General features: G+C 71.2%; 50 protein-coding genes and 1 pseudogene (2 of these 51 cut by a window edge). 29 read left to right on the forward strand and 22 right to left on the reverse strand.

Going from position 1 to position 57389, the window contains the following annotated elements:
* The 9 genes from murC to FYX01_RS26215 form a co-directional block, all read left to right on the forward strand.
* Positions 1–839 carry the 3' portion of a UDP-N-acetylmuramate--L-alanine ligase gene (murC, locus tag FYX01_RS17005; protein ID WP_150242510.1) on the forward strand. Its footprint begins 631 nt before the window's first position, so only the last 839 of its 1470 coding nucleotides appear in the window; its start codon lies off the left edge, out of view; its stop codon occupies positions 837–839.
* A 93-nt stretch (positions 840–932) separates the two neighbouring features.
* Positions 933–1661 (forward strand): cell division protein FtsQ/DivIB, encoded by a 729-nt coding sequence (locus tag FYX01_RS17010; RefSeq protein WP_150242512.1) that lies wholly within the window; start codon positions 933–935, stop codon positions 1659–1661.
* A 496-nt stretch (positions 1662–2157) separates the two neighbouring features.
* Positions 2158–3732 (forward strand): cell division protein FtsZ, encoded by a 1575-nt coding sequence (gene ftsZ / locus FYX01_RS17015; protein ID WP_150242514.1) that lies wholly within the window; start codon positions 2158–2160, stop codon positions 3730–3732.
* A 355-nt stretch (positions 3733–4087) separates the two neighbouring features.
* A complete protein-coding gene (gene pgeF / locus FYX01_RS17020; protein ID WP_150242516.1) occupies positions 4088–4807 on the forward strand; it encodes a peptidoglycan editing factor PgeF in 720 nt (239 codons plus the stop codon).
* Between the two features lie 216 nt (positions 4808–5023).
* Positions 5024–5752 carry a YggS family pyridoxal phosphate-dependent enzyme gene (locus FYX01_RS17025; protein ID WP_150242518.1) on the forward strand — a complete coding sequence of 243 codons (729 nt, stop codon included), beginning with the start codon at positions 5024–5026 and terminating at the stop codon, positions 5750–5752.
* Between the two features lie 135 nt (positions 5753–5887).
* Positions 5888–6415 carry a cell division protein SepF gene (locus FYX01_RS17030; protein WP_150242520.1) on the forward strand — a complete coding sequence of 176 codons (528 nt, stop codon included), beginning with the start codon at positions 5888–5890 and terminating at the stop codon, positions 6413–6415.
* 39 nt (positions 6416–6454) lie between these two features.
* Positions 6455–6745 (forward strand): YggT family protein, encoded by a 291-nt coding sequence (locus FYX01_RS17035; protein ID WP_150242522.1) that lies wholly within the window; start codon positions 6455–6457, stop codon positions 6743–6745.
* Between the two features lie 132 nt (positions 6746–6877).
* On the forward strand, positions 6878–7747 hold the full coding sequence (locus FYX01_RS17040; RefSeq protein WP_150242523.1) for a DivIVA domain-containing protein: 870 nt from the start codon (positions 6878–6880) through the stop codon (positions 7745–7747).
* A 70-nt stretch (positions 7748–7817) separates the two neighbouring features.
* A complete protein-coding gene (locus FYX01_RS26215) occupies positions 7818–8999 on the forward strand; it encodes a hypothetical protein (RefSeq protein ID WP_190394360.1) in 1182 nt (393 codons plus the stop codon).
* Positions 9000–9065: 66 nt separating this feature from the next.
* Here the strand turns inward: FYX01_RS26215 and ileS are convergent, their stop codons facing one another.
* The gene (gene ileS, locus FYX01_RS17050; RefSeq protein ID WP_150242525.1) at positions 9066–12266 is read right to left on the reverse strand and encodes an isoleucine--tRNA ligase; all 3201 of its coding nucleotides are present in this window, start codon (positions 12264–12266) and stop codon (positions 9066–9068) included.
* Positions 12267–12624: 358 nt separating this feature from the next.
* On the opposite strand from ileS, the gene FYX01_RS17055 reads away from it, so the two are divergent.
* The 4 genes and pseudogenes from FYX01_RS17055 to FYX01_RS17070 all read left to right on the forward strand — a co-directional run bounded on the left by FYX01_RS17055 (position 12625) and on the right by FYX01_RS17070 (position 14838).
* Positions 12625–12885: a TIR domain-containing protein gene (locus FYX01_RS17055; protein WP_150242729.1), complete on the forward strand. Its 261-nt coding sequence runs from the start codon at positions 12625–12627 to the stop codon at positions 12883–12885.
* Between the two features lie 159 nt (positions 12886–13044).
* Positions 13045–13256, forward strand: a pseudogene (locus tag FYX01_RS26725) (TraR/DksA family transcriptional regulator); the annotation flags it as partial.
* Positions 13257–13285: 29 nt separating this feature from the next.
* On the forward strand, positions 13286–13915 hold the full coding sequence (gene lspA, locus FYX01_RS17065) for a signal peptidase II (RefSeq protein ID WP_150242527.1): 630 nt from the start codon (positions 13286–13288) through the stop codon (positions 13913–13915).
* Positions 13912–14838 (forward strand): RluA family pseudouridine synthase, encoded by a 927-nt coding sequence (locus tag FYX01_RS17070; protein WP_150242529.1) that lies wholly within the window; start codon positions 13912–13914, stop codon positions 14836–14838. The genes lspA and FYX01_RS17070 overlap by 4 nt, the downstream gene beginning before the upstream one ends.
* A gap of 133 nt (positions 14839–14971) precedes the next feature.
* On the opposite strand, the gene FYX01_RS17075 is transcribed toward FYX01_RS17070, so the two are convergent.
* Positions 14972–15943, reverse strand: coding sequence for a DMT family transporter (locus tag FYX01_RS17075; RefSeq protein WP_150242532.1), 972 nt, complete (start codon positions 15941–15943; stop codon positions 14972–14974).
* 73 nt (positions 15944–16016) lie between these two features.
* Here FYX01_RS17075 and FYX01_RS17080 point away from each other — a divergent pair, with 73 nt between their 5' ends.
* Positions 16017–16922, forward strand: coding sequence for a LysR family transcriptional regulator (locus tag FYX01_RS17080; protein ID WP_150242534.1), 906 nt, complete (start codon positions 16017–16019; stop codon positions 16920–16922).
* Between the two features lie 105 nt (positions 16923–17027).
* On the opposite strand, the gene FYX01_RS17085 is transcribed toward FYX01_RS17080, so the two are convergent.
* The 4 genes from FYX01_RS17085 to FYX01_RS17100 all read right to left on the reverse strand — a co-directional run bounded on the left by FYX01_RS17085 (position 17028) and on the right by FYX01_RS17100 (position 21037).
* Positions 17028–18707 (reverse strand): thiamine pyrophosphate-dependent enzyme, encoded by a 1680-nt coding sequence (locus tag FYX01_RS17085; protein WP_150242537.1) that lies wholly within the window; start codon positions 18705–18707, stop codon positions 17028–17030.
* 313 nt (positions 18708–19020) lie between these two features.
* Positions 19021–19338, reverse strand: coding sequence for an AzlD domain-containing protein (locus FYX01_RS17090; protein ID WP_150242539.1), 318 nt, complete (start codon positions 19336–19338; stop codon positions 19021–19023).
* The gene (locus FYX01_RS17095) at positions 19335–20060 is read right to left on the reverse strand and encodes an AzlC family ABC transporter permease (protein WP_223830507.1); all 726 of its coding nucleotides are present in this window, start codon (positions 20058–20060) and stop codon (positions 19335–19337) included. The genes FYX01_RS17090 and FYX01_RS17095 overlap by 4 nt, the downstream gene beginning before the upstream one ends.
* A 119-nt stretch (positions 20061–20179) precedes the next feature.
* Complete coding sequence (locus tag FYX01_RS17100) at positions 20180–21037, reverse strand: AraC family transcriptional regulator (protein ID WP_190394361.1); 858 nt, start codon at positions 21035–21037, stop codon at positions 20180–20182.
* Positions 21038–21224: 187 nt separating this feature from the next.
* On the opposite strand from FYX01_RS17100, the gene FYX01_RS17105 reads away from it, so the two are divergent.
* The 3 genes from FYX01_RS17105 (at position 21225) to FYX01_RS17115 (ending at position 23154) form a co-directional block, all read left to right on the forward strand.
* Positions 21225–21662, forward strand: a complete 438-nt coding sequence (locus FYX01_RS17105; RefSeq protein ID WP_150242541.1) for a GNAT family N-acetyltransferase — start codon at positions 21225–21227, stop codon at positions 21660–21662.
* A gap of 146 nt (positions 21663–21808) precedes the next feature.
* The gene (locus FYX01_RS17110) at positions 21809–22480 is read left to right on the forward strand and encodes a PaaI family thioesterase (protein WP_150242543.1); all 672 of its coding nucleotides are present in this window, start codon (positions 21809–21811) and stop codon (positions 22478–22480) included.
* Positions 22481–22824: 344 nt separating this feature from the next.
* Positions 22825–23154 (forward strand): chorismate mutase, encoded by a 330-nt coding sequence (locus tag FYX01_RS17115; RefSeq protein ID WP_150242545.1) that lies wholly within the window; start codon positions 22825–22827, stop codon positions 23152–23154.
* A gap of 4 nt (positions 23155–23158) precedes the next feature.
* Here FYX01_RS17115 and FYX01_RS17120 read toward each other — a convergent pair whose 3' ends face one another.
* From FYX01_RS17120 to FYX01_RS17130, 3 genes are all read right to left on the reverse strand, one after another.
* On the reverse strand, positions 23159–24436 hold the full coding sequence (locus FYX01_RS17120; protein WP_150242547.1) for an endonuclease/exonuclease/phosphatase family protein: 1278 nt from the start codon (positions 24434–24436) through the stop codon (positions 23159–23161).
* Positions 24437–24572: 136 nt separating this feature from the next.
* On the reverse strand, positions 24573–24827 hold the full coding sequence (locus FYX01_RS17125) for a hypothetical protein (protein WP_150242549.1): 255 nt from the start codon (positions 24825–24827) through the stop codon (positions 24573–24575).
* On the reverse strand, positions 24824–25141 hold the full coding sequence (locus tag FYX01_RS17130) for a hypothetical protein (protein ID WP_150242551.1): 318 nt from the start codon (positions 25139–25141) through the stop codon (positions 24824–24826). Before FYX01_RS17130 ends, FYX01_RS17125 begins: the two co-directional genes overlap by 4 nt.
* 108 nt (positions 25142–25249) lie before the next feature.
* On the opposite strand from FYX01_RS17130, the gene FYX01_RS17135 reads away from it, so the two are divergent.
* Together FYX01_RS17135 and FYX01_RS17140 are read left to right on the forward strand one after the other, a co-directional pair.
* Positions 25250–26152 carry a helix-turn-helix domain-containing protein gene (locus tag FYX01_RS17135; RefSeq protein WP_223830508.1) on the forward strand — a complete coding sequence of 301 codons (903 nt, stop codon included), beginning with the start codon at positions 25250–25252 and terminating at the stop codon, positions 26150–26152.
* On the forward strand, positions 26127–26324 hold the full coding sequence (locus FYX01_RS17140; protein ID WP_394350482.1) for a DUF397 domain-containing protein: 198 nt from the start codon (positions 26127–26129) through the stop codon (positions 26322–26324). The genes FYX01_RS17135 and FYX01_RS17140 overlap by 26 nt, the downstream gene beginning before the upstream one ends.
* A 96-nt stretch (positions 26325–26420) precedes the next feature.
* Here FYX01_RS17140 and FYX01_RS17145 read toward each other — a convergent pair whose 3' ends face one another.
* Entirely contained in the window at positions 26421–27782 is a 1362-nt protein-coding gene (locus tag FYX01_RS17145) for a glutamine synthetase family protein (protein ID WP_190394362.1), read from the reverse strand.
* Positions 27783–27874: 92 nt separating this feature from the next.
* Between FYX01_RS17145 and FYX01_RS17150 the strand changes: the two genes are divergently transcribed.
* Both FYX01_RS17150 and FYX01_RS17155 read left to right on the forward strand, forming a co-directional pair.
* Positions 27875–29131 carry an RNA-guided endonuclease InsQ/TnpB family protein gene (locus FYX01_RS17150; protein ID WP_150242555.1) on the forward strand — a complete coding sequence of 419 codons (1257 nt, stop codon included), beginning with the start codon at positions 27875–27877 and terminating at the stop codon, positions 29129–29131.
* 375 nt (positions 29132–29506) lie between these two features.
* Positions 29507–31279 (forward strand): NAD+ synthase, encoded by a 1773-nt coding sequence (locus FYX01_RS17155; RefSeq protein WP_150242557.1) that lies wholly within the window; start codon positions 29507–29509, stop codon positions 31277–31279.
* A gap of 17 nt (positions 31280–31296) precedes the next feature.
* On the opposite strand, the gene FYX01_RS17160 is transcribed toward FYX01_RS17155, so the two are convergent.
* Entirely contained in the window at positions 31297–34296 is a 3000-nt protein-coding gene (locus FYX01_RS17160; protein WP_150242559.1) for an ATP-binding protein, read from the reverse strand.
* Positions 34297–34357: 61 nt separating this feature from the next.
* Positions 34358–34564, reverse strand: a complete 207-nt coding sequence (locus FYX01_RS17165; protein WP_150242561.1) for a hypothetical protein — start codon at positions 34562–34564, stop codon at positions 34358–34360.
* 256 nt (positions 34565–34820) lie between these two features.
* On the opposite strand from FYX01_RS17165, the gene FYX01_RS17170 reads away from it, so the two are divergent.
* The 3 genes from FYX01_RS17170 (at position 34821) to FYX01_RS17180 (ending at position 38175) form a co-directional block, all read left to right on the forward strand.
* Positions 34821–35468, forward strand: coding sequence for a hypothetical protein (locus tag FYX01_RS17170; protein WP_150242563.1), 648 nt, complete (start codon positions 34821–34823; stop codon positions 35466–35468).
* Positions 35469–35589: 121 nt separating this feature from the next.
* Positions 35590–35928 (forward strand): hypothetical protein, encoded by a 339-nt coding sequence (locus FYX01_RS17175; protein ID WP_150242565.1) that lies wholly within the window; start codon positions 35590–35592, stop codon positions 35926–35928.
* A 423-nt stretch (positions 35929–36351) separates the two neighbouring features.
* Complete coding sequence (locus FYX01_RS17180; RefSeq protein ID WP_150242567.1) at positions 36352–38175, forward strand: carbohydrate-binding module family 20 domain-containing protein; 1824 nt, start codon at positions 36352–36354, stop codon at positions 38173–38175.
* Between the two features lie 200 nt (positions 38176–38375).
* Here FYX01_RS17180 and FYX01_RS17185 read toward each other — a convergent pair whose 3' ends face one another.
* Positions 38376–41426: a bifunctional [glutamine synthetase] adenylyltransferase/[glutamine synthetase]-adenylyl-L-tyrosine phosphorylase gene (locus FYX01_RS17185; RefSeq protein WP_150242570.1), complete on the reverse strand. Its 3051-nt coding sequence runs from the start codon at positions 41424–41426 to the stop codon at positions 38376–38378.
* A gap of 194 nt (positions 41427–41620) precedes the next feature.
* On the reverse strand, positions 41621–43045 hold the full coding sequence (gene glnA / locus FYX01_RS17190) for a type I glutamate--ammonia ligase (RefSeq protein ID WP_150242572.1): 1425 nt from the start codon (positions 43043–43045) through the stop codon (positions 41621–41623).
* A 326-nt stretch (positions 43046–43371) separates the two neighbouring features.
* Between glnA and FYX01_RS17195 the strand changes: the two genes are divergently transcribed.
* The 5 genes from FYX01_RS17195 (at position 43372) to FYX01_RS17215 (ending at position 48225) form a co-directional block, all read left to right on the forward strand.
* Positions 43372–43854 (forward strand): RDD family protein, encoded by a 483-nt coding sequence (locus FYX01_RS17195; protein WP_150242574.1) that lies wholly within the window; start codon positions 43372–43374, stop codon positions 43852–43854.
* Between the two features lie 276 nt (positions 43855–44130).
* A complete protein-coding gene (locus FYX01_RS17200) occupies positions 44131–45558 on the forward strand; it encodes an LCP family protein (protein ID WP_150242576.1) in 1428 nt (475 codons plus the stop codon).
* Between the two features lie 185 nt (positions 45559–45743).
* A complete protein-coding gene (locus FYX01_RS17205; protein ID WP_150242739.1) occupies positions 45744–47147 on the forward strand; it encodes an LCP family protein in 1404 nt (467 codons plus the stop codon).
* 176 nt (positions 47148–47323) lie between these two features.
* Complete coding sequence (locus FYX01_RS17210; RefSeq protein ID WP_150242579.1) at positions 47324–47980, forward strand: DUF2975 domain-containing protein; 657 nt, start codon at positions 47324–47326, stop codon at positions 47978–47980.
* Positions 47980–48225, forward strand: a complete 246-nt coding sequence (locus tag FYX01_RS17215) for a helix-turn-helix domain-containing protein (protein ID WP_150242581.1) — start codon at positions 47980–47982, stop codon at positions 48223–48225. Before FYX01_RS17210 ends, FYX01_RS17215 begins: the two co-directional genes overlap by 1 nt.
* Before the next feature lie 87 nt (positions 48226–48312).
* Here the strand turns inward: FYX01_RS17215 and FYX01_RS17220 are convergent, their stop codons facing one another.
* The 8 genes from FYX01_RS17220 to FYX01_RS17255 all read right to left on the reverse strand — a co-directional run.
* Complete coding sequence (locus tag FYX01_RS17220) at positions 48313–49032, reverse strand: DUF4191 domain-containing protein (protein ID WP_150242583.1); 720 nt, start codon at positions 49030–49032, stop codon at positions 48313–48315.
* Positions 49033–49246: 214 nt separating this feature from the next.
* The gene (gene lipA / locus FYX01_RS17225; protein WP_150242584.1) at positions 49247–50200 is read right to left on the reverse strand and encodes a lipoyl synthase; all 954 of its coding nucleotides are present in this window, start codon (positions 50198–50200) and stop codon (positions 49247–49249) included.
* Positions 50201–50296: 96 nt separating this feature from the next.
* The gene (gene lipB, locus FYX01_RS17230) at positions 50297–51001 is read right to left on the reverse strand and encodes a lipoyl(octanoyl) transferase LipB (protein WP_150242586.1); all 705 of its coding nucleotides are present in this window, start codon (positions 50999–51001) and stop codon (positions 50297–50299) included.
* A gap of 9 nt (positions 51002–51010) precedes the next feature.
* The gene (locus tag FYX01_RS17235; protein WP_190394363.1) at positions 51011–51943 is read right to left on the reverse strand and encodes a TIGR01777 family oxidoreductase; all 933 of its coding nucleotides are present in this window, start codon (positions 51941–51943) and stop codon (positions 51011–51013) included.
* A 369-nt stretch (positions 51944–52312) separates the two neighbouring features.
* Entirely contained in the window at positions 52313–52879 is a 567-nt protein-coding gene (locus FYX01_RS17240) for an NADPH-dependent FMN reductase (RefSeq protein ID WP_150242588.1), read from the reverse strand.
* Between the two features lie 295 nt (positions 52880–53174).
* Complete coding sequence (gene sucB, locus FYX01_RS17245; RefSeq protein WP_150242590.1) at positions 53175–55037, reverse strand: 2-oxoglutarate dehydrogenase, E2 component, dihydrolipoamide succinyltransferase; 1863 nt, start codon at positions 55035–55037, stop codon at positions 53175–53177.
* A 104-nt stretch (positions 55038–55141) separates the two neighbouring features.
* Complete coding sequence (lpdA, locus tag FYX01_RS17250; protein ID WP_150242592.1) at positions 55142–56518, reverse strand: dihydrolipoyl dehydrogenase; 1377 nt, start codon at positions 56516–56518, stop codon at positions 55142–55144.
* Between the two features lie 143 nt (positions 56519–56661).
* Positions 56662–57389 carry the end of a leucyl aminopeptidase gene (locus FYX01_RS17255; RefSeq protein WP_150242594.1) on the reverse strand. 772 nt of this gene lie beyond the right edge of the window, so only the last 728 of its 1500 coding nucleotides appear in the window; its start codon lies off the right edge, out of view; its stop codon occupies positions 56662–56664.

The raw sequence follows: 57389 nt of genomic DNA on the forward strand, positions 1-57389 counted from the left end.
CGTTCGTCGACCGCGTCGAGCGCACCCTGGTCGTGGGCGTCGACGACCCCGGGGCCCGGCGGGTGGCCGAGCTGGCCCGCGAGCGCGGGAAGAAGGTGCTCACCTACGGCGAGGCCGAGGACGCCGACTACCGGATCACCCGGGTGCGCGCACGCGGCTTCACCACCGAGTTCACCGTCCGGCCCGCGGACGGCGAGCCCGTGGACGGCCGGCTCGCCGTCCCGGGCCGCCACAACGTGCTCAACGCGGCCGCCGCCGTCGCCGTCGCCGACGAGCTGGGCCACGACCTGGACGTGGCGGTGGAGGGCCTCGCCGGCTTCGCCGGTGCCGCACGCCGTTTCGAGCTCAAGGGCGAGGCCGGGGGCGTGGTCGTCTACGACAGCTACGCCCACCACCCCACCGAGATCGAGGCCGACCTGTACGCCACCCGGGCCGTGCTGGCGTCCTTCGCCGAGGAGGCGGAGGCGGCCGGCGGGGCCGGGGACGAGCGTTCCGCGGGCCGGATCGTCGCCCTGTTCCAGCCGCACCTGTACAGCCGCACCCGCATCTTCGCCGAGGAGTTCGCCACCGCGCTGAGCCTGGCCGACGAGGTCGTGGTGATGGAGGTCTACGCCGCGCGGGAGGACCCCGAGCCCGGAGTCACCGGCGAGCTGATCACCTCGCGTGTGGACCACGACCGTGTGTGGTACGTGCCCGGCAGGGGCGAGGTCGTGCGCAGGGTGGCCGAACTGGTCCGTCCCGGCGACATCGTGCTCACCATGGGCGCGGGCGACGTCACCGAGCTGGGTCCGCGCATCGTGGAGGCCGTCGCAGGGGCGGCCGACGACGTCCGGGGCTGATCGCGGGGCCGTGCCGCCTGCCCACGCACCGGGCCGTCCCCGACCGGGACGGGGAGTACGGACCGGGACGAGCACACGGTAGGGAGGGCACAGGTGGACGCTGAACGGGACGAGGCCGCTGGGGAAACCGGGGCGCGTGGGGGATCCGACCCGTGGAAGGTCACCTTCGTGGCACTGCTGGTGGTGGCCCTGGTCTGCGTGGTCACCTGGATCCTGCTCGGCTCCCGGCTGCTCGTGGTCCGCGACGTCGCGGTCACCGGCGTGGAGCGGGTCCCGACGGAGGAGGTGGTCGCGGCCGTGGACGTGGCCACCGGCACGCCCCTGCTCCGGGTCGACCTCGACCAGAGCGGCGAGCGCGCCGAGTCCCTCTCCCTGGTGGAGTCGGCCACGGTCACACGCGGCTGGCCCGCCACCCTGGAGGTCGAGGTGGTCGAGCGCCAGCCCCTGCTGGCCGTCCGGGTGGGGGAGGAGTACCGGCTCGTGGACGGTGACGGTGTGCGTATCGAGGACTCCGAGCACCGCCCCGACACCCACCCGCTGGTCCGGGTCACCGGCGAGATCGAGGGCAACGGGGGCGTCCGCGCGGCCGCGGACATCGCCGAACAGGCCCCGGAACCCCTCCTCGCCCGGATCCGGCTCATCGACGCCACCGAGCCCGGCACGATCGTCGTCGAGCTCACCGACGGTTCCCTCGTCGAGTGGGGCTCCTCCGAGGGCACGGCCGACAAGAGCGCCGTCCTGCGGGTGCTCATGAGCGAGCACCCGCCGCGGGAAGGGCGTGTGTACGACGTGGCGACCCCCGACCTGGCCATCGTCAGGTGAAGTGATCTTCAGGACCTGGGAAAGGAAAAGACGCGGCGGTCGGAGCCGGTCGCCACCCGGCTCGGGTGCTTCCGGACCGCGCGTGGCCAGGCCCGGGACGGCTCGCGCGGACATTGCCAGACGCGACGCGCCGGGAGCGCACATCGCTTCCCCGCGTCGTGCGACGTTAGGCTGAACTCGTCACCGGTTGCCCGTGGTCGGCGGTCCGCTTACTGTCGGGAAGCACAACCAACGTCAACAAAGCAGCAAAACACGCTTTTCGGGTACGCAGGAACCGTTCCATCCCGTTTCACGGCGGACCGCACAGGTCCCGCCACGTAGACGGAAGACGGGATCCGGCGGCCCGGGGTCCCCGACCACGGCGTCACACACGTCCCGTCGGAGAACCCGAAACGCACACTGTAGAACCGGATGCCGGTCCGGCGGCGTATCCGGTGGCCCACAGCCACCGGAGGCGGAGGCGGAACGGCGTATGCGAGCGGAAAGGCCCCTCGTCGTGGCAGCACCGCAGAACTACCTCGCGGTCATCAAAGTCGTCGGCATCGGCGGCGGCGGTGTCAACGCCGTCAACCGAATGATCGAAGAGGGGCTCAAAGGCGTCGAGTTCATCGCCATCAATACCGACGCCCAGGCGCTGTTGATGAGCGACGCCGACGTCAAGCTCGACGTCGGCCGTGAACTCACACGCGGCCTGGGAGCCGGAGCCAACCCCGACGTCGGCCGCAGGGCGGCCGAGGACCACCGGGAGGAGATCGAGGAGGTCCTCAAGGGCGCCGACATGGTCTTCGTCACCGCCGGCGAGGGCGGCGGTACGGGCACCGGCGGCGCCCCGGTCGTGGCCAACATCGCCCGCTCCCTGGGCGCCCTCACCATCGGTGTGGTCACCCGCCCCTTCGGCTTCGAGGGCAAGCGGCGCGCGACCCAGGCCGAGTCGGGGATAGCGATGCTCCGCGAGGAGGTCGACACGCTCATCGTGATCCCCAACGACCGGCTGCTGTCGATCTCCGACCGCCAGGTCAGCGTGTTGGACGCCTTCAAGGCCGCCGACCAGGTCCTGCTCTCCGGTGTGCAGGGCATCACCGACCTGATCACCACACCGGGACTGATCAACCTGGACTTCGCCGACGTCAAGTCGGTCATGTCGGGGGCGGGGTCGGCACTCATGGGCATCGGGTCCGCACGCGGGGACGACCGGGCGGTCGCGGCGGCGGAGATGGCGATCTCCTCGCCACTGCTGGAAGCGAGTATCGACGGCGCACACGGTGTGCTGCTGTCCATCCAGGGCGGTTCCGACCTGGGGCTGTTCGAGATCAACGAGGCGGCACAGCTCGTCGCGAACTCGGCGGCCCCCGAGGCCAACATCATCTTCGGCGCCGTCATCGACGACGCCCTGGGCGACGAGGTCCGGGTCACCGTTATAGCGGCGGGTTTCGACGAGCCGGAGATCACCGGGCCGGTGGTGAGGGAGCGCCAGCCGGTGGACCCTCCTGAGGCCGTCGTCCCCAAGGCAGGCATCACGTTCGCCAAGGAGGAGTCGTCCGCTCCGGCGGCGCCCGCCGAGGCGGGCGCGAGCGGGACGTCGGCCACCAGCATGCCGTGGATCACGCAGAACCGTTCGGCCGAGCCCGCCCCGGAGGCGGCCCGTCCGCAGACACGACCGGTCCAGCAGCAGCCGGTTCAGCAGCCGGTCCAGCAGCAGCCCGTTCAGCAGCAGCAGCCGTCCCAGGCGCAGCCCGTCCAGCGGCAGGCCCAGCAGCCGGTCGAGGCCGAGCCCGTCCAGCAGGAGCGGTCCGCGCCGGTCGAGTCGGACCCGGTCGTGCGGACCCCGGCCCACGGCACGTCCTCCTTCGCGGCGGAGAACTCGCCCGTCGCCCCGGCGGCCGAACCGGCCGGGGCCGAGGAGCCGCAGGCGGCCCAGGAGGAGCCGCCCGCGTACGAGGAGAGCCAGCCCAGCCGTATCCACGCCGTCGCGGACTCCACCGCCGAGCGGCGGGGGGAGGCGCCCACGCCCCGCCGCCGGGTCATCTTCGACGACCCCGACGACCTGGACGTGCCGGAGTTCCTGAAGTAGCCGTCCCACCCGGGCCCTCCGGCCCGGGAGCGGGGGCCGTCTCGCGCGCGGCTCCCTCCTCCTCGTGGGAGGACGGTGCGCTCCGGGCCGTCTGCGGCGAGGGCGTCCCGGCACCTCGGCGCGACCGCCCCGGCCGGACGCCGTCGGCGGCCGACCACGGGGATGATCCGGCCTGGTACCGCGGTGGTAGGGTCCTGGACCGAGGGGACGGCGGGCGGGGCCGGAAAAGGCCGCTTTTCTTCTTTCCTCGGACAAACCCTTCGTCCGGGCCCGAACGGGCCGTAGGCGACCGCGTCGGATCCATGGTCCGCGGTGCGGACCGGGCCCCTCCCGAGGAGCGGGAGGACTCGAACGGATGGGCAACGTCATCGACCTGGGGCACGGGATACGCGCCTCCGTCACCGAGCGGCGCGGAGGGACGAGCGCCCCGCCCTACGACTCGCTCAACCTGGGCCTGGGCACGGGCGACGACCGCGAGGCGGTGCTCGCCAACCGCAGGGCCGCCGCCCGGGACCTGGGGTTCGACTCCGACCGGATCGTGTGGATGGACCAGGTGCACGGCGCCGACGTGCTCGTGGCCGCCGAACCCGGCGGTGTGGGCACCTGCGACGGTGTGGTCACCACCCGCCCGGACCTGGTCCTGGCCTCGCTGGCCGCCGACTGCCTGCCCGTCCTGGCCGCCGACGCCGAGGCGGGCGTGCTGGGCGCCGCCCACTCAGGGCGCCTCGGCACCGTCCACGGGGTGGCCGCCAACCTGGTCGCGGCCATGGTCGGCCAGGGCGCCCGCGCCGACCGCATCACCGTCTTCCTCGGCCCGGCCATCTGCGGCGGGTGCTACGAGGTACCGCCGCGGCTGCGGGACGAGACCGCCCGCGACACCCCCGAGGCGGCCTGCACCACCCGCGAGGGCACCGCCGGGGTGGACATGCGCGCCGCCGTCACCGCCCAGCTGCGTCGGGCGGGCGTCACCGACATCCGCGCCGACGGCCGCTGCACCCTGGAGAGCCCCGAGCTGTTCTCCCACCGCCGGAACGCGCCGACCGGAAGGTTCGGGGCCTTCCTCTGGCGGGCCTGACCGTCGTACCGGGCCACCAGGGCGTGTTCCGGATATCACAGGGGCCACGCAGTGTTTCCTGTTTCCCGATGGCCGTCCACCCCGTGCCCCCGGGCAGGGGAGGAGTGCGGACGCGCCGTGTCGTGGCAGGCCAGGGTGGTGGACGCCGGGATTGTGTAGTAGGCACGAGGGTGTGGGAAGTAACAGCAGTGGGATCCGTCCCAGGGAAGGAAGACCGTGACACACGCCGACCCCGCTCGCGTCGAGCGGGTCCGCGCCAACCTCGACGCCGTACGGGGCAGGATCGAGGCGGCCTGTGACAAGGCCGACCGTGCCCCCGGGGAAGTGTCGCTGGTCGCCGTCACCAAGACCTATCCGGCCTCCGACGTACGGATCCTCGCCTCCCTCGGAGTCACCGAGGTGGGGGAGAACCGCGACCAGGAGGCGGCCCCCAAGGCCGCCGAGACCGCTGACCTCGATCTGACCTGGCACTTCGTCGGCCAGTTACAGACCAACAAGGCCCGTTCGGTGGCCTCCTACGCCGACGTCGTGCACTCGGTCGACCGCGCCAGACTGGCCCGGGCACTGGGCGAGCGCGCGGCCGCGGCCGACCGCCGCCTCACCTGCCTGGTCCAGATCAACCTCGACGAGGACTCGCGGGCCGGGGTGATCGGGCCGCGCGGGGGAGTCGACCCCGGCGACGCGCTCGGACTCGCCGCGCGGATCGACGAGCACGAGGCGCTCACCCTCGGTGGTGTGATGGCGGTCGCCCCTCGCGGGGGTGATCCCGGTGACGCGTTCGCACGTCTTCACACGGTCGCCAGTCGGATCCGGGACCGTTATCCTCGGGCGACGGTGATCTCCGCGGGTATGAGCGGGGACCTCGAAGCGGCGATCGAGCGAGGCGCGACACACCTCCGACTCGGTACGGCGTTGCTCGGCAACCGGGAACCGATCGTGGGGTAATGTCCCCACATAGACCTTGGAGCCCGTCTGTGGAATTCGCCCCAATGGGTGCTCACCCCCCAGGACACGGGGTTGACGGGTCAGTACGGAGGAGTCGGCTGCGGTGAAGGCCGCGGGGACGACGGAGGACATGAGATGGCCGGCGCGATGCGCAAGATGGCGGTCTACCTCGGCCTCGTGGAGGACGACCGTTACGATCACCGCTATGCGGACGAATATGATGAGTTCGACGATTTCGACGAGGGAGTGGACGAGCAGCGTGCCCGCGATGCTGACAGCCCACCCGGCGAGGAAGCACGAGGCGACGCAGTGATGGACACCGGCGGCTACCTGGGTACAGGTGAACGACGCGGTGGTATGACCGCGACCGCTTCCACCGCCGACCTCGCGCGAATCACCACGCTCCATCCCCGCACCTACAACGAGGCGCGTACCATCGGAGAGCACTTCCGGGAGGGCACGCCGGTGATCATGAACCTGACCGAGATGGTCGACAGCGACGCCAAGCGTCTGGTCGACTTCGCGGCTGGCCTGATCTTCGGTCTGCATGGCAGTATCGAACGCGTCACCAACAAGGTGTTCCTGCTGTCCCCGGCCAACGTCGAGGTGACCGCCGAGGACAAGGCGCGGATCGCCGAGCGAGGGTTCTTCAATCAGAGCTAGAACACCACATTTGTCCAGAGATTGGGTCGAGGAACGACCGTGAGTATCGTCCTGTCCGTGCTGATCACACTGTTGCAGCTCTTCATTTTCGTGCTGCTGGCGAGGGTGATCCTGGAGATGGTGCAGTCCTTCTCCAGAACGTGGCGCCCCACTGGGTTCGTGCTCGTGATCGCCGAGATCGTGTACACGATCACCGACCCGCCACTGAGGTTCCTGCGTAGGTTCATCAAGCCGGTACGCCTGGGGAGCGTCTCACTCGACCTGAGCGTCCTGGTCCTCTTCATCGGTGTGTACATCTTGATTGCCCTGCTCAGTCCCTTTGCCCGGTAGGGAGAACGAACGAGGGGCGGAGGGTCCGCCCCGGATTCCGCTATGTGGTCTTGGTCATGATCCGGAATGTCGTAAGGTCACGATCAGGTAGCGTCCCTACGGACAGACTCCAAGCGCGCCAAGGAGACGAAGATGCCGCTGACACCCGCCGATGTGCGGAACAAGCAGTTCAGTACGACCCGGCTCCGACCGGGATACGACGAGGAAGAGGTCGACGCCTTCCTCGACGAGGTCGAGTCCGAGCTCGACCGGCTGATCCAGGAGAACGAGGAACTGCGCGGCAAGCTGGCCGAGTGCCTGCGGGGCAAGGTACCCAACGCCGGTATGCAGGACTTCCAGGAGCAGGCTCCTGAGCAGCAGCACGAGCAGATGCGCCCCGAGCCGGTCCAGCAGCCCCAGGCCGTCGAGCCGCAGCCCCCGGCCCAGCAGCAGATGCCGATGACCGGCGCGAACCTGGCCATGGGCGGCGAGGAGAACATGGACACGGCCGCCCGCGTCCTGGCCCTCGCCCAGCAGACCGCCGACCAGGCGATCTCCGACGCGCGCCGCGAGGCCGACGAGACCCTCGGCCGCGCCCGCCACGAGTCCGAGGACATCCTCGGCAAGGCCCGCCAGCAGGCTGACCAGATCATCGGTGAGGCCCGCGCCCGTTCGGAGAACCTGGACCGGGACGCGCAGGAGCGGCACCGTCAGGTCATGGGCAGCCTCGTGCAGCAGCGCGAGGAGCTGGAGCACAAGGTCAACGTCCTCAAGGGCTTCGAGCGCGAGTACCGCAGCCGCCTGAAGGACTACTTCGAGCGTCAGCTGCGTGAGCTCAACGAGGAGAACAAGCCCGCGGAGCCGAACCCGAACACCACGGGCGGCTTCCAGACGATGGCTCCGCAGAACGGCGGCACGCCCGCTCTCCAGCACGGCCCCGCAGCGGGCAACCCGTTCGGGCAGCCCGAGCCCGCCCAGCACGGTGGGTTCCACCCGGGTGAGGCTCCGCACGAGCGTCGCTGACGATTCGGCGGCATCTGCTCCGAACAACTGAAGACTCCGGCACAACACGTGTAAAGGCCCTGGTCGATCCGTGATCCTTAGCATCCTCGCAACCGTGGCGGTGCTGGCGGCCATCGCCGTCATCGCGGCTGCCCTGGTTCTCGCCGAAACCGTCCTGGTGTACGTGGCACTGGGACTGGCCGGCACCAGCGCCCTCCTACTGCTGGGGGCGCTCGTCCAGGGAAGGTCCGGCGGGGACAGACCGGATCGCTCCGGGACGGACGGTTTGGGGAAGGCGTCCGTCCATACCGCGACCTCCTACGCGGCGGCACCGGGCACACACGTGGAGCCGGAGTACTCCGGGCGCGTACCCGCGCCGGTCTCCGGATCGGTGCGGGAACCCCCTGTCCCCGAGCGTCCTTCCTGGACGGTTCCGGCGTCGGACGACTCCGACCACGAGGAGCCGGAGTACGACGTTCCCCGCTGGCAGACTCCCACGGCCCACGAGTGGCCGGAACCGGACACGGCGGCTCCCGCCCCCGTCCCGGCCGAGGAGGAGCCCTCCCGCTGGGAGACCCCCGCTGAGGGCGGCTGGCGGATTCCTGCCCGGATGTACGGGGAACGAGTGGCCGAGACGGTCTCCGAGCCCGAGCCTGAAACCGAGCCCGAGGCCGAGGGTGAGCCCGGGGCCGGTGAGCACGTCCCGGACGCCTCTCCCTTCTCCTACAGCATTCCTGGTCGTTCCTCCGAGGGAGCGGGCGGGGAGGACGTCTCCGAGGAGCCCTCCGCCGACGGTTCCGGGGACTGGACTGAGGAAGGGGACCGGGCGGCAGGGGAGGGGGCCTCTCCCTTCTCCTACAGCATTCCCGACCGTTCCTCCGAGAGAGCGGGCGGGGAGGACGTCTCCGAGGAGCCCTCCGCCGACGGTTCCCAGGACCGGCCGGAGGAAGAGGACGGGGCGCCGGAGGCCACCGCCTTCGAGGCGGTCACCGAGGACCCGGAACCGGTGACCGGCCACGGTGCCGAGGAGGGGGACGGCGCCGGAGCCGAGGACGGCGGGGAGGGGACCGAGCCGTCGGCCGACGAGGGGGCCGAGCGCGTCGAGCCCTTCAGCTACCACGTTCCCGTCGGCCCCTCAGGCGAGGCGGTCGGGGAGGACGGGGACTTCGGGGAGAACGAGGATTCCGGGGAGGACGGGGAGGGCGCCTCCGCCGTGGCCTGTGCCGCCGCCTCGGAGCGCGACCCGGGCAGCAGCTCCGACGACGGCCGCTGAACCCCGCACACGGAGGACGGGCGCCGCTCCTGCCGGAGCGGCGCCCGTCCTCGCCGACAGGCCCGATCAGGCCTTGCGGAGCCCGAAGGTCACACCGAACTCCTCGGAGGAGACGGTATACGACTCCCCGTCCAGGGCACCGGGCGCGAACGTGTCGGCCAGGACCTCGGCGGCGATCGCCCGGCCGTGCTCGTCGAGCGCCAGCTCGGTGGCCTCGTCCGTGGCCGACCACCACACCTCGATACGGTCCGACACGTCCAGTCCGCTCCTCTTGCGGGCGTCCTGGAGCATCCGGACCATCTCGCGGGCCAGGCCGGCGCGGCGCAGCTCAGGCGTGAGCTCCAGGTCCAGGGCGACGGTCTCACCGGACTCGGACGCCACCGCCCAGCCCTCACGGGGCTGCTCGGTCACCAGCAGCTCGTCGGCGCTGACCTCCACCGGCTCGTCCTCGACGTGTACCCGGGCCCAACCGGTGTCGCGTACCTGCCGCACCAGGGCGGCGGGGTCGGCGGCCTGGATGGCCTTGGCCACCAGCGGCGTGCGCTTGGCGAACCGCTTGCCCAGCGCGCGGAAGTTCGGCTTCACGACGTAGTCCACCAGGTCGCCGCCCACCGAGGACAGCGAGTCCAGCGCGGTCACGTTCAGCTCGTCCGCGATCTGGCCGTGCAGCTGCTCCGGCAGGTCCGCGAAACCCGGGGCGCCCACCAGGGCGCGGGCCAGCGGCTGGCGGGTGCGCACCGCCGAGTCCACCCGGGCCGAGCGGCCCAGCTCCACCAGGCGGCGGGTCAGCGCCATGTCGCCGGACAGCTCCGGGTCGATGAGGTCCTCGCGCACCTTCGGCCACGGGGCCAGGTGCACCGAGTCCGGCGCGTCCGGGCGGCGCAGCGCCGACCACACGTGGTCGGTCAGGAACGGCACGATCGGCGCCATCAGCAGCGTGACGGTCTCCAGGGCCTCGAACAGCGTCGCGAAGGCCGCCGCGCCCTCGGGGGTGTCGGCCCCGCCCCAGAAGCGGCGGCGGGAGCGGCGCACGTACCAGTTGGACACGTCGTCCACGAAGGCGGTCAGGCGGCGCCCGGCCGTGGTGGTGTCGAAGGAGTCCATCGCCTCGGTGACGTCCCGGACGACCTCGTTCAGCTCCGACAGCAGCCACCGGTCCAGCAGCGGCCGGTCCTGCGGCTCGGGGGCCGCGGCCAGCCTGGAGTGGTCCCAGCCCTCACCGGCGTTCGCGTACAGGGTGAGGAAGGAGACGGTGCTGTAGTAGGTCAGCAGCACCTTGCGGACGATCTCCTCCAGGGCGGCGTGGCCCACCCGGCGGGCGGTCCACGGTGAACCGCTGGCCAGCATGAACCAGCGCAGCGCGTCCGCGCCGTGTCGGTCCATCACCGGGATCGGCTCCATGACGTTGCCCAGGTGCTTGCTCATCTTGCGGCCGTCCTCGGCGAGGATGTGGCCGAGCACGACCACGTTCTCGAAGGAGTTCCGGCCGAACACCAGGGTGCTCACCGCCAGCAGCGAGTAGAACCAGCCGCGGGTCTGGTCGATGGCCTCGGAGATGTACTGCGCCGGGAAGTTGGCCCGGAAGGTCTCCTCGTCGTACTGCGGGGCGCCCCACTGGGCGAAGGGCATGGACCCGGAGTCGAACCAGGCGTCGATGACCTCGGGGACGCGGCGGGCCACCCGCTCCTCCTCGGGCAGGGAGGGGTCGGCGTCCGGATCGGGGATGACGATGTCGTCGACGTAGGGCCGGTGCGGGTCCAGGGAGGACAGGTCCTGTCCGCTGAGGCGGCCCAGCTCCTCCAGGGATCCCACACAGATCTGGCGGCCGTCGGGGAACTCCCAGATCGGCAGCGGAGTGCCCCAGTAGCGGTTGCGGGACAGCGCCCAGTCGACGTTGCCGCGCAGCCACTCGCCGAAGCGGCCCTCCTTGACGTTCCCCGGGACCCAGTTGGTGGCCTGGTTCTGCCTGATGAGCTCGTCCTTGACCGCGGTGGTGCGGATGTACCAGGACGGGAGCGCGTAGTACAGCAGCGCCGTGTGGCAGCGCCAGCAGTGCGGGTAGGAGTGCTCGTAGTCCACGTGGCGGAAGAGCAGGCCGCGGTCCCTGAGATCGCGCACCAGGGTCTTGTCGGCCTCCTTGAAGAACACTCCGCCCACCAGGGGCAGGTCGTCCTCGAAGGTGCCGTCCGGGCGGACCGGGTTGACCACGGGCAGGCCGTAGGCGCGGCACACCAGCATGTCGTCGGCGCCGAAGGCGGGAGACTGGTGGACCAGGCCGGTACCGTCCTCCACCGTGACGTAGTCGGCGAGCACGATGTAGTGGGCGGGCTCGTCGAAGGGCACCAGGTCGAAGGGGCGCTCGTAGGTCCAGCGCTCCATCTCGTCGCCCTCGAAGCTCTCACCGGTGAGCTCCCAGCCCTCGCCGAGCACCTTCTCGAACAGCGGGCGGGCCACGAGCAGGCGCTCGTTACCGTCGGTGGCCACCACGTACTCCACCTCGGGGTGCACGGCCACTGCGGTGTTGGACACCAGCGTCCACGGGGTGGTCGTCCACACCAGCAGCGAGGTGGGGTGCTCGGGCGCGGCCAGCGGACCGGAGGTCACCGGGAAGCGCACGTACACCGACGGGTCGGTGACGGTCTCGTAGCCCTGGGCCAGCTCGTGGTCGGACAGGGTGGTGCCGCAGCGCGGGCAGTAGGGGCTGATCCGGTAGTCGCGGACCAGCAGCCCCTTGTCCCAGATCTGCTTGAGCGCCCACCACACCGACTGCACGTACTGCGGGTCCATGGTGCGGTAGGCGTCGTCCATGTTCACCCAGTAGCCCATGCGCTCGGTCATGGCGGTGAACGCGTCCACGTTGCGCAGGACGGACTCGCGGCAGCGGTCGTTGAACTCGGCGATGCCGAAGGACTCGATGTCCTTCTTGCCGGACAGGCCCAACTCCTTCTCCACGGCGACCTCGACGGGCAGGCCGTGGCAGTCCCAGCCCGCCTTGCGGTCCACGTGGTAGCCGCGCATGGTGCGGAAGCGCGGGAAGACGTCCTTGAACGCGCGGGCCTCGACGTGGTGCACGCCGGGCTGGCCGTTCGCGGTGGGCGGGCCCTCGTAGAAGACCCAGTTGGGGCCGCCGCGGGTCTGGTCGAGCGAGCGCTGGAAGACGTTCTCCTTCGACCAGCGGCCGAGGGTCTCGCGCTCCATGGCGGGCAGGTCGATCTGCGCGGGCAGCTGGGGCAGCGCGCGGGATTCGGGCCGGGGGTCGTTGGCCACCGTCGTACCTTTCCATCAGGGGTGTTCCTGACGGAGGGACGAGGCGCACGGCCCCGCGGTACCACCCTCCTTGGACCACGGCCACACCGCTGGGCGGCGGGCGGGTCCCTCTTCGTTGCGCTGTGCCGGTTCTACTGGGGTACTCGCCGTGCGGGCGCCCGTTCCTCCGGCGGCTCCGGGGTGATCTTCGCGCTGGTCGTGCCCCCGGGCTCCCACCACCCCCGGGTCGCTTGGCCGGGCCAGCCCTCCTAGGCTGTGTCCGTCCGGTCGGGGCCAGCACTACTCGTCCCCATCGACACCTGGAGTCAGGATAACGCAGCGGGTGAGGCCCGCCGTGCAGTTCGTGGAGGGGGCCGTCATGGCGGAGGGTGTGCGGGGCGCGGTCCTGGTGACGCTGGCCGACCGCGAGGACGCCGAGGAGCTGGCCGAGCAGCTCCTGGAGCAGGGGTACGAGCCGTGCCTGGTGCACCGCGACATGCTCGCGGGCGAGGACGACGCCGAGGACGTGGACTGGGTGGTCGAGGTGCGCACGGGGCCGCACGGCGGCCCGGCGGTGTTCGACGAGCCCCACCTGTCGGCGCTGGCGGAGGACTACGGCGGTTTCGCGGTCGCGGAGTGACCCCGGAGCGTGTCGACGACGTGGCCCTGCCCCGGACGCGGTGCCGCCGGAAGTTCTGAGGGGCGTACCGCCTTGTACCGATGGAGGGCCCGGACCGTCCGGGACCACCCGCGGTACCGCCCGGGGGAGTGTCCGCGGGGACGGTGGCGCCGACACCGGGCCGGGGCCTTCCAGCGCGAACGCGATCCGGCGTTGGCCTACAATACTCGTGACCTGTTCGCCAAGGGCGAGCGGGCGATCGAACGGATGGACACGGGAACCCACAGGGGGTCTGTGACTCATGCGGTCGGGCCGTCGGGAAGGCACGCCTTCAGGCCTTTCCGCGCACGGCCCTGTGCGTCACCTGCGAACAGCTCGAGGAGCGTCGCTGACTGAGGTAGAGCCCTCCGGGGACAGCAACATGACCACGACCGACAACACCGGCGCCCGTCCGCGCAGGTACCTTCTCCTGCTGCTCGTCGCGTTCACCGCGATCGGCGCCGACTTCCTCACCAAGGAGTGGGTCCTGGCGGCCTTCTCCGAGGGCGAGAGACTCGACGTCATCGGCAGCATCCTCCAGTTCACCCTGGTGTTCAACACCGGTGCCGCCTTCTCCATGGGTACCGACTTCACGTGGGTGTTCACCTGTATCGCCAGCCTCGTGGTCCTCACCATCGGCTACATAGGCCTGCGCGTGCGCAGCGGTTGGTGGGCGGTGACGCTCGGCCTGATGATGGGCGGCGCCGCCGGAAACCTGCTGGACCGCTTCTTCCGCGACCCCGCCCCCTTCCACGGCGCGGTGGTCGACTTCATCAGCGTGGGGGACTTCCCGGTCTTCAACATCGCCGACTCGTGCGTGGTCGTGGGTGCGGTCCTGGTGGTGGTGCTGACCTTCAGGGGACTCAACCTGGACGGCAGTGTCGTCGTGGACGAGCGCGGGGAGGGCGGCGGAGGCGCCGGCGGCGCCGCCGGCCCCACAGAGCCGGACGACAGCGGCGGCGGGGACTCCGACGCCGGTGAGAACGACGTGAGAGGGGGGAGAGACCAGTGAGCGACACCCGTAGCCTGCCCGTGCCCGACGGGCTGGAAGGCGACCGGCTCGACGCGGCCATCGCCCGCCTGTTCGGCCTGTCCCGTACCCGGGCCGCCGAGCTCATCGGTGACGGCGGCGTACTGGTCGACGGCTCCGAGGCGGGCAAGTCCGACCGCGTCCAGGCGGGGGCCTGGCTGGAGATCACCCTCCCGCCGCCGCCCACCGCCCCCGTCCCGCGCGCCGAGCCCGTCCCGGGCATGCGGATCGTGCACGAGGACGCCGACATCATCGTGGTGGACAAGCCGGTCGGCGTGGTCGCCCACCCCACGGTCGGCTGGACCGGGCCCACCGTCCTGGAGGGCCTCCTGGCCTCCGGGGTGCGGGTGGCCACCGGCGGCGCCGCCGAGCGCCAGGGCATCGTGCACCGGCTGGACGCCAACACCACCGGTCTGATGGTGGTCGCCAAGAGCGAGATCGCCTACAGCGTGCTCAAGCGGGCGTTCAAGGAGCGCACCGTGGACAAGCACTACCACACGCTCGTCCAGGGACACCCGGACCCGTTCCGGGGGACCGTGGACGCGCCGATCGACCGGCACCCGTCCGGTGACGGGCGCTGGGCCGTGGTCGCGGGCGGGCGCCCGTCGGTGACGCACTACGACACGCAGGAGGCCTTCCGCGCCGCCAGCCTGCTGGAGGTCAAGCTGGAGACGGGCCGTACCCACCAGATCCGGGTGCACATGTCCGCGCTGCGGCACCCGTGCGTGGGCGACATGCTCTACGGAGCCGACCCGACGCTGGCCGAGCGGCTGGGCGTGCGCCGCCAGTGGCTGCACGCGGTACGGCTGGGCTTCGACCACCCCACCGAGCACCGCCCGGTGGAGTTCTCCAGCCCCTACCCGGACGACCTCGCCGCCGCCGTCGAATCCCTGCGCGAGGACTGATCCGGGCGGGCCCCGGACCGGACGGCGCACGGCCGCCCGGAACCGGTCCCGGCGGCGGCTTCGGCCGGGTCCGCCCGCCGGGGGCGACTTCGCGGCGCACCCCTTCCGGTTCCGGCGGACGGTCCCAGGAGGGTCAACCTCGCCGCACGAGCAGGGCGAGGTGCCGGGTGCGGACCACGCCCTGGCACAGGGCCGCGCCCAGGATGATGACCACCGCGCCCAGCGGCTGGTTCCAGCGCAGGGTCTCGCCCATCAGCACGATCCCGGCGGTGATGGCCACCACCGGGGCTACGTAGGTGACCGTGGTCGCCACGGTCGCCCCGGCCTCCCGCACGATCGCGTACTGCAGGACGTAGGCGAGGCCGGTACCGAGGGCGCCCAGGACGCTCACCGACACCACCACCTGCCATGTCAGGTCCGTGGGAGCCTCGGTGAGCACCGGGACCAGCAGCACCAGCGGGACGGAGCCCAGCAGCAGCTGCAGTGCGCTCAGTTCCAGGGCGCCGTGCGCGCTGCCCGCCACGAAGCGGCGCAGGTAGGGGGTCCCGATCCCGTAGCAGGCGGTGGCTCCCACGACGAACAGCATGCCGACCACGGCTTCGCGGTCGCCGACGGCCACCTCGCCGAGGGAGTTCCACACCCCGAACACGGTGAGCACGCCCAGGAATCCGATGCCCAGGCCGAGGACCCGGTCACGGTCGGGGCGCTCGTCGGAGAGCAGGAGCATCGAGAACACCACGCCGAAGAGCGGCGTCGAGGCGTTCACGATTCCCATGAGGGCGGAGGGGATCAGGTGCGCGGCGTACCCGAACAGGGTGAAGGGGATGGTGTTGAGCAGCAGGGCCGACACGAACAGGTGGCCCCACAGGCTCGGCGAGGCCGGCAGGCGACCGCCCCTCAGCAGCAGGATCACCAGCAGGGGGACGGCCCCGGTGACCATGCGTCCGAGGGCGATCTGCACGGGGGAGAGGGCCTCGGCCCCGACCTTCATGAACAGGAAGCTCATACCCCAGATCAGGGCGAGGAGGACGAACTTGGCGCGCCAGTCGGACAGCAGGCGGCGGGGGGCGGCGGACGGGGCGGACACGGGGGAGGCAACGGGCATGGGACGTTTCTAGCGTCGGCTGAGGTCTTAGGTCTACTTCGTATTTCTTAAGCCACGCGTTAGAGTCCCTTACATGCTCAGCGTCGACCGGCTCCGGGTCCTCCACACCATCGCGGCGCACGGCTCCCTCAGCGCCGCCGCCGAAGTCCTCCACGTCACCAACTCCGCGGTCTCCCAGCAGCTCACCAAACTCGAACGCGAGGTCGGGCAGCCCCTCGTCGAACGCAACGGCCGCGGCGTCCGCCTCACCGACGCCGCCGAGCTCCTGGTCGAGCACACCGCCAGGATCCTGTCCATGGTCCAGCGCGCCGAGGCCGACCTGGAGGCGCACCGCGACGACGTCACGGGGCACCTGCGCCTGTCCGCCGCTCCCACCACCGTCCGCGGCCTCCTCCCGCACGCGCTCGCCTCCCTGCGCGAGGCCCATCCCGGCCTCCACGTGGAGCTGCACGAGGAGGAACCGCACGAGAGCGTGCCCGCCATGGCCCGGGGAGACGCCGACCTGGCCATGGTCATCGACTGGGTCGGCGCCCCGCTGAGCCTGCCCGGCGGCATGAGCCGCACCCCGCTCATGGAGGACGTCGGCGACATCGCCCTGCCCGCCGACCACCCCCTCGCCCACCGCGAGCTCCTCGCCCCGGAGGAGATCCTCGACCTGCCCTGGATCAGCTGGTCGCGCGGATCGGTCTGCGACGACTGGCTGCACGGCATGATCCGGGCGCGCGGAGGCGAGCCCACCATCATCCACAACGTGGAGGAGCACCAGACCAAGCTGGCGCTCATCGCCGCCGGGATCGGTGCCGCCGTCATGCCCCGCCTGGGGCGCGGCCCCCTGCCGGAGGGCGTACGGGTGGTGCCCGTACAGCCCGCGCTGGTGCGTCAGGTGTACGCGTTCTGGCGCACCGACGCCTCCCGGCGGCCGGGGATCCGCGCCACCGTCCGCGCGCTGCGCGAGGCGGCCGCCGCCTACGGGGAGTGATCCACCGCCACCGGCCCCGGCGTGCGCCGGGACCGGTGGCGGCGCACGCCGGGATCTTGGAGAGGGACGGGGCGGCGACCGGGAACGGCGGCGGACCGAGTCCCCTCAGCCGCCCAGCAGGCCGGACAGTGTCGCGGACGGGCTGATCACCTCCGGATCCGTCCGTACGTCGACCAGGGTGGGCAGATCCGCCTCCACCGACTCCGCCAGCGCCTTCTCCAGCTCCTCCCGGGTGTGCACGGTCGCGCCCCGCGCGCCCAGCGAGCGGGCGAACCCGGCCAGGTCCAGCGGCCCGCTGATCCGGGTCCCCGCGATCCGGCCCAACGCGCGGGCCTGGTGCATGGCGATCGTGCCGTACAGCCCGTTCTGGAACACCACCACGGTGATCGGCGCGCCCGTCCGCACCGCGGTCTCCAGTTCCTGTCCGGTCATCAGGGTGCCGCCGTCACCGGCCACCGCCACCACCGTCCGGTCCGGGGCGGCGATCTTGGCCGCCACCGCGGCGGGCACGGCATAGCCCATGGCCCCGCTGGTCGGCGCCAACTGGGTGCGGGGATGCCGGAACCACCAGCCCCGGTGCAGGAAGGAGGCGAAGTTCCCCGCGTCGTTGGTGATCAGCGCGTCCTCGGGCAGCGCCGCGCGCATTCCCGCGACCACCGCCCACGGGTGCAGCCGGGAGCCGGTGCTCTCGGACGCCTCGAGCGGCACGGTGGCGGTGTCCACCCACATCCGGCGCGCCGAGCTCCAGTCCCGGTAGGGCGCCTGCACCGGGGCCCCGGCCAGTTCGCCCAGGGCCTCCCGCGCGTCGGCGACGGCGCCGAACCACAGGTTGGCGGTGGCCCCCACCTGGCCGGGGTCGATGTCGATCTGCGCGACCTGTACGCGTCCTCCCGGTTCGGGCAGCCGGTACCCCTGCGTGGTGGTCTCGCTCATCCGACATCCGACGACCAGGACTGCGTCGGCCTCCGACAGCGCGTTCAGCACCGGGGGAGGGCACCCCAGCCCCAGGTGGCCGAGGTAGAGCGGGTGGTCGTTGGGGAACACGTCCTGGCGCCGCCAGGCCGCGTACACGCCGGTGTTGAAGCGCTCGGCGACTCGGACGAGGTCCTCGCGGGCCGCGCGTGCGCCGCCTCCAGCGATGATCACCGGACGTACCGCCCTGGCCAGCCAGGTCGAGAGCCGGTCCCGGGCCGCCTCGCCCAGGACGGGACGCGGGACCACGTGCGGCTCCGGCGGGGCCTGCGCTCCGACCCTCTGGCCGAACAGGTCGCCGGGCACCGCGATGGCGACCGGTCCGGGCCGCCCGGTGGTGGCCACGCGGATCGCCCTGGCGGTGGTCTCCGCGAGCCGGTCGGCCCTGTGCACGGTGGTGGACCACTTGGTGATGGGTGCGTAGAACGCGGTGAGGTCCACCTCCTGGAAGGCCTCCCTGCCCAACCGGTCGGTCTCGGCCTGCCCCAGGAACACGATCATGGGGGTGGAGTCCTGCATGGCGGTGTGCACGCCCACCGCCAGGTTGGACGCTCCCGGTCCCCGGGTGGCCGCGGCCACCGCCGGGACGCCGGTGAGCTTGGCCTCGGCCTCGGCCATGAACCCGGCGCCGTTCTCGTGCCGTGTGGAGACCAACCGCATACGGGGATGCCGGTCGATCGCGTCGGCGAGCTCCAGGAAGCTCTCGCCGGGAACGGTGTAGCACCGTCTGATCCCGGCTGCGGACAGGACCTCCGCCACCGCGTGCGCGGCGGTGTCGGGGGGAGGGAGGGAGCGGTCGGCGGCTGTGTCCATGGGGGTGGAGTTCCTTCCATCGTCGCAAGGTCCACGCGGTGCGTCCGGACACGCTGCGTCATGGTGGTGCGTCCGGGCGTATGCGGCCGACTTTGACAGCCCGTCCCGGACCGGTCAAGGACGGGTGGGGGTTGCTGCGGTCGTAGGCCGTCGGTTGAGGGTGGTGGAGGGTGACGGGTGGGGGTTGCTGCGGTCGTAGGCCGTCGGTTGAGGGTGGTGGAGGGTGACGGGTGGGGGTTGCTGCGGTCGTAGGCCGTCGGTTGAGGGTGGTGGAGGGTGACGGGAGGGCCTGTGGACGGTCCCCACCGGGGACTCAGCCGACGCCGAGGGCGCGCAGGACCGCCGTCGTGGCCGCGGCGGCGATGATCACGACGAGGAAGGGCGCGCGCAGGACCAGCGCGAGGACGGCGGCGCCCAGGCCGCCCATCCGGGCGGCGTCCCAGGCCAGTGCCTGTCCCTCGCCGCGCAGGGCCTCCACCGCGATCAGCGCGGCCAGCAGCGCGATGGGCACGGCGGTGGCGAACCGGCGCAGCCACGGATTGTCCAGGAGCCGCCGGGGCGCGGCCAGGCCCGCGTACTTGAGCAGGTAGCAGCCCGCGGCGGTGGCGATGAGCGCGGCCCACAGGGTCACGGCCGGACCTCCTCGGGCCGGTTCTCCCCGGCGGGGGCGCCCGCCTCGGTGTCGGGGCCGATGAGCGCGACCAGCGCGGCCGAGGCGGCCAGCAGCACCGGGACGCCGGAGGGAAGGAACGGCGTCGCGGCCAGGGCGAGTCCCGCGCCGAGGAGCGCTGTCAGCCAGGTACGCCCGTCCCCCTCGCGCAGGCGGGGCCACAGCAGCCCCAGGAAGATCGCAGGGCCCACCGCGTCCAGCCCGAACACGCTGATGTCGCTCACCCGTTCCGTGGCCAGGGCGCCGACCAGGGTCGTGGACACCCAGAAACCGCCCAACACCGTGTAGGTCGTCACGAACGCGGTGCGTGCCGACTCCCGGTCCGGTTGGACCAGGGTCACCGCCGTGGTCTCGTCGATCACTCCGTGCGCGGCCAGCGCCCGCCGCGCGCCCCTCCAGCCCAGCACGTCCGCCAGACGCAGCCCGTACAGGGTGTTGCGGGCGCCCAGGAGTAGTGCCCCCATCGCCCCCGCGACCAGGCTGCCGCCTCCGGCGATCACCCCGACCAGGGCGAACTGGGAGGCCCCGGTGAACATGAACAGGCTCAGGAAGACGGACTGTGCCGGGGACAGCCCGGCGGTCACGGCCGCGGTGCCGAACGCCAGACCGGCGGCGCCCACGGCGACGCCGATCCCCATGCTGTCGCGCACCACCGGCGACCGAAGGAGAGAGAAGGGTTTCACACACCCGACGCTAGGAGAGGGGGTCGTTCGGTGTCTTGAACGTTCTTGCCGTTCCCGGCGGCGCCGCGCACGGCCACGTCCCGCTCGCCCCGCCTGCCGGGGTGGGGGAGGAAGGGGTCTCAGCAGGCCAGCAGGGCGCGCTGGTAGGCGCCGGGCGGTACCCCCAGGTGGCGCTTGAAGTGGCGGGTCAGGTGCGGCTGGTCGGCGAAACCGACCTCCACGGCGACCTCGCCCGCACGGCGGCCGGAGGCGAGCAGCGTCCGGGCCCGCTCCACCCGCAACTGGTTGAGGTAGGCGTGCGGGGGCAGCCCGTGGACGGCGCGGAAGGCCCGGGACAGGGCGAACGGCCCGATGCCCAGCCGGGAGGCGAGTTCCTCCAGGGTCGGCGGATCCACGAGGCGTTCGGCGAGCAGCAGCCGGGCCCGCTCCACCTCGGGACGGGCGGTGCTCCGGACCGGATCGGGCACCCGCTCGCGTCCGTGGGAGCGCAGCAGCATCCCCAGTCCCTGCCGGGCCAGGGAGGAGGAGGCCAGCCGGTCTCCCCGCTCGGCGGCCACGTGCGCGGCGGCCAGCACCCGGGCGGCGTCGGGCGCGTCGATACCGGACTCGGTGAACCCGGGGGTGCCCCGCATCCCCAGTTCGCGCGCGACACCGGCCACCACATCGGTGGAGGGATAGAACACGCGGTAGCCCCAGCCCTCGGGGACCCCGGCGTGACCGGTGTGCACCTCCCCGGGGCCGACCACCGCCAGCCCGCCGGGCCCCACCCGTGCCCGGCCCCGGGAGTGCGAGTACTCCTCGACGCCGTGGGTGATCACCCCGATGGTGTAGGTGGGATGGGTGTGCCGGGTGAACGTGGTGGTGACGAAGTGCGCGGTGAGGAGCTCGGTCTCGGGCAGCCCGGAGAAGCGCCAGTAGCGCGCGTGCTCCGTACGGGGGTTCTCGACCTTCGGGTGGATGTCTCCGGGCATGCCCATACCCCCAGGTTAGGGAGTGCGGCCAGCGGAGGCGGCCGTCGCCCCCGGCGTCTTCCGCCCACCTCCCCCGTGCCTCCCCGCCGCGTTCCCCGCGCACGTCCTCCGGTGCCTCGCACCCTTGTGTGGCGGGGGCGCCCGGGGCCACCCGCAGGACGGGTACGGTCGGGCGCACGGCTAATCTGCGGGCATGACTACGACCGAGATCCGCCTGGCACGGGACGAGCGCGACCGTGCCGCAGTGTTCGTCATCCGGGGAGCCGTGTTCGTCGCCGAGCAGCAGGTGCCCATCGAGGAGGAGTGGGACGCGCGCGACGCCACCGCCGACCATCTCCTCGCCCTGGACGGAGGCGTCCCCGTGGGAACGGTGCGACTGGTGGACCTGGGCGGCGGAGTGGGCCTCCTCGGCCGCCTGGCGGTCCTGCCCAAGAGGCGCGGCACCGGTACCGGTGCCGCGCTGGTCCGCGCGGTGGAGGAGCGGGCCCGCGAGCGTGGACTGGGCGCGGTGGAGCTGCACGCGCAGACGCACGCGCTGGGCTTCTACGCGCGGCTGGGTTACACCGCCCACGGCGAGGAGTTCCTGGACGCCGGGATTCCGCACCTGCACATGGTGCGTGAGCTGGACTGACGGCGTCGCCGGTGCTTCCCGTCTCCACGCCGTGTGACGGGGAGCGCAGCGCCCGGCCCAGGTGAAACGGAATACTACCGAGTAGGATTCGGTTCGGTGGTGGTGCCCCCATCCGCCCGTGCACACGCCGAATCGACGAGGAACACATGACGCTCAACACGCAATCGGTAACCGAGCGCCCCGACCCGCGCATCTTCGGTCTCCCGGTGGTCGAGCAGGCCCAGATCCCCGCTGAGCTCCGCTCCCTCGTGGCCCGCGTCCACGACCTCATCGACGCCGTCGCCAACACCGAGGCCGACGCCGACACCCTCGCCGAGGCCGCCTCCACCGTCGAGGCCGTCACCGGCGGGCTGAACGTCGCCCGGCGCCAGATCGGCACCATGGTCCGGCGCGACCTCCAGTCCGGCGACACCGAGTTCGGCACCATCACCAACATCGTCGCCGGTGACACCAACCCCGCCGCTCCGCCGCTCCTGCTGGAGCGCACCCCCGAGGGGCTGCGCGGCGAGGTCACCCTCAACACCATCTACCAGGGCCCGCCCGGACTCGTGCACGGCGGCTGGATCGCGGCCCTGCTCGACCAGGCCGTCGGCAGCGTCTCCGCCGTCGAGACCGCGCCCGGGCTCACCGCCAACCTGAAGGTGGACTACCGCAAGCCCACACCGCTGTTCACCCCGCTGGAGGTCACCTCGTGGGTGGAGCGGGTGGAGGGCCGCAAGGTCTTCGTGGCCGGACGGATCCGCGCCCACGGAGAGGTCACCGCGGAGGCGACCGCCCTCATGATCCAGGTCAGTCTTCCCGGGGCACAGGACGGCTGACCGCGGCCGACCAGCGGACACTCCCCTCGACGTACGGGCCGAAAAGACGTTCCCGGGCGCGCCGTGGCACCCCCCCCACCGGCGGTTCCGGTAGGATCACCGGCATGATCCGCCGCTATCACGTGTTTAGCCAGCCGACGCTCCCGTCGGCCGCTCGCACGTAGGCGGCAGCAGGGATCGTCGGCAACAGAGCACCAGGGCCAAGGCCCGGGTGCTCTTTCGTTCTCCAGGCGGCCGACGCCCCACGACACGCTCTCCACGCATCCACTCCGCGGGGGACGTACGGCCGCACCGCGTCCGTACCGGGCCCGACGGCGGCCCGTTCCCACACAGAGGGAGACACCGTGTCCGAGAGCCACCCCGCACCCGCGTCCCCAGAGCACCGGGATCCCTCCGCGGACGAGGAGATCCGCCGGCTGCGCGGGCGTATCGACCAGTTGGACGCCGAGCTCGCCGAACTCCTCGAACGCCGTGCCCTCATGGCCGCCCGGGTGCAGCGGCTCAAGCCGGTCGGCTACTTCGCCGGGCGCGACATGCGGCGCGAGCGTGAACTGGTCGAGCGCATGGCCGAGCGCGCCCCGCGCCTGGGCCCGGAGCGGCTGGCCGCCATCATGGACGGGGTCATCAGCGCCGGACTGGCCGCGGCCCAGGAGGAGGCCGCGCGCACCACGTGAGTCCTCACGGCCCCGCCGCCCCGGGGCGGACCACGTCCACCCACACCAGCCGGTGGTCGGAGCTGGGGAAGGGGCGGTCGCCGGTCAGACGGAACAGGGGATCGTCCACGGTCGGCCAGAACACCCCGGAGGATCGGGCCGGAAGGGCCCGCGAGGGCAGCACGTAGTCCACGCGCAGGTTGCCCGGGCCGGGCTCGTCCGCGAAGTCGGCGCTGTCCAGGCCCGGGTCGCCCGCGTGCCCGTCGTTGGCGCCGCCCTGGCGCCGGGCCGCGCCCCGTCCTCCCTGGCTGGACGGGCGCACGTCGGTGATGCCGGGATGCTCCAGGAGCCGGGTGACGGCCCCCGGGTGCGCGTCGCCGTCGTGGGGGTCGGCGTTCAGGTCACCGGCGATGACGAACGGGGCACCGGCGGGCAGGCCGCCGCGCCGTCCCCGGTCGTCGTAGACGTAGGAGCCCGCGCCCGGGGTGACGTAGTCGGCCCAGAAGCGGATCTCGTCGTGGTTGCGCGCGACGTTGCGCCCCTCCGGGCCGTCGAAGGCGGGCGGCGTGGGATGGCTGGCCAGCAGGTGGACCGGGCATCCCCCGCCGGTGTCGACGGGCAGGTCCCAGTGGCTCTTGGAGGAGAGCCGCAGGACGTCGAGGGCTTCAGGGGAGTAGTAGGGCTCGCCGGTCCCGGGGAGGGTGGGCAGGAGCGCGCCGGGCATGTCCGCCCACCGGAAGGTACGGAAGGTGCGCACCCGCTCGGTGACGATCGGGTACGCCGAGTACACGACCATCCCGTACTGGCCCGGGAAGAGCCCGTAGCCGAAGGCGTCCGCGGCGTAGCCGGGAGCGCCGGGCTCGGTCACCGCCTCTCCGTCGCCGTTGAGGTCCGCCCCCGAGGCCACACCGGTGTTGACGGGCGCGGTGTACACGTACGGGTACTCGACGGCCTCGGCGCCGTTGTGCCCGACGGACAGGTAGTGGTCCTGGAACAGGCGGGGACCGGCGCCCTCCTCGTCGTGGTCGAACTCGTTGACCAGGAGGACGTCGGGGCGCACGCGCTGGATGATCTCGGCGACGTTGCGCGCCTGCTCGCTGCCGGGAGCGGACAGCTCCTCGACGAGCGCGCCCCGCTCCGGGCGCTCCAGCGCGGCGTTGAACGTCGCGAACCGCACCTCGTGCGGGCCCGGGGGGCCGGGGACCGACGGCGACGCACCGGCGGGGACGGGGGACGCCGTCAGGCCGGACGAGGCGAGGACCAGGGTGGAGGTGGAGGCCACCGGGCGTGAGGGCGGACGCATGAGGACATTCTCCCAGCGGAGGGCGCGTCGGACGACGAAGGGCCCGCGCGGCGGGCCCCGTGGGGACGGGCCCCTCCCCGGGGCGTGTTCCGCCGGGGGAGAGGGCCCGTCGTCCTTCGTGTGGTTCCTCCGTGCCTCACGGGTACCTCTGGGGAAGGTCGCCCGCCCGGAGTTCGGAGAAGGTCACCATCCGCGTTCCGGGCCGGGTGAGCACGGCTCCGCCGCGTGCGAAGAAGACGGTTCCCCCGGGCACGCGCAGGTTGAGGAGGCCGACGGCCGAGCACAGGATCCGCCGCGGTGCCACCTTCTCCACGCCCGCCGTCGCGGCGAGGGAGTCGGCCACCTCGGGGCCGACCTCGGCGAGGAACCGGGGGAGTTCGTGCGCGCTCACGTGACCTTCTCCCCGGCCTCGGCGATCTCCAGGACGCCGAGGAGACGGCGGGCCATGTCCCGCTCCCGGCCCAGGGGAAGGCCCTGTTCGTGCTCCCACGTGTCTTCCGTGCGGAACGGCTCCCACATCCAGAACCAGTGCCACTGTCCCGAATTCGCCCGCATCAGGCGTACCGACTGCTCCTGAGAACCCCGTTTCACCACCAGCACCATTCCCGGCTGGGGGAGCGGCTTGAGGTTCAGCGCGTCCAGTTCCAGGGCGAGCCGTTTGGCCGCCTCCCTGGTCACCGTTGCCAGGCTGTTCGATTCTGACATGTCCCTTTTTCTCCGTGGAGTGGTGGAACGTTCCCAAGGTCGCCGCCATGAATCATCGCCGACCCTGAATTCGATCATCCGAGGGAAGAGCTCAGAACCATAGAGGGTATGAGCTTATGGAAGAATTCGAGGAGTGCTGTTCTCGGTGGTGCGAGGATGGTGGAGAAGGGTGGAGTAATGGCGAAACACAAGGTCAGGCCGAATGCTCGGGAATGGGGAAATGAACTGAAGGTTCTGCGTGCCAGGGCGGGCAGGACCCAGAAGAGCCTGGCCGCCCCACTGAACTGCTCTGACACGCTCATCTCCGGATTCGAGTCCGGCACGCACTGGCCCTCACGGGAGATGGCGGTGGAGTTGGACGGCCTGGTCGCAGGGGAGGGGGCCCTTGTCAGGCTTTGGGACCGGCTGAACTCCAAGCAGGCCTACCCCGCCTGGGTGGGTGACCTGGTGAAGGCCGAGCCCATGGCAACGGTCATGCGCAAGTTCGAGACCACGGTCGTCCCCGGCCTCCTCCAGACGGAGGACTACGCGCGTTCCCTGGTCACGGCGAACAACGGCCTCGCACCGCTTCGCGACATCGAGGAGCTGGTGTCAGGTCGGATGGAGCGGCAAAGGCTCTGGGATCTCCCTGATCCTCCCCGCATGGTGGTCGTCCTGAACGAAGCGGTCCTTCTGGCCTCTATCGGAGGACCGCAGGTCTTGTCCGAGCAGATCACCAAGCTGATCGATATGGTGGAAACCAAACGGATCAGGATTCATGTCGTCCCTCTGGACACGTCGGGTCCCCCGTCGGTCATGCCCTTCACCCTCCTGAGTTTCGAGGATCAGTCGGACACGCTGTATCTGGAGGACGCCCTCTCGGGCCGGATGGTGACCGAGCAGGACGACGTGGCCCGGATGGATACGCTTTTCAGTGACCTTCTAGGGGTCGCGCTGTCGCCTGAGAAGTCGCTGAAGGTTCTCTACCAGCATCGAAGGAAACATGATGACGAAGTCGAAGCTCTCAACTGACTGGAAGAAGTCCAGCTACAGCGGTGGCAACGGCGGTGACTGCGTAGAGGCCCGGCAGACCGCTGTTGGCGCCGCCGTGCGTGACACCCGGAACCGGCACCTGGGCTGCCTGGAGGCCACCGGAGCCGAGTGGACCGCCCTCCTGGAGGCAGTGAAGGGCTCCACGCCCTGAGCCTTCCTGAGTGCCCCCAGAACGTGCTGAGCCCCCTCCCCGGACGCCCGGGAAGAGGGCTCGCACACGTGTCGCCGCGGCACGAGGGGCCGCGCCCTACAGCGTCGGCAGGTACCGCGCCAGCTCGTACGGGGTGACCTGGCGGCGGTAGGAGTTCCACTCCGCCTTCTTGTTGCGCAGGAAGAAGTCGAAGACGTGCTCGCCCAGGGTCTCGGCGAGCAGCTCGCTGTTCTCCATGATCCGCAGGGCCTCGTCCAGGCTCTGCGGCAGCGGGCGGATACCCAGCGCGCGACGCTCGGCGTCGGTCAGGGCCCACACGTCGTCCTCCGCGCCGGGGGGCAGGTCGTAGCCCTCCTCGATGCCCTTGAGCCCGGCGGCCAGGATGACGGCGTAGGCCAGGTAGGGGTTGCACGCGGTGTCCAGCGAGCGGATCTCGATCCGGCTGGAGTTGGACTTGCCGGGCTTGTACATCGGCACGCGCACCAGCGCCGAGCGGTTGTTGTGGCCCCAGCAGATGTAGGCGGGGGCCTCGCCGCCCATACCGGCGGAGGCCGCCGGGTCGTCCCACAGGCGCTTGTAGGAGTTGACCCACTGGTTGGTCACGGCCGTGATCTCGTCGGCGTGCCGCAGCAGGCCCGCGATGAACCCGCGTCCCACCTTGGAGAGCTGGAAGTCCGCGCCCGGCTCGTAGAAGGCGTTCCGGTCGCCCTCGAACAGCGACAGGTGCGTGTGCATGCCCGAGCCCGGGTACTCGGTGAACGGCTTGGGCATGAACGTCGCGTACACGCCCTGCTCCATCGCCACCTCCTTCATCACGAGCCGGAAGGTCATGATGTTGTCGGCGGTGGTCAGCGCGTCGGCGTACCGCAGGTCGATCTCCTGCTGTCCCGGGCCGCCCTCGTGGTGGCTGAACTCCACGGAGATGCCCATGGCCTCCAGCATGTTGATGGCGTTGCGCCGGAAGTCGTGCGCGCTGTTGTGGGGCGTGTGGTCGAAGTAGCCGCCCGAGTCGTTGGGCTCGGGGAACTCGCCCTGCTCGGGCATCTTCTTGAGCAGGTAGAACTCGATCTCGGGGTGGGTGTAGAACGTGAACCCCAGATCGGAGGCCTTGCTGAGCTGGCGCTTGAGCACATGGCGCGGGTCCGCCGAGGACGGCGAACCGTCCGGCATGAGGATGTCGCAGTACATGCGCGCCGTGCCGTGCGGCTCGTTGCGCCAGGGCAGCACCTGGAAGGTGGAGGGGTCGGGCTGGGCCAGCATGTCGGCCTCGTAGACGCGTGCGAACCCCTCGATGGCGGAGCCGTCGAAACCGATGCCCTCGGAGAAGGCCGCCTCCAGTTCGGCGGGAGCGACCGCCACGGACTTGAGGTACCCGAGCACGTCGGTGAACCACAGCCTCACGAACCGAATGTCGCGCTCCTCCAACGTGCGGAGCACGAATTCCTGCTGTCGATTCACCTGACCTCCCGGAGGATGCTTCGGTCTTCAGACCGATCCAGTCTTTCGCGGTTTGCCTTACACATGTCTCTCCTTAGCGTAAGCTTTGCGTCATGCGGACGGCGTACAAGTGCCGGGCCTACCCGGCCCCCGAACAAGCGGCCCAGCTGAGCCGCACGTTCGGATGTGTGCGCCTGGTGTGTAACAGGACCCTCGCCGAGCGGCACACCGCCTACCACCAGCGCGGTGAGAAGACCTCGTACAAGCAGACCGACCAGGCGTTGACCGAGTGGAAGCAGACTCAGGACCTGGCGTTTCTGTCCGAGGTGTCCTCGGTCCCCTTGCAGCAGACCCTGCGCCACCAACACAGCGCGTTCGCGAACTTCTTCGCGGGACGGGCCAAGTACCCTCGGTTCAAGTCCCGCACCGGACGCCAGTCGGCGCACTACACACGCAGCGCGTTCCGTATCCGCGACGGCCAACTGTGGCTGGCCAAGCACCGGGCACCGCTGCGCCTGGCGTGGTCCTTCGACGACGTCGACCTGGCCTCGCTGCACCCGACCACAGTGATCGTCTCCCGCGAGGCGGACGGGCGTTGGTACGTCACCTTCGTCGTGGAGGTCGAGGACCCCGCATCCGCCCCTGAGGCCGCCTCCGAGGTCGGTGTCGACTTGGGGGTGAAGGACTTCGCCACGTTGTCCACGGGTGAGAAGATCGCCAACCCCCGCCACCTGGAACGCAAGGCCAGGAATCTGGCCCGGTACCAACGCCGTACGGCCCGCAAGCAGCGCGGGTCGGCGAACCGGCGTAAGGCCAAGCGCAAGGTCGCCGTGGCACACCGCAAAGTCCGCCACACCCGCGCCGATTTCCTGCACAGGACCACTACACGGCTGGTGCGCGAGCATGACCTGATCGCGATCGAGGACCTCAACATCCGGGGCATGACCGCCTCCGCACGCGGCACCGCCCAAGCCCCGGGCACGCGGGTGCGCCAGAAGGCCGGGCTCAACCGTGCGGTGCTGGACGCCGGTCTGGGGGAATTTCGCCGCCAGTTGGAGTACAAGGCTGCGCGTGCGGGTCGCACCGTTGCTGTGGTGGACCGGTGGTTTCCCTCCTCCAAGACCTGCTCGAAGTGCGGGTACCTGCTGGCCACACTTTCGTTGGGCACCCGTTGGTGGACGTGCCCTGACTGCCGCACCCGACACGATCGGGACGTCAACGCGGCTACGAACATCCTTGCGGCTGGTCGAGTCGCAGCCCGAGACGCGAGCTCGGGTGAGGCCTGCGGAGCTGGTGTGAGACGGCAAGGGACCTCCCTTCCGCGATCGGCGACGAAACAGGAAACCACTGCCGTGAGGCAGTCCGCGTAAGCGGGACCGTCCTATCGGGACGGTCGGACTCCCTTCCTTCAGGAGAGGGAGAAAGTCAAGATCAACCTTCCTCGATGCCGGTCGGTGTCCGCGCCCCGCTTCGCCTCGACGCGGGCGGAGCCGAACCGGACACAGTGTCCCAGGACCAGTCTGCCGTGCGGATATTTCCGGGGTATTTCCGCACACGCCCACCAGCCTGCCCGGTCCGTCCTCCGCACACGCATTATGACCTGCGACCGGGGTCTTCGGCCCACCGACCCGCGCCGCCCGCGGCTCCGGGAGACCGGGCCCCCCGACCCGCGCCCCGCCCGCGGTCCCCGCGGTGTGACGAAGCTCCTTGGTCCGACGCGGTACACGCAGGCTAGGCTCGCCCCCGTGGCACAGCTGAGAATCGCACTGGCCCAGGTCAACCCCACCGTGGGCGACCTGGACGGAAACCGGTCCATCGTCGTCGACTCCGCGCGCCGGGCCGCCGAGGAGGGCGCCCACCTGGTCGTCCTCCCCGAGATGGTCGTCACCGGCTACCCGGTCGAGGACCTGGCGCTGCGCAACTCCTTCGTGTCGGCCTCCGTCAAGGCCACCCGCGACCTGGCCGCCGACCTGGCCCAGGCGGGCCTGGGCGAGCTGCCCGTCGTCGTGGGCTACCTCTCCCGCCGCGAGGGCCCGGGCGCCCGCTACGGACAGCCCGCCGGAGCCCCCCAGAACGCCGTCGCCGTCCTGCACCGCGGCGGCGTCGTCACCTCCTCCGCCAAGCACCACCTGCCCAACTACGGTGTGTTCGACGAGTTCCGCAACTTCGTCCCCGGCGACACCTTTCCGGTGGTGCGGGTGCGCGGTGTGGACGTGGGCCTGGCCGTCTGCGAGGACCTGTGGCAGGAGGGCGGCCCCGTCACCGCCGCCCGCGCCGCCCGGGTGGGGCTCCTGGTCTCCCTCAACGGCTCCCCCTACGAACGCCACAAGGACGACGTGCGCCTGGAGTTGTGCCAGCGCCGCGCCCGCGAGATCGGTGCCGCCCTGGCCTACGTCAACATGGTCGGCGGCCAGGACGAACTCGTCTTCGAGGGCGACTCCCTGGTCGTGGACGCCGAGGGCGAGCTCGTGGCCCGCGCGCCCCAGTTCACCGAGACCCTCCTGGTCGCCGACCTCGACCTGGCCGAGGCCGTGACCGCCCCGGACGCCGCGGGCGCCGAGGCGGACCGCATGCGCATCGTCCACCACACCGTCTCGACCGACCCGGTCGCTCCCTACCCGCCCAGGGCCAACACCGTCACACCGCGACCGGACCCCCTCTCCGACACCGGAGAGGTGTACCGGGCGCTGGTCACGGGCCTGCGCGACTACACCGCCAAGAACGGCTTCGGTTCGGCCCTCGTCGGTCTCTCCGGCGGTATCGACTCCGCGCTCGTGGCGACCATCGCCGTGGACGCCCTCGGCGCGGACCGGGTCCACGGGGTGCTCATGCCCAGCGCGCACTCCAGCGGGCACTCGGTCAGTGACGCCGAGGACCTGGCCGGGCGCCAGGGCTTCGCCACCCGCACCGTCGCCATCGCCTCGGCCGTGGACGCCTTCACGCGGTCCATGGGAGGGGTGGGCGCTCCGCTCACCGGACTGGCCGCCGAGAACCTCCAGGCCCGTGTGCGCGGCACCCTGCTGATGTCCCTGTCCAACGAGGAGGGCCACCTGGTCCTGGCCACCGGCAACAAGAGCGAGGTCGCCACCGGCTACTCCACCCTCTACGGCGACTCCGTGGGCGGGTTCGCGCCCATCAAGGACTGTTGGAAGACCCTGGTCTGGGAGCTGGCCCGCTGGCGCAACGACGAGGCCGTCCGCCTGGACCAGACCCCGCCCATCCCGGAGAACTCCATCTCCAAACCGCCCAGCGCCGAACTGCGCCCCGAGCAGGTGGACACCGACTCCCTGCCCGACTACGCGGTGCTCGACGCCGTCCTGGACGCCTACGTCGGTACGGACAAGGGAGAGGCCGAACTGGTCTTCGCCGGATACGACCCCGAGCTGGTGCGCAGGGTCATCCGCCTGGTGGACCGCGCCGAGTACAAGCGGCGCCAGTCCGCTCCGGGCACCAAGATCAGCTCGCGCAACCTCAGCCGGGACCGGCGGCTGCCCATCACCAACCGCTGGACGGTCTGAGGGGCACCCGGCCGTCCCTAGGCCAGCCCCAGCTCCCGCAGCCGGGCCCCGGCGGCCGCACGGTTGGGCACGTCGAGTTTGGCCAGGATGTTGGACACGTGCACACTCGCGGTCTTGGGCGTGATGAACAGCCGCTCGGCGATCTGGGCGTTGGCGCTGCCCACCACCAGCAGCCGCGCCACCTCCGCCTCGCGCGGAGTCAGCCCGGCCGGTGCCGCGGGCGGGGCCACGCCCCCCACCAGGCCGGATCCCATCCTGCGTGCCAGGTCGGCGGCGGCGTCGGCCAACGGTACCGCCCCGCACTCCTCGGCCGCCGCGTGTGCCCGCCGCACCCACTCCAGGGCCCGGCCGCGGTCCCCGGCCGCCACCGCCGCCTCGGCTGCCCGCAGACGGGCCTGCGCCAGGTGCAGCCGCATGGGCGTGGCCTCCCAAGCCTCCACCGACGCCGTCCACCGCTCCAGCAGCGGGGCGGGCTCCGCGCCGTCCACCGCCGCCAGCCGGGCCGACACGGACGCCCGGTAGGCCTGCTGCACCGTTCCGTGGGCCGGTATCAGCGTCACCAGGTCGGCCACCAGGACCCGCACCCGGCGCGCCGGCTCCACCGTCTCGTGGGGGCGCCCGGAAACCGTGCCCAGCCGTGCGGCCTCGGCCATCACGTCCGCCATCGGCCACGTGTACCCGTGCGCGGATTCCAGGACCAGCCGCTCCAGGGTCCGCTCGGACAGTGTGAGCGCGTCGTCGACCGCGCCCGCGGCCAGGTCCGTCTCCAGGAGCGCCAGCAGGGACAGCTGAACGATGTTCATCCGCTGCGAGGCCAGCGCGTCCGACCGCTCCGGCACCCGCATGGCCCGACGCGCGGCGGCCAGGTCTCCCTGGGCGGCGGCCGCCCGGGCCAGCACCGCGTCGACGTAGTAGCGGTGCTTGCTGAGCGGGTGGGTCCGCAGGACCGCCTCGACGATCCGCCGCGCCTCGGCCAGGTCGCCCAGCTCGAAGTGGATCTCCGCGCGGTTCTGGTGGTTGAAGGTCTTGTGGACGGACGCCCAGCCCATCGCCTCGTGCCGGGCCAGGGACTCCTCCAGCACCGCCAGACCCTCCTCGTGGTGGCCCAGTTCGCGGAGGAAGTGGCCCAGGTTGCCCGCTCCGCGCGCCTCCAGGGAGGGATCGGAGATCTCGGCGGCGTAGCCGATGGCCGCCTCGATCAGCGGACGGCCCCCGTCCAGGTCTCCCGAGTCCATGTGGAGCCGGCCCAGGGTGATGCGGGCGTCGGCGGCCGCGCACATGTCCTCCTGGCCGGCGGAAACGGCGAGTGCGATGGCCTCCTCCGCCAGTGCGCGCGTGGACCTTCCGGCCCTCTCCAGCTCCTTCAGGCGCTCCTGTCCGGGGGTCCCGCGCCGGTCGCCGCGGTGGACCATGCTCTCCCTGGCCAGGATGGACAGCAGCATGCCGTACCCCGGCATGTGCGGCGGGTGCAGCTCCAGGGCCGTGACCAGGTCGATGATCCCGCTGCCGCAGGCCTCCTCGGCGCGTGCCAGCCCGCGGCGGCGCAGCAGGCACGCACGCACCATCAGCGTGTGGTCGTCCCGGTCGTCCTCGGACAGGGTGGCCAGGGCCTCGTCGGCGAGTTCGAGGGCGCGCCTGGGACGGCCCGCCTCCACGGCGGCCCCCGACGCACGGCTGACCACCTCGGCCCAGGTCAGGCCCCGCACCCGCTTTCGGGCGTCGGGTACCCGGTCCCACAGGGCCAGGACCCGCTCCAGCATGTCGAGCTCCTCACCGTAGGCGAGGGTGTCGCCCGCGCGGACCGCCGCCCACCAAGCGGCTTGCAGGGCGCTGGGCAGTTCCTGCGCGGCGTTGTAGTGGTGGGCCTGTTCGGCGGCCCGCCGGTCGGGGGGAACGGAGTCGGGGTACTCGTCGATGAGCTGGGCGAAGCGCATGTGCAGCCGTGCGTGGGGACCGGGCAGCAGCTCGCCGTGCACGGCGTCGCGCAGCAGGGCGTGCCGGAAGCGGTACCCGGTGCGGTCGGCGCGCAGCACGTTGGCGTCCACCAGGGTGCGCAGGGCGGGCTCCAGTTCGCGCTCGGCCAGACCGGCCGCGTGGTAGAGCATCTCGTGCTCGATGCTGCCCGAGACCGCGCCGACCGACGCCACGCGAAGCACCGACATGGCGGTGTCGTCGAACCGGTGCAGAGGCTCCAGGAGCAGGTCGCGGAACTGGTCGGGCACGTCGTGGCCGTCACCGGCGGGGTCGCCGACCGACTCCGCGAACGACTCCACGAACAGGGGGACGCCCTCGGTGCGCCGGTAGAGCTCGTCCATCTCGTGGTGGGTGAGCGCCGTGCCCCGGATCGCGGCGGCCTGGGCGCCGGCCTCGTCGCGGCTCAGCGGTGCCAGGTCGAGCGCCTCGACGCCGGGTACGCGCCGCAGTTCGGGGAGCAGACGGCGCAGCGGATGGGTGCGGTGCAGGTCGTCGCTGCGGTAGGTGGCGATGATCTGTACGCCCGGCAGGTCGAGGTTGCGGGCGAGGAAGACGAGCAGGTCGCGGGTGGCGCCGTCGGCCCAGTGCAGGTCCTCCAGCACCACGGTGACACCGCCGTCCTCGGCGGCCTGGTCGAGCAGGCGCAGGACCTGCTCGAAGAGGATGCCCCGGTTCTCCGGGCGCTGGACGGACACCTCGCCCAGTTCGGGCAGGAGCCGGGCGAACTCGCCCACTCCGCCGGGCGCGGCGGTCTCGAAGGCCTCCCGTCCGCGCTCGCGCAGGAGTTGGCGCAGGACGGCGGTGAAGGGAGCGTAGGACAGTCCGTCCACGCCGAGCTGGAGGCAGCCGCCGACGAACACCGATCCCTGGGGCAGGGCCGAGACGAACTCGCCGACCAGGCGGCTCTTGCCGACACCCGCGTCGCCGCCGACCAGGACCATTCCGGGCGCCTCGGTGTGCGAGCGCCCGGCGTGGTCCCGGAGGAGTCGGAGCTCGGGCCCACGGCCCACGAACACGGTACTGCTCTCGACAAGAACGGGCATGGTGCTCATTATGACCACAAGGTCTGACATCGCAGGTGGCTCCGGGGCCGCACGCCGGAGCTCAGACGGCCCGGCCGTACTCCCCCCGCTTCCGCCGCGGGCGGTGATGGCGCTCGCGGCGCTCCCGCCTGCGCTGCGCGCGCTCCCGCCTGCGCCGTGCGCGCGCATCGGCGCGGGCCTGGCGGGCCGCCCGCAGGTTCTGCGTCTCGCGGGCGCGCTGCTCGGTCATCGCCCGGGCGTTGGCGTTCATCAGTTCGGTGTGGAACACGGTGTTCTCCCCCTCCTCGGGCGCGGACCCCGTGTCCCCGCCGTCTGGTGTCCACGATCGCCCTAAGACCCTGAGGTGCACATGGGGAGGAATCCCCGTCCCGGGGTGGAACAGGACACGTATCGCCCTAAGAACCCCGGGGGCGGAGCCGCCCGGCCCCGAGTCCTGCGGCCCGAGGGCGTGTCACCGCATGCACTTCTGTGATCACTCATAGTTGTCTAAGGGTGTCGGTACGTGAACACGTGGGAGGCGCGGGATGACGGGAACGGTCCGGAAGAACTGGCGGAACGCGGCGTACGGGCGAGCGGTCGCGGCCGGACTGGTGGCGGTGGGGGTGCTCGCCGCCCCGGCACTCGCCGAGGACGACGGGTCCGGAGGGGCGCCGCGGACCCGGCTCGCGGGCGGGGCCGATCCGGCGGCCGGGATGGGTCTGACCCTGGACGCGGGCGCGCAGCCGTCGAGCCCGGGGCGGGAGTTCACGCTGCGCACCACCCTGGCCAACGGCGACGGTGGCACCGTGGAGGGCGCCCTGCTCGCCCAGCACGTCCCTGGATCCCTGGAGATCGTGGAGGTCGGCGGTGACGGGGTGGTCAAGGACGGCATCGTGAACTGGCAGGTCGCCGTGCCGGCGGGGGAGGAGTCGGTGTACACGGTACGCGTGCGGGTGCCGGAGGAGGCCAGGGGACGAGAGCGTCTGACGAGCACCGCCTGCCTGCTGTTGGACCGCGACTCCGAACCGGCCATGTGCGCGAGTGACGCGGTGGTCGTCACCGAGACGACCGTGGCGGGGCGGATGTCGGAGTACATGGACCGCGACGGCCTGCTGAGGGCCGCGGGGGTGGCCCTGTTGGCCGGACTGGCCTGGATGCTGTGGCGGCGGAGGAGCGCTTCGGGGCGCGGGTGAACCGGAACGGGGCGTGCACCGCGCCGCTCCGGCGCACGGCCCGGATCGGCGCCGCCGGGTGTGCTGTGCCGCCGGGCCGCCGAGGCGGATCAATGACTACAAGGCGTAGTAACGTTCCGGTATGGACATCCTCTACTCCGCGCTCGTCTTCCTGCACATGCTCGGTCTCGCGGGCATCCTGGCGGGCTTCCTCATGCAGGTCATGACCGGTAACGCCAAGTCGGCCAAGGTCCTGCTGCACAGTTCCCTGCTCCAGCTCGTCACCGGCCTGCTGCTGGTCGGGATCGCCGAGATGGCCGACCTCGCCGAGATGGACCACGTCAAGATCGCGGTCAAGCTGGTGATCACGCTGGCCGTCGTGGTGGTGGGCGTGCTGAACCTGCGCAAGCCCGCCAACAACCTCGCCGTCATCGCGGGCGTACTCGCCGTCCTCAACATCGGCGTGGCCGTGTTCTGGTAGCCCCCGCTCGTCCCCGCCTCCGGCGGTCCCCGGCGCGGTCCCCGCGGGCCGTCCCCCGCCGGTGGTGGTACGGAACCCGTGGTCCGTGCCACCACCGGCTTTTTCTGTGCCTTTCAGTAATCTTGCAAAGTTTTTCATGCTTCGAGCCGAGGAGCCGGTGCGGGCGTCCCCGCAGTTCACGGCGGAGGTGCCCCGGGGTCGTCTTCGCCGCGAAGGCCCTGCTGGGCCCGGTGTCCACCCAGGTGGGAGTGGTGTTCGTCGCGCTGCGTGAAAGGCGGCACTCCGACGACACGGGCTGTTCACAAGGGCGCACTCGTCTGTTACCTTCATCACGATCACGCAAACTCTTGCAATAACTGCAAGAGAATGGCGGCAGGGGCGGCGTCGCCCCGCCGTGTGACTCCCTCCCCCCAAGGAGCGAACATGAACAGACGCAGACTCGCCTCCCTCACGGGAGCCGTCGTGCTCGGAGCCGGCCTGCTGGCGGCCCCGGCCGCGGCGGCCCCCGGGACGGCCGCCCCCGCGGCCCCGGCCCCCGCCGAGGTCGCGGCCGCCGAACAGAACGGCGGGACCATCGTCCACCTCTTCCAGTGGAACTGGGACTCCGTAGCCCAGGAGTGCGAGGACTTCCTCGGCCCGAACGGCTTCGGCGGCGTCCAGGTCTCCCCGCCCCAGGAACACGTGGTCATCCCCTTCGCCGAGGGCGGCAACTACCCCTGGTGGCAGGACTACCAGCCGGTCTCCTACCAGATCGACAACACCCGGCGCGGCACCGCCGAGGAGTTCGAGGCCATGGTCGCCACCTGCCGCGACAACGGCGTGCGGATCTACGCCGACGTCATCATCAACCACATGACCGGGCCCGGGACGGGCACCGGCAGCAACGGGACCTCGTGGGAGAAGTACACCAACCCCGACCTGTTCGGTGACGGCAGCGCCTCCTACGGCCGCGACGACTTCGGTCCCTGCTACGAGACCATCGGCGACTGGAACGACAAGTGGGAGGTCCAGAACTGTGAGCTCCTGGAGCTCTCCGACCTGAACACGGCCACCCCGCACGTGCGCGAGCAGCTGACCCGCTACCTCAACGGGCTCGTGGCCATGGGCGTGGGCGGCTTCCGGGTGGACGCCTCCAAGCACGTCGCCGAGGCCGACGTCGACGCCGTCTTCGGCGGTCTCGACGACGTGCCCGGCTTCGGTGGCAAGCCCGACGTCTACCACGAGGTCTACGGCGACCAGACGGTGCCCTACACGGCGTACACCCCGTACGGGAAGGTCACCAACTTCGACTTCAAGAACGACTTCGCCGGCAGGTTCGCCGGGGGCGACATCGCCGGGCTGGTCGACATGCCCGACTACGGCGGCCTGACCGCCGACGAGGCCATGGTGTTCGTCGACAACCACGACACCCAGCGCTACACCCCGACCCTCACCTACAAGGACGGGGACCGCTACTACCTGGCCACCGCCTTCATGCTCGCCCATCCCTACGGCACCCCCGTGGTCATGTCGAGCTACGACTTCGGCGGCAACCAGACCGAGGGCCCGCCCAGCGTCGGAGAGGTCGGCGGCAACCCCGCCGGCTGGATCACCGAGGACACCGACTGCTCCAGCGCCGACTGGGTCTGCGAACACCGCGACGGCGCCGTGGCGGGCATGGCAGCCTTCCGTACCTCCACCGAGGGCACCGGCATCGCCCAGCGCGCCGCTGACGGCGCCTCCCGCGTCGCCTTCGACCGCGGCGGCCGGGGCTTCGCGGCCTTCAACGCCGGAAGCGGCACCTGGAACCTGACCGCGCAGACCGCCGTGCCCGACGGCGTGTACGAGAACGCGGCGGGCAGCGGATCGGTCACCGTCTCCGGTGGTCATGTCAGCGCCGAGGTCCCGGCCGACGGCGCGGTCGCCATCCATGTGGAGGGGGTCTGCGGCGACCCCGCCGAGTGCGACGGCGGCACTGACCCCGACGATCCCGGTGAGGGCGGCGTCGTCTCCGCCACCGTGGAGACCTGGTACGGCCAGGAGGTGTACGTGGTCGGCTCCACCCCCGGACTGGGCTCCTGGAACCCGTCGGACGGGGTGAGGCTGTCCACCGACGAGTCCAACTACCCGGTGTGGTCGGGCACCGTCGACATCGGCGCCGACACCGAGTGGAAGCTGGTCAAGGTCGACGGCGCCGGGAACGCCGAGTGGGAGTCCGGCGCCAACCGCGTCGGTCCGGCCGACACCGTCACCTGGCGCAGCGGCTGACGACCCGTGGCGCCCCGCCGTCCCGCTCCGGGGCGCCATCCGTTCGGTCGCCCGGGGCCTCCCCGGGCGACCGCGGCATCCGAAGAACCCATCGACCGGCACCCAGGGCCGGACCACTCATGGCCCCGGCGCCCCCGCGTCCCGCTCTCCTCTGGCGCGGGGGCGCGTGCGTCACACCGGTGACGTCTGCGGCCGACCCATCAGTCGTCGTAGAAGACCCGCTCCATGACCGCGCGCGCCCGGCGGGTGGTACGCAGGTAGGCATCGGTCAGCCGGTCGGAGGGGCCCTCCCACACCTCCTCGTCCGCATCGTCGCCGCCACAGCCCATCGCGCCCGCCACCGCGGCGCGCACCCGCAGGTCCGTGGGGAGCGAGTCACCGCCACGGCCGCGCACCAGCATCACCATCCCGCGCACCCGCGACGCCAGCCTCCAGGCCTGTCCCAGGACCTCGCCGTCCTCCTCGTCCAGGAGCCCGTGCGCCACGGCCGCGTCCAGAGCCTCCAGCGTGCCCGTGGTCCGTAGGTCCGGGTACTCGTGGGCGTGGCGCAGCTGCGTCAGCTGGGCCACCCACTCCACGTCCGACAGCCCGCCCCGTCCCAGCTTGGTGTGCAGCGTCGGATCGGCCCCGCGCGGCAGCCGCTCGGCCTCCATCCGCGCCTTGAGCTTGCGGATCTCCAGCACCGCGGAGGAGTCGATCCCGCCCGCCGGATACCGGATGGGGTCGATCAGCTCCGTGAACGCCTTCCGCAGTCCCGGGTCGCCCGCGACCGGTGCGGCCCGCAGCAGCGCCTGGCTCTCCCACACCTGCGACCAGCGCCCGTAGTACACGGCGTAGGACTCCAGCGTGCGCACCACCGGACCGCTGCGCCCCTCCGGGCGCAGGTCGGTGTCCACCTTCAGCGGCGGCTCCGCGGCGGGCATCTCCAGCAGGCGCGCCAGCTCCCGCACGATCGCCAGCGCCTGTTGGGTGGCCGCGCTCTTGTCCACCCCGGGCAGGGGATCGTGCACGTACATCACGTCCGCGTCGCTGGCGTAGGTCAGCTCACCGCCGCCGAACCGGCCCATCGCCACCACGCACACCCGCGTGAGCGGCTCGTGCCCGGACGCGACCACCACACGGTTCTGCGCCAGGCGCAGCGCGGCCTCGACGGTCACCGCCGAGATGTCGGTCAGCGCCGAGCCCACCTCCTGGATCGAGGACACCTCCAGCAGGTCGGCGGCGGCCGTGCGCAGCAGCTCGCGGCGGCGCAGGGCGCGCACCGCCGCCACCGACTCCTCGGCCGTGTCGTACCGGCGCTGCGCCGCCTCGGCCTCGGCCGACAGCACCCTCGGGCTGCGGCGCGCCAGGTTGGCGTCGTCGGCCAGCATCGCCACCGCCTCCGGGGCGCGCAGCAGCAGCTCCGTCGCATAGCGGCTCGTGCCCAGCAGCCACGCCATACGCTCGGCCACCCGTACGTCGTCGCGCAGCAGCCGCAGATACCACGGGGTGGTGCCCAGGGCCTCGCTCACCTGGCGGAACCCCAGCAGGCCCGCGTCGGGGTCGGGGGAGTCGGAGAACCAGCCCAGCATCACCGGCAGCAGCGTCCGCTGGATCGACGCCCGCCGCGACACCCCCGACGTCAGCGACTCCAGGTGGCGCAGAGCACCGCCCGGGTCGGCGAACCCCAGTGCCTCCAGGCGGTCCCTGGCCTGCTTCGGCGACAGCCGGGCCTCCTCGCCCGGAAGCCTGGCCACCGCGTTGAGCAGCGGCCGGTAGAACAGCTTCTCGTGCAGGCGCCGCACCTCCGAGGACACCTGGCGGCGCGCACCGGTCAGTTCCCTGACCGGGTCCGCGGTGAACCCGAGGGCCCGCCCCAGACGGCGCAGGTGCTCGGGGCCCTCCGGTCCGGCGGAGTCGGGCATCATGTGCGTGCGCCGCAGCCGTTCCAGCTGCAGCAGGTGCTCCAGCCGCCGCAGGAACCGGTAGGAGTCGGCCAGCCCGGACGCGTCCCGGCGCCCCACGTACCCGTGTTCGGACAGGACCCCCAGGGCCTCCAGGGTGTTGCCCGACCGCAGCCGCTCGTCGGTGCGACCGTGCACCAGTTGGAGCAGCTGCACGGAGAACTCGATGTCGCGCAGCCCGCCCGGCCCCAGCTTGAGCTCCCGCTCGGCCTCACCGGCCGGGATGTGCGCCACCACCCGCCGGCGCATCGCCTGCACGTCCTCCACGAAGTCCGTGCGCCCAGCGGCCTCCCACACCATCGGGGAGATCACGTCCATGTAGGCCCTGCCCAGCTCCGTGTCACCGGCGATCGGGCGGGCCTTGAGCAGCGCCTGGAACTCCCAGGTCTTGGCCCAGCGCTCGTAGTAGGCGCGGTGCCCCGACAACGGGCGCACCAGCGGCCCGTTCCGCCCCTCCGGACGCAGCGCCGGGTCCACCTCCCACAGGGTGCCCTCGGCGTCGGTCTCCGACGGGACGCGCATCATCGCGGTGGCCAGCCGGGTCGCCGCGCGCATCGCGGCCTGGTCGTCCACCGGCTCGTCGGAGCCCGGCTCCCCGACCGGCTCGGCCACGAACACCACGTCCACGTCGCTGACGTAGTTCAGCTCCCGGCCGCCGCACTTGCCCATGCCGATGACCGCCAGGCGGCACAGCGCCGCGTCCTCGGGATGTTCGGCGCGCGCCACCGCCAGGGACGCGTCCAGCACCGAGGCGGCCAGGTCGGCCAGCTCCGAGGCGGCCTCGTCCACCGTGCACAGGCCGGTCAGGTCCCGCCCCGCCAGGCGCAGCACCCGTCTGCGGTAGGCCACGCGCAGGAGGTGCCGGAGGGCGGCGGCGGACCCGTCCTCGGACACGGCGGGGTCGGCCACCGGCACGGGGCCGTTGGGGTCGGCGCCCACGGTGTGCAGCAGCCCGCGGCGTATCTCCTCCGGCTCGGGGGAGCGGGCGGCGTCGGCGCCCCGCAGCTCCCGCCAGTCGCCCGGGTGCCGCACCAGGTGGTCGGCCAGGGCGGGGCTGGTGCCCAGCACCCGGCACAGCCGGACACGCAACTCCCGGTCCTCGCGCAGCGCGTCCAGGACCTCGTCCGGATCGGGGTCGTACTCCAGGACCCGGATCAGCCCGAGCAGGGCCTGGTCGGGGTCGGGAGCCGCCGCGAGGGCGTCGATGACGTCGGTGTCGGTCTGGGCGTCCAGACCGGCCTCCGCCACCAACCGCAGGGCCCGGATGCTGTCACTGAAACCGCGCCTGGCGAGTGCGCCTGCCGTCATGTTCGTTCTTCCGTCCCTTGCCACGCGTCAACGGTAACCGTGCGTTCGGCGGGCGGGCGCTCGCGGCCACGCACACCGCTCCCGTCCACGGTGACCGGCGCCCGGGCCCGGAACCGGCTCGGGGCCGGTATCCGAGCGAACGGATACCGGCCCCGATGGGGAGCTGCCGGGCGGACCCGGCCGCCGGATGCTGCCTAGATGTCGTAGTAGAGCTCGAACTCACGCGGGTGCGGGCGCAGGCGCAGGGAGTCGATCTCCTCGGTGCGCTTGAAGTCCACGTAGGTCTCGATGAGGTCCTTGGTGAACACGCCGCCCTCGAGCAGGAACTCGTGGTCGGCCTCCAGGGCCTCCAGGGCCTCGTCCAGCGACGCCGGGACGGTCTTGATGGCCTGGGCCTCCGCCGGGGGCAGCTCGTACAGGTCCTTGTCGACCGGCTCCGGCGGCTCGACCTTGTTCTTGATGCCGTCGATACCGGCCATCAGCATGGCGGAGAAGGCCAGGTACGGGTTGGCCGACGGGTCCGGCACGCGGAACTCGATGCGCTTGGCCTTCGGGTTCGAACCGGTCAGCGGCAGGCGGATGCAGGCCGAGCGGTTGCGCTGGCTGTAGACCAGGTTGATCGGGGCCTCGTAGCCGGGCACCAGGCGGTGGAAGGAGTTCACCGTCGGGTTGGTGAAGGCCAGCAGCGCCGAGGCGTGCTTGAGCAGGCCGCCGATGTAGTAGCGGGCCGTGTCGGAGAGCTGGCCGTAGCCGGACTCGTCGAAGAACAGCGGCTCGCCGTCCTTCCACAGGCTCTGGTGGCAGTGCATACCCGAGCCGTTGTCGCCGAACAGCGGCTTGGGCATGAAGGTGGCCGTCTTGCCCGCCTCGTTGGCGACGTTCTTGACGATGTACTTGTACAGCTGCACGCGGTCGGCCTGCTGGAGCAGGGTGCCGAACCTGATGCCGATCTCGGCCTGGCCGGCGGTGCCGACCTCGTGGTGCTGGAGCTCGACGTCGATGCCCGACTTGATCAGCTGCTGCACCATGTCCGAGCGCAGGTCGCTGTAGTGGTCGACCGGCTCGACGGGGAAGTAGCCGCCCTTGTAGCGGGGACGGTAGCCGCGGTTGCCGCCCTCAAGGGTGGAACCGGTGTTCCAGGCGCCCTCGATGGAGTCGATCTCGTAGTAACCGGTGTTGGACCGGGTCTCGAACTTGACGTCGTCGAAGATGTAGAACTCGGCCTCGGGGCCGAAGAAGGCGGTGTCGGCGACACCGGAACCGCGCAGGTAGGCCTCGGCCTTGCGGGCGACGTTGCGCGGGTCGCGGCTGTAGGACTCCAGGGTCAGCGGGTCGTGGACGAAGAACGTCATGTTCAGCGTCTTGTGCTTGCGGAACGGGTCCAGCACACCGGTGCTCAGGTCCGGGAGCAGCAGCATGTCGGACTCGTGAATAGCCTGGAAACCGCGGATCGAGGAGCCGTCGAACATCTGGCCATCGGTGAACGTCGACTCGTCGACGTTCTCGGTCGGGAGGGTAACGTGGTTCACGCCTCCGAACAGGTCCGTGAAACGGACGTCGAGGAACCTGACGTCCTCTTCTCGGATATAGGCGAGCACCTCGTCGACGCTGCTGAACAAAACGAACCTCCGTGCAGGTGGCTGAGACGGTGGACCGGAGTCCGCTCCATCGAGGACACGTCGGATCGCGCGCCGTCTCCCGGCTTCGTCATCGAAGCTAGGAGGGGGTGGTTTCCGTGCCATGTCTCGATTGTTTCCTGCATGTTACGGAGCCGGCCGTTTTCGCAGTCCAACGCGTCTGACCCGGTCATTTTACCCGTACGAGGCCAGAACGGGACGCTCCGCAACACCGGATGTGGTTCCCGTCACCGACCCGCGGGGCGCACGCCACACCCCTGGGGCCGGTCCGGGCACGCGTGCGCCGAGGACGCGGATACCGTGGGGGCATGAGTGACGAGAGCCGGGGCGGCGCCACCACCGACCCCGGAGACGACTTCCGGTACCGGGGCAACCGGCTCGGCCTGCCCGAGAGCGGGGCGGGCTCGGTGCCCGGTGTCTCCCGCCGCCTGGCCGGTCTCACCCTGGACTGGGCGCTGGCCCTCATGCTGGCCTGGGCGGCCCACGGCCTGGGCCTGGTCGGCCCGGGACCGACCGCCGCCGCGGAGGAGGTCGCGCCGATGGTCGGCAACACCGCCCTCGTCGTCTTCGCGGTCATGAGCATCCTCCTGCTCACCCTCTTCGGCACCACCGTCGGCCGCCGCATCGTCGGTGTGGGAATCCGCGCCACCGGCGAACGCTCCTGGCCCTGGTTCGTCTCCATGACGGTGCGCACCCTGCTGTTGTGCCTGGTCGTCCCCGCCGTCGTCTACGACCGCGACACCCGCGGGCTGCACGACAGGGCGGCCGGAACGGTGGCCACCCGTTACTGAGGCCGCGCGTCGGGGCCCTGGCGCGGCCCGGTGGGCCGCACACGCGTGCGCACCCTCTCCGAGCTGCTGTTAGCATCCGTTCATCGCAGGACGTGTTCCACGGGCCTCGCGCGTCGTTCGAGAACCACCGTTCCGCAGGCGTCGGCCGAAGGCGGTGGGAGGGCGACGGGCGGACGTGTGTCCGCGGAACACAGGTGAGGCTCGGGCGCTCCGAAGACCCCGCACGGCGCTCAGCCCCCGCTCTCCCACGCACATCGCATCCGTCCGAAGGTTCGCATGGCTGGAAAACGCTCCGCCCCCCGCCCCTCGGGCGCACTCAACGCTATGCGGATGTCCGCAGGGCAGTGGGTCGCCTGCGCCGCCACCGCTCTGGCCATCATCGCCAGCCTCAGCGGTTACGGCTGGTACCAGGGCATCGTCGGCAACATCACCACCGCGCAGGTGGACACCGACGACTGGGACCGGCCCACCAGCGTCGAGGGCGTGATGAACCTGCTCATCATGGGCTCCGACATCCGGTCGGGGGAGAACGCCGAGTACGGCGAGGCCGAGGGCGCGCGCCCCGACACCATGCTCATCGCCAGCATCAACGTCGACAACGGTGCGGCCACCCTGGTCAACCTTCCCCGGGACCTGGTCGTGGACCTGCCCGCCTGTGAGGCGACGGAGGGCTACGAGGGGATGAACGCGCACAGCGGCATGATCAACTCGGCGATGAGCTTCGGCGGTGTCGGCTGCCAGTGGCAGACCATCGAGCACGTCACCGGAGTACACCTGGACCACTTCGTCATGATGGACTTCGCCGGGTTCAAGGACATGGTGGACGCCATCGGCGGCGTGGAGATGTGCATCCCCGCACCGGTCGACGACCCCAAGGCGCACCTGACGCTGGACGCGGGAAAGCAGACGCTCAACGGCGAGGAGTCCCTGGGCTACGTGCGCTCCCGCTACGGCCAGGGCGACGGCAGCGACCTGTCCCGGATCGACCGCCAGCAGGAGTTCATGGGCGCCATGCTGCGCCAGGTGCTCAGCAGCGAGGTCATGACCAGCCCGGTGACCATCACCAACTTCCTCGGCGCGATCACCGACTCGGTCACCACCGACGAGGAGTTGACCGTCGACATCATGACCGACATCGCCATCTCCATGCGCGAGGTCGACCTCGAACGCGTCCAGTTCGTCACCGTGCCCAACGGTCAGCACCCCGGCGACCCCAACCGGCTGGCCATGAGCGCCGACGCTCCCGCGCTGTTCGAGGCGATCAACTCCGGCGCCTACCTCACGGACGGCGACGAGGAGGAGAGGTCCGAGGAGTCCGGCGACGCCGAGTCCGGACCCGCTCCCTCCGAGGTCTCCGTGCAGATCATCAACAACGCGGGCATCAACGGCCTGGCGGGCGAGGTCGAGACCGTCCTGCTCGGTGAGGGCTACGACGTCACCGGTACCGGCAACCCCGTGGCCCGGGCCCCGCTGAACACCACGGTCTACTACGCGCCCGGCCAGGAGGCGGCGGCCGACCTGGTGGCCGGTTCGCTGGAGAACGCGGTCACCGAGGAGGTCGCGGGTCTTCCCCAGACCCTGGAGCTGGTCATCGGACAGGACTGGGGCGGTTTCACCGGTGGCGGCGGCTCCTCCGAGCCCGAGGTCTCCGTCACCGAGGACCTGGGCGGTACCACCGCCGAGAAGGAGGAGAGCGCCTGCTGACGGGGGCCCGGCGGCCGGGTGCGGTCTGACACGATACGCACCTTCCGGTAGCATCCGGCCGTTACGTCCGTGTCGCCGCGCGCACAGCGTGCCCTGGCCCCGCCGACCGGATCAGCCCCTGTCCCATACCGAATCGCAGGTGCCCCTTGGCTCCCAGAAACGTGTCCTCGGCCCCGGCCAGGAAGATGAGTCTCGGCCAGTGGGCGGCGTGCGGGGTGACCGGTCTGCTCATCGCGGCGAGCCTGACCGTGTACGCGGGGTACCGGGACGCCCTCAGCATCGACACCGAAGAGGTCAACACCGACGCCTGGGGCGACCGCCCCGCACAGGCGGAGGGGATCCACAACATCCTGCTACTCGGCACCGACGAGCGCGCGGGTGAGAACGCCGGTTACAACGTGCTGAACGGCATCCGTCCCGACGTGCTGGTCGTGGTGAGTATTGATGTGGACAAGGGCGGGGTGACCATGATCAACCTGCCTCGCGACCTGATCGTGCAGTTGCCCGACTGTCCGGCGAACGGCGACTCCCCCGGGGTCGCGGCGGGCACGGTGGACCAGCTCAACCACGCCATGACCTACGGCGGGATGGACTGCCAGGGCAACACGGTGGAGACGATCACCGACATTCACCTGGACCACATGGTGATGGTCGACTTCGCGGGCTTCCAGGACATCGTGAACTCCATCGGTGGAGTGGAGATGTGTGTCCCCGAGCCGATCGACGACCCCAAGGCGCACCTGACGCTGGACGCGGGGGAGCAGACCCTCAACGGCGAGCAGGCGCTGGGTCTGGCCCGTTCCAGGGAGAGCACCGAGTTCGGCAGCGACCTGAACCGCATCGAGAACCAGCAGCGGATGATGGGCGCCATCCTGCGCAAGGTCACCAGCGGCGACATCCTGTCCAGCCCCACCACGCTCTACGACTTCATGGGTTCGGTCACCGACAGCATGGTGACCGACGACGGGCTCACCGTGGACAAGATGACCGATCTGGCCATCTCCATGCGTGAGGTCGACCTGGATCGGATCAACATGCTCACGGTGCCGGTCGTCGAGGCCCCGAGCAACGAGAACAAGGTGGCGCTCAACGAGAGCTCCTCCCGAGAGCTGTTCGCCGCCGTGGCCGCTGGTGACGTACTGCCCGAGGAGGGCGGGGACAAGGGCGAAGACGGGGAGTCCGAGGAGCCCGAGGAAACCGCGGTCGAGCCCGGCGACGTGTCCGTGCGGGTGGTCAACGGTACCGGCATATCCAACCTGGCCGCGGACGTCGAGGCGCTCCTGGTCAACGACCACGGGTTCGACGTCACCGGGACCGGCAACCCCGTCGAGCGCGATCCCGCCGTCACCACGATCTACCACGGCCCGGAGCAGCGGGCGCACGCCGAGGAACTGGCCTCGGTGCTCGTCAGCGGTGCCCAACTGGAGGAGACCCCCGGCTTCGGCGAGGAGCTGGAGCTGGTGATGGCGTCCAGCGACTGGGAGGGCCTGGGCGGGAGCGGGACGTCCGGGGGAGAGGACGGAGGCGAGGGTACGCTGGCCGAACTCGGCGCCACCTCCGCCGCCGAGGACACGGTCTCCTGCGAGTAGTCCCGACGGCCGCGAGGAAGGGCCCGTGAGCACCCCTGGGGTGCTCACGGGCCCTTCTCCCGTTCCGGGGCGGTACCCCCGTGGGCCCGTGACGGCGGCGGAGCGGGACACTGGCATGACAGGCCCCGGCGTATCGTTTATCGTTATTATCGATAAACGATAAGAGAGAGGTCGTCATGTCCCTCCGCCGAGCCCTGGCCCTGTCCTGGTCCAGAGCGGACTCCGCCATCCTCAAGTTCGTCCTCGTCGTCTTCCTGGGTTTCCAGGCGGTGCACGGGCTGTTCCTGGCCGTCTGGGGCGCCGGACTCGTCGCCGCGGACACCAGCGCGGGGCTCAACGTGATCCAGCGGTGGCTGCCCGCCGGCACGCCCGCGCCCGCGGTGGAGGTGCCGGCCCGCGGCGATGTCACCGTCGAGGGCGCCGAACGCATGGTGATCACCTTCCACGACCCCTCACAGGCCGAGCGCCTGCTGCTGGTCGCCCCCTCGCTGCTCACCGTCCTGGCCATCGGCCTGGTCACCTACCTGCTGTTGCGCATGGCCATGACCCTGGACAGGGGGGATCCCTTCACCCCCGCCAACGTGCGCCGCATGTTCGCCATCGCCCTGACGGTGATCGCCGGATCGATCCTGGTCCCCGTCGTCGAGGCGGTCGTCGGCGCCGAGCTGGGGAGCCGGGCGGTGGAGCCGGACGCCCCCGTCTTCTTCGCCCTCACCCTCGGCCTGGAGGGCGGCGTGGTGCCGCTGCTCCTGGTCGGGCTGGTCCTGGCCGCGCTCGCCGAGGTCTTCCGCCGGGGCACACGGCTGCGCGAGGACGTCGAGGGGCTCGTCTGATGCCCCCGGAGGAGGCCACCGGTATCCGCGTCCACCTGGACAAGCTCCTGGCCGAACGCGGTATGACCCTCACCCAGCTGGCCGAGCGGGTCGGCGTCACCGTCGTCAACCTGTCGGTGCTCAAGAACGACCGCGCCAGGGCGATCCGCTTCTCCACCCTGGCCGCACTGTGCCGCGAACTCCGCTGCCAGCCCGGCGACCTGATCGGCTACGAGCCCGGAGCGGGCCCCGGGGAACCCGGCTGAGTCCGGGGCCGCACACGCGAGGGGGCCGCCGCACCCCTCGGTGCGGCCGGCCCCCCTCACGTGTGCGACCAGGCCCGGAGGGGCCCTCTAACCGCCCATCTGGCCGCGCATGCCCCTGGGCATCTTCGCGCCCTTGGGCATGGGGCCCTTGGGCATCTGCATCTTGGCGGGCAGCGCCTTGAGCCGGTAGTTCAGCTCGGCGGTCCCGGCCTTGTCCAGGTTGCGGGGCAGCTTGACCAGCTTGCGCTGGAGTTTGGAGACCGGTACCTGGTCCTCGCCGTTGCCGACCTTGAAGTCGTAGATGGGGGTGTCGTTGGCGACGCGGGAGACACGCTTCTTCTCACCGGCGATCAGCGGCTTGAGCCGGTGCGGGTCGCCCTCACCGACCAGGACCACGCCGGGGCGGCCCACCACGCGGTGCACGACGTCCATCTGCTTGTTGGCGGCCACGCCCGGCTCGACCGACCAGTTGCCGCGCATGTTCTCCAGGATCGCCATCCCGGCGCCCAGGCGCCCGTCCAGCATCTTGTACTGGACGCGCTGCGCGGAGCGGGTGAAGATGATGAAGCCGACCAGGAAGGCGACCGGCAGCCCGGTCAGCGGCCACAGGATCCACGAGCCGGTCCAGAGACCGATACCGACGAAGACCGCGAGGATGACCACCGCCGCGCTGACCGCGAGCGGGATGCTGCGCGGGCTCTGCTGGTGGACGACCTTGGCGACCATGCCGATCTGCTTGAGCCGGCCCGGCTGCTTCTCGGCCCCGTCCTTGCCCTGGGCCGTGTTCTGGGAACCCTTTTTCGCCATCGTGCTCTCAGGCAGCGTGCGCCGACACCGGTCGGCGGGGAAGAGATCCCCGGGCTGCCTTGCCTCCTCTTCGCGGTCGACCTGGGTGCGGCGCCTTGCGGCGCCACCGACGGGGCGCCTCTCCTCACCAGGATATGTGGACGTGGTCCCGTGTGAGGAACGGTGGCCCGCGGGCCACCGTTCCAGGTTGGTCACGACTCGGGCGAAAAGCCCGTTATGCGTTGTTCGCCAGGGCGGCGTTCTCGGCGTCCCGCTTCTCCCGCGCCTGCTTGTACAGGCGGCCCGCGCGGTAGGAGGAGCGCACCAGCGGACCCGACATGACACCGGCGAAGCCGATCTCCTCGGCCTCCCGGCCCAGCTCCACGAACTCCTCCGGCCTCACCCACCGGTCGATCGGGTGGTGCAGCTTGGAGGGGCGCAGGTACTGGGTGATGGTGAGCAGGTCGCACCCGGCCTCGTGCAGGTCGCGCATCGCCTCGCTGATCTCCTCACGGGTCTCGCCCATGCCCAGGATCAGGTTCGACTTGGTGACCAGGCCGTCCTCACGGGCCTCGGTGATCACCCTGAGGGAGCGCTCGTAGCGGAAGCCCGGACGGATGCGCTTGAAGATCCGCGGCACCGTCTCGATGTTGTGCGCGAGCACCTCCGGACGCGAGCCGAACACCTCGGCCAGCTGGTCCGGGTCGGCGTTGAAGTCGGGGATGAGCAGCTCCACGCCCGTGTCCGGGTTGAGCTCGTGGATCTTGCGGACGGTCTCGGCGTACAGCCAGGCGCCGCCGTCCTCCAGGTCGTCACGGGCCACACCGGTGACGGTGGCGTAGCGCAGCTCCATGGTCTTCACGGAGTTGGCGACCTTGGTCGGCTCCATGCGGTCCAGGGCGCTGGGCTTGCCGGTGGCGATCTGGCAGAAGTCGCAGCGCCGCGTGCACTGGTCGCCGCCGATGAGGAACGTCGCCTCCCGGTCCTCCCAGCACTCGTAGATGTTGGGGCACCCGGCCTCCTGGCACACCGTGTGCAGGCCCTCGCTCTTGACCAGGGACTGGAGCTCGGTGTACTCGGGCCCCATGTGCGCCTTGATCTTGATCCACGGCGGCTTCTTCTCGATGGGGGTCTCGCTGTTGCGCGCCTCCACGCGCAGCAGCTTGCGGCCCTCAGGAGCGATGGTCAACGTGAACCCGTTCCCTTCTGTGCCCCGTGACGGGGACCCTTCCGCCCCTTGTGGGGGCGCTTCGTCCCTGCGGGGACTGGCTCATGGTGTGGTGTGTCATCCACGGGCGGTGGCGCCGGAGAGCAGTTCGGCGCCGTCGGTGTGGCTGTACCCCTCCGCACCGAGGACGTCCGCCAGGTGGCGTTCCATCCGCGGCCGTACGTCGGCCACGGTCACGGCACGCCCCAGCTCGACGGAGAGCGAGGTGGTCCCGGCGTCGGCGATCCCGCACGGGATGATCCGGTCGTACCACGACAAGTCATTGTCGCAGTTCAACGCGAGTCCGTGCATACCGACCCCACGGGCGATCCGGCAGCCGATGGCGGCCACCTTGCGCTCGATCAGTCCGCGTTCGGGGTCGGCGTCCAGCCACACCCCGGTGCGTCCCTCCACCCGTCCGCCGGTCAGGCCGTACTCCGCGATGGTGCGGATAATGGCCTCCTCCAGCATCCGTACGTAGGCGATCACGTCCACGGGGTCCGGCATCCTGACGATGGGGTACACCGTCAGCTGTCCGGGGCCGTGCCAGGTGATCTTGCCGCCCCGGTCGATGTCCACGACAGGCGCCCCGGGGTCGGTGATGGGACGATCCCACCTCCCGGTGCGTTTTCCTGCGGTGTAGACGGGCTCGTGCTCCAGGAACAGGACCGTGTCGGCCACCTCATCGGCGACGCGGCGCTCGTGGAGCCGCTTCTGCAGATCCCAGCCCTGGTGGTACGGGACGGGAGTGTCGCCCAGCCATGCGTAAACGAGATCACTCACACACCCACCTTACGCCCCGGTGGAGGGCGAGGGTCTGGCCAGGATGTCGGATAGCGCACGGTCGAGGGTGGGCAGGTCGAAGGAATACCCGGCCTTGCCCAGGCGTTCGGGCACGACCCTCAGGTCGGTCAGCGCGCTCTCCTCGGCGAAGTCCCCCAGGACCGCGCGCAGCGCCGCCGCCGGAACCGGAAGGAACGCCGGACGTCTCAGCGCCCTGCCCAGGGCCCGGGAGAATTCCGCGTTGGTCACCGGCTCCGGCGCGCACATGTTCACCGGCCCGGTGACCTCGGGGTGCTCCAGCAGGAAGCGTACGGCCCCGATGTGGTCGCGCATGGCGATCCAGCTCATGTACTGCGCGCCCGACCCCAGACGGCCGCCCAGTCCTGCCCGGTACAGCGGCGACAGTGTGCGCAGCATGCCGCCCGAGCGGTCGAGCACAACCGAGGTGCGCATGTGGGCGACCGACAGGCCCGCCTCGACGGCGGGGGCGGCGGCCTCCTCCCAGTCCTGGCAGACCCCGGCCAGGAACCCGGTGCCCGGCGGGCTGTCCTCGGTGGCGGCGTGTCCGCCGGTGTCACCGTAGTAGTGCGCTCCCGACGCGGTCAGCAAACGCGGGGGCGGGCCGGTCATGCCCACCAGCGCCTGGCACAGCGTGCGGGTGCCGCGCACCCGGCTGCGCCGGATGAGGGCGCGCCGGTGCCGTGTCCACAGGGCCGGGCCGATCGGCGCGCCGGCCAGGTGCACCACGGCGTCGGTCTCGTGCAGGGCCACGGTGTCCACCCGGCCCTGCTCGGGGCGCCACTCCGCCTCCTCCACGCCCGGTGGATGCTGTCCCCGCGGCAGGTGCCGCACCATGCGCACCACCGTGTGTCCGTCGTCGAGGAGGGACGCCTCCAGCGCCCTGCCGATGAGTCCTGATGCCCCCGTGATCGCCACTCTCATGGTCCAGGGTCTACCCTCAGGGTCTCCGAACTCCCGTGACGGAGGCCGTCAAAGGTGCGTTCCGAGGGAGCCGGCCGGTTTTTCCTCGGCTTTTTCCGCGAAAGAGCTGCGGGAGGGCTCCCCGTTCTTCTACCTTGAAGGTGGCACAGGAACTCCGCGTCATCGCGGAGATACTGCGGGCGACGCGCTGTCGGGCTGGCTGCCGCGCGCCCGGCCACAGACCTTTGATGATGGGGATCATCAGGGGATGGTGATTGGTGGGGTAGAAAAGCGGGGCGGTGCCGTGAGGCACCGCCCCGTTCACTGTGTCTGCCTTGGGGCTCCGCTTCGCCTCGCCCCGTGTTCGGGCGACACCTCCTTGGGGCTCCGCTAACCGGGGTAGGGGCGGCGCTCCCGGGCCTCGCGCAGGGCCAGCGCCCACCACGCCAGCTGGTGCAGCATCCTCTCCACGGCCGCCTCCGCCTCCGACATGTCCACCACCGGATCGCCGTCGGCGCCGAACATCGTCTGCGCGTTGTGCAGGCTGACCGTGTCGCGGATCGTGGCGGTGTGCAGTTCCGAGAAGACCGACCGCAGCTGCTCGATCGCCCGCAGGCCCCCGGACATCCCCCCGTAGGAGACGAATCCGACCGCCTTGCCGAACCACTCCCGGCGCGCGGCGTCGATGGCGCTCTTGAGCTCGCCGGGGTAGCCGTGGTTGTACTCCGGAGTCACCACCACGAACCCGTCGGCGGCGTCCACGGTCCGGATCGACTCCGGGGCCATCGGTCCGCCGTGGCCGTCCGCCGGACTGATGTCGTCCACGTCGAGGAAGTCGAACCCCACGTCCGGGTCGGGGTGTTTGACGGCGCGGTCCACGAACCAGCGCGAGACGGCGGGGCCGGTGCGGCCCCTGCGGTTACCGCCGAGGATGACCGCGATCCGAAGGTTGTGCATGTGGGTCCTTGCTTCTTGGTGCCGTCTCGGCCCACGGGAGAGCGGGCACGTCGGGCGGGCACGCGCGGATCGGCTCTGCCCTGGCGGGAAAGGAGCCGCGCGGCGCACCGTCGGTTCTTCGGGACGGGCCAACGCTAGAACCTCAACACTGCTTGAGGTCAAATCGGTCAGGCCCCCGAGGGCCGCCCCGAAAGGAGACGGACCCGAAAGACGGAGCCGGGCCGGGAACCGCGTGGGCGGCGCCCGACCCGGCGGGGTCGTGCGGGAGGACCAGGCCGGACCGGGCCCGGCCCGCCTAGGCCATGCCCAGGTCGCCTTCGAAGGCGCCCTCCTCCAGCCGGCTCTTCACCGCCTGGAGGAAGCGTCCGGCGTCGGCGCTGTCGATCAGGCGGTGGTCGTGGGCCAGCGACAGGTACACCATCGAGCGCACCGCGATCACCTCGTCGCCCATGGACAGGTCCTCGACCACGACGGGGCGCTTGACGACCGCGCCGGCGCCCAGGATCGCCACCTGCGGCTGGTTGATGATCGGCGTGCCGAACAGCGCACCGGTGCAGCCGGTCTCGGCGATGGTGAACGTGCCGCCGCCCAGCTCGTCCGGGCCGAGCTTGCCGGTGTGGGCGCGCTCGGTCAGGTCCGTGATCTTGCGCGCGAGGGCGCTCAGGTCCAGCTTGCCCGCCTCCTTGACCACCGGGGCGAGCAGGCCGCGCGCGGTGTCCACCGAGACGCCGAGGTTCTCCACGTCGTGGTAGGTCACCTCCCGCTTGTCGCTGTCGATCACCGCGTTGAGCTTGGGGTGGGACCGCAGGGCCCTCACCGCGGCCAGCGCGAAGAAGGGGAAGAAGTCCAGCGGGAGGTTCTCGCGCTCGGCGAAGCGGTCGGCGGCCTGCTCGCGCAGGCGGGCGATCTTGGTGACGTCCACCTCGATGACCTGCGTGGTCGTGGCCGAGACGTGCAGCGACTCCACCATCCGGTCCGCGATGGACAGGCGCAGGCGGCTGAGCTTCTCGGTGCGGCCGCGCAGAGAGGCGTCGTCCGCCACCTTGCTCGGCGCCGAGGACGGGGCCGGTGCGGCGGCGCGCGCGGCTTCGGCCTTCTGGTCCTCGGCGGCCTTGAGCACGTCCTGCTTGCGGACGCGTCCGCCCACGCCGGTGCCCTTGACGCGGCCCAGGTCCACGCCGTGCTCGGCGGCGAGCTTGCGCACCAGCGGCGTCACGTAGGCCTCGGTCCCGGAGTCGGTGCCCGAGGCACGGCCGGTGCCGCTGAGGGTCTCGATGTCCACGGACGGCCCCTCGTGGGCCTGCTCCCTGTCCGCGGCGGGCTCGGGCTCGGGCTTGGGAGCGGGCTCCGGCTCCGGCTCCGGCTCCGGCTTCTCGGGCGCGGGCTCCGGCTCCGGCTTCTCGGGCGCGGGCTCCGGCTCGGGCTGCGGTTCGGCCTCGGGCGGGGCGGGCGCCTCGGAGGAGGCCGGGGGCTCGTCGCCGGTACCGCCGATGACGGCGATCTCCTGGCCGATCTCCACGGTCTCGTCCTCGTCGACGAGGATCTTGGTGAGTACACCGGCAGCCGGTGACGGAATCTCGGTGTCCACCTTGTCGGTGGAGACCTCAAGGAGCGGTTCGTCCGCCTCGACGGTGTCGCCCACGTTCTTCAGCCACTGTGTGACGGTGCCCTCGGTGACGCTCTCGCCCAGGGCCGGCATGGTCACCGACGTCTTCGGGCCGCCGGAGGAGGCCTCCGACTGCGCGGACCGGGCAGGTGCGGGTTCCGGCTCCGGCTCCGGCTCGGGCTCTTCGGCCGCCGCGGGCTCGGGCGCGGGTTCGGGCTCCTCGGCCGCCGCGGGCTCGGGGGCGGGCTCCTCCTCCGGCTCGGACCGGGAGGCCTCGGCAGCGGGTTCGGCACCGCCCTCGTCGGCGCTCTCGCCCTCACCGCCGATGATGGCGATCTCCGCGCCGATCTCCACGGTCTCGTCCTCGTCGACGAGGATCTTGGTGAGTACGCCCGCGACCGGTGACGGAATCTCGGTGTCCACCTTGTCGGTGGAGACCTCAAGGAGCGGTTCGTCTGCCTCGACGGTGTCGCCCACGTTCTTCAGCCACTGTGTGACGGTGCCCTCGGTGACGCTCTCGCCCAGGGCTGGCATGGAAACGGAAGTCGGCATGGGTTCCTCGTTGGATCTGGGCGCGGTCTCTGCCCAACCCCTTGACTGGGCAGCGCGGATGTGTGCGGGGGCGGGCCTTGGCGGCCCGCCCCCGGATGGTGCGGTCAGTCGTGGACGTGGAGCGGCTTGCCCGCCAGCGCCAGGTGCGCCTCCCCGAGCGCCTCGGACTGGCTCGGGTGCGGGTGGACCAGTTGCGCCACCTCGGAGGGCAGCGCCTCCCAGTTGTAGATCAGCTGGCTCTCGGCGACCAGCTCTCCGACGCGGCTGCCGACCATGTGGACGCCCAGTACCCGGCCGTCCTTCTCGGCGATGACCTTCACCGCGCCCTGCGTCTGCAGGATCTGGCTCTTGCCGTTGCCCGCGAGGCTGTAGTTCATCTCCACGACGTCGTGGCCGCGTTCCTTGGCGACCTCGGAGGTCAGTCCCACGGACGCGACCTCGGGCTCACAGTAGGTGACGCGGGGAACACCGTCGTAGTCGATCGCGGGCGGGTTCTGCCCCGCGATGTGCTCGGCGACGAAGATGCCCTCGGCGAAACCCACGTGGGCGAGCTGGAGGGTGGGGATGAGGTCGCCCACGGCGTAGACGTTGCCCACGCCGGTGCGCAGGTTCTCGTCCACCTGGACGAAGCCGCGCTCCAGGGTGACGCCTTGCTCCTCGTATCCCAGGTCCTCCGAGACGGGGCCGCGGCCGATGGCGACCAGCAGGATCTCGGCGTCCAGGGTCTTGCCGCCCTGGAGGGTGACGGTCACGCCGGAGTCGGTGGTCTTGACCGACTCGAACGGCGTGCCCAGCTCGTAGTTGATCTTGCGCTTGCGGAAGGCGCGCTCCAGCAGCTTGGAGCTCGACTCATCCTCCGCCGGCACCAGGCGGGGCAGGGCCTCGACGATGGTGACGTCGGCGCCGTAGGAGCGCCACACGCTGGCGAACTCCACACCGATCACGCCGCCGCCCAGGACGATGACCGACTCGGGGACGCGGTTCATGTCCAGGGCCTGGTCACTGGTCATGACCTTCTCGCCGTCGATGTCCAGGCCCAGGGTCTTGGGCTTGGAACCGGTGGCCAGCAGGATGTTGCGGCCCTTGTAGACGGTGCCGCCGACGGTGACCTCGTCCTCGCCGGTGAGCTTGCCCTCACCCTCCACGACGGTGATCTGGCGGGACTTGACCAGGCCGGTCAGGCCCTTGAACAGGCCGCCGACCACCTTGTCCTTGTACTTGTGCACGGCCTCGATGTCGATGCCCTCGAAGGTGGCCCTGACACCGAAGTTCTCGCTCTCCTTGGCGGAGTCGGCGATCTCGGCCGAGTGCAGGAGGGCCTTGGTGGGGATGCACCCGCGGTGCAGGCAGGTGCCGCCGAGCTTGTCTTTCTCGATCAGGACGACGCTCATGTCCAGCTCCGCGGCGCGCAGTGCCGCCGCGTAGCCGCCGCTGCCGCCGCCAAGGACGACGAGGTCGAAGGTGCCGCCGCTCTCACTCACGGAACGAACTCCTTGTTGTGTGGCTGGTGATGGGTGGTGGGGCCGCGGACGGGGCTGGGGAAACGGGGGGCGGCGTCCGCGTCCGCGGTGCCGGGGAGGGGCGGACGCTCCGGCTCACAGGAGACCCGCCCCGCCCACGGGGACTACCTGGCGTACTCCTCGGCGATGCGGACCAGTGTGCGCGTGCCCGCGCCGGTGCCGCCCTTGGGGGTGTAACCGTGCGGGCCGCCGTGGTTGAAGGACGGGCCCGCGATGTCGAGGTGCGCCCACTTGACGCCGTCCTCGATGAACTCCTTGAGGAAGATGCCCGCGGAGAGCATGCCGCCCCAGCGCTCGCCCGCCACGTTGGCGATGTCGGCGACCGAGGAGTCCAGGCCCGAGCGAAGCTCCCCGGGCAGGGGCATCGGCCAGGAGGTCTCGCCCGCGGCGCCCGAGGCGGAGACGATGTCGGCGCGCACGTCGTCGTCGTTGGACATGACCGCGAACACGCGGGTGCCGAGTGCGACCAGCTGGGCGCCGGTCAGGGTGGCGATGTCCACGACCAGGTCGGGCTCGTCCTCCTGCGCGCGGACCAGGGCGTCGGCCATGACCAGGCGGCCCTCGGCGTCGGTGTTGAGGACCTCCACGGTCTTGCCGCCGTAGATGGTCAGCACGTCGGAGGGGCGCTGGGCGGTGCCGCTGGGCATGTTCTCGGCCACGGCCAGGTAGCCGACGACGTTGACCTTCAGGCCCAGGGCGGCGATGGCGCGCATGGCGGCGAGCACGGAGGCGGCGCCGGCCATGTCGGACTTCATCCAGTCCATCGAGCCCGCGGGCTTGAGGGACAGGCCGCCGGAGTCGAACGTGATGCCCTTGCCGACGAAGGCGACGG

Origin of the sequence: Nocardiopsis quinghaiensis, from assembly GCF_008638365.1 — a bacterium.
Lineage (GTDB): Bacteria > Actinomycetota > Actinomycetes > Streptosporangiales > Streptosporangiaceae > Nocardiopsis > Nocardiopsis quinghaiensis.

What these genes read in the sequence shown, in the direction of transcription:
- FYX01_RS17205 (WP_150242739.1), top strand. Translation starts at nt 45,744, where the DNA reads ATGAGTCTCGGCCAGTGGGCGGCGTGCGGGGTGACCGGTCTGCTCATC.
- FYX01_RS17080 (WP_150242534.1), top strand. Translation starts at nt 16,017, where the DNA reads ATGCTCAGCGTCGACCGGCTCCGGGTCCTCCACACCATCGCGGCGCAC.
- FYX01_RS17140 (WP_394350482.1), top strand. Translation starts at nt 26,127, where the DNA reads ATGACGAAGTCGAAGCTCTCAACTGACTGGAAGAAGTCCAGCTACAGC.
- FYX01_RS17215 (WP_150242581.1), top strand. Translation starts at nt 47,980, where the DNA reads ATGCCCCCGGAGGAGGCCACCGGTATCCGCGTCCACCTGGACAAGCTC.
- FYX01_RS17200 (WP_150242576.1), top strand. Translation starts at nt 44,131, where the DNA reads ATGGCTGGAAAACGCTCCGCCCCCCGCCCCTCGGGCGCACTCAACGCT.
- sucB (WP_150242590.1), bottom strand. Translation starts at nt 55,037, where the DNA reads ATGCCGACTTCCGTTTCCATGCCAGCCCTGGGCGAGAGCGTCACCGAG.
- FYX01_RS17235 (WP_190394363.1), bottom strand. Translation starts at nt 51,943, where the DNA reads ATGAGAGTGGCGATCACGGGGGCATCAGGACTCATCGGCAGGGCGCTG.
- FYX01_RS17120 (WP_150242547.1), bottom strand. Translation starts at nt 24,436, where the DNA reads ATGCGTCCGCCCTCACGCCCGGTGGCCTCCACCTCCACCCTGGTCCTC.
- FYX01_RS17110 (WP_150242543.1), top strand. Translation starts at nt 21,809, where the DNA reads ATGACGCTCAACACGCAATCGGTAACCGAGCGCCCCGACCCGCGCATC.
- FYX01_RS17210 (WP_150242579.1), top strand. Translation starts at nt 47,324, where the DNA reads ATGTCCCTCCGCCGAGCCCTGGCCCTGTCCTGGTCCAGAGCGGACTCC.
- FYX01_RS17030 (WP_150242520.1), top strand. Translation starts at nt 5,888, where the DNA reads ATGGCCGGCGCGATGCGCAAGATGGCGGTCTACCTCGGCCTCGTGGAG.
- pgeF (WP_150242516.1), top strand. Translation starts at nt 4,088, where the DNA reads ATGGGCAACGTCATCGACCTGGGGCACGGGATACGCGCCTCCGTCACC.
- FYX01_RS17220 (WP_150242583.1), bottom strand. Translation starts at nt 49,032, where the DNA reads ATGGCGAAAAAGGGTTCCCAGAACACGGCCCAGGGCAAGGACGGGGCC.
- FYX01_RS17105 (WP_150242541.1), top strand. Translation starts at nt 21,225, where the DNA reads ATGACTACGACCGAGATCCGCCTGGCACGGGACGAGCGCGACCGTGCC.
- FYX01_RS17170 (WP_150242563.1), top strand. Translation starts at nt 34,821, where the DNA reads ATGACGGGAACGGTCCGGAAGAACTGGCGGAACGCGGCGTACGGGCGA.
- FYX01_RS17160 (WP_150242559.1), bottom strand. Translation starts at nt 34,296, where the DNA reads ATGCCCGTTCTTGTCGAGAGCAGTACCGTGTTCGTGGGCCGTGGGCCC.
- FYX01_RS17135 (WP_223830508.1), top strand. Translation starts at nt 25,250, where the DNA reads ATGAGCTTATGGAAGAATTCGAGGAGTGCTGTTCTCGGTGGTGCGAGG.
- FYX01_RS17150 (WP_150242555.1), top strand. Translation starts at nt 27,875, where the DNA reads ATGCGGACGGCGTACAAGTGCCGGGCCTACCCGGCCCCCGAACAAGCG.
- FYX01_RS17040 (WP_150242523.1), top strand. Translation starts at nt 6,878, where the DNA reads ATGCCGCTGACACCCGCCGATGTGCGGAACAAGCAGTTCAGTACGACC.
- FYX01_RS17240 (WP_150242588.1), bottom strand. Translation starts at nt 52,879, where the DNA reads ATGCACAACCTTCGGATCGCGGTCATCCTCGGCGGTAACCGCAGGGGC.
- FYX01_RS17185 (WP_150242570.1), bottom strand. Translation starts at nt 41,426, where the DNA reads ATGACGGCAGGCGCACTCGCCAGGCGCGGTTTCAGTGACAGCATCCGG.
- FYX01_RS17195 (WP_150242574.1), top strand. Translation starts at nt 43,372, where the DNA reads ATGAGTGACGAGAGCCGGGGCGGCGCCACCACCGACCCCGGAGACGAC.
- FYX01_RS17085 (WP_150242537.1), bottom strand. Translation starts at nt 18,707, where the DNA reads ATGGACACAGCCGCCGACCGCTCCCTCCCTCCCCCCGACACCGCCGCG.
- lspA (WP_150242527.1), top strand. Translation starts at nt 13,286, where the DNA reads ATGACCACGACCGACAACACCGGCGCCCGTCCGCGCAGGTACCTTCTC.
- FYX01_RS17055 (WP_150242729.1), top strand. Translation starts at nt 12,625, where the DNA reads ATGGCGGAGGGTGTGCGGGGCGCGGTCCTGGTGACGCTGGCCGACCGC.
- FYX01_RS17100 (WP_190394361.1), bottom strand. Translation starts at nt 21,037, where the DNA reads ATGGGCATGCCCGGAGACATCCACCCGAAGGTCGAGAACCCCCGTACG.
- FYX01_RS17075 (WP_150242532.1), bottom strand. Translation starts at nt 15,943, where the DNA reads ATGCCCGTTGCCTCCCCCGTGTCCGCCCCGTCCGCCGCCCCCCGCCGC.
- FYX01_RS17180 (WP_150242567.1), top strand. Translation starts at nt 36,352, where the DNA reads ATGAACAGACGCAGACTCGCCTCCCTCACGGGAGCCGTCGTGCTCGGA.
- FYX01_RS17175 (WP_150242565.1), top strand. Translation starts at nt 35,590, where the DNA reads ATGGACATCCTCTACTCCGCGCTCGTCTTCCTGCACATGCTCGGTCTC.
- FYX01_RS17130 (WP_150242551.1), bottom strand. Translation starts at nt 25,141, where the DNA reads ATGTCAGAATCGAACAGCCTGGCAACGGTGACCAGGGAGGCGGCCAAA.